Raw genomic sequence first — 57,671 nt, forward strand, 5'->3', positions numbered from 1 at the left:
TATGCTCAACACGTTCGCCTTCGGTCAACATGCGGATAGCTTCATTAATATACGGCGCCAGGATGCGATTGACATAAAACCCAGCTTTATCCTTTACCACAATCGGCGTTTTGCCCTGTTTTTTCGCCAGTTTTACCGTGGTGGTGATGGTTTTCGCCGATGTCCCCGCATGAGGAATGATTTCCACCAGCGGCATTTTTTCCACCGGGCTGAAGAAATGCAGGCCGATAACTTGCTCTGGTCGCGTGGCGTGCGCGGCAATATCGCTAATCGGTAAAGAGGACGTGTTCGATGCAAAAATGGTATGAGAAGCGCAGTTTTGCTCAACTTCTGCCACCATCTGCTGTTTTAATTCGAGATTTTCAAACACCGCTTCAATAATCAGATCTCGATGGGCAAAGCCACGGTAATCCGTCGTCCCCGAAATTAAAGCCAGTTGCTTGTCGCGTTCGCTGGCTTTGAGATGACGACGGCGCACTTTACCCTCCAGCTGCTCCCAACTGTATTTCAGCGCATGATTTATGCCCTGGGCATTGATATCTTTAATTCTTACCGGCAGACCCGCTTTACAGGCAGTAACGTAGGCAATTCCACCGCCCATCAACCCGCCGCCTAAAATCCCCACGCTGTTTAATGGCGCAAGAGGAGCATCACTGCCGGGATCTTTCTTCACTTCAGTACTGGCAAAAAAGATATTGCGCAGCGCCTGCGATTGCGGCGTCATCGCCAGTTCACCAAACGCCCGAGCTTCGGCGTCATAGCCACTGCTGGTCCCCTGCGCTAAACCGGTTTCAATAACGTCAAGAATGCGTTTTGTCGCTGGATAGTTACCCTGAGTTTTTTGCTCTGTTTTCTTGCCTACCATTTTGAACAACAATGCACGACCTAACGGCCCCGCCAGAATACGCTCGCGTACAGGTAGAGGGCGGGAAGATGGACGATCCTGCTTTGCCAGCTCAACAGCGGCTTCCAGCAAAATGGAGTGCGGAACGACGTCATCCACCAGCCCCAACTTTAATGCCTGTTTCGCCCGAAGTTGTTTTCCGGTGAGGATCATCTCTAATGCTGTGCTGACACCTGTCAGGCGTGGCAAACGCTGAGTTCCGCCTGAACCTGGCAATAATCCAAGCTGAACCTCCGGCAAACCGAGCACAGTTTTAGGATCGTCAGTACAGACACGGCCATGACATGCCAGCACCAGCTCCAGCCCGCCCCCCAGGCAAGCGCCGTGAATAGCGGCAATAACCGGAACAGGCAGGGCATGAATCTCCGCCATCAACTGTTGGCCCTGCCGTGCCAATGCTTCCGCTTCTTGCGCCGTTTTGCAGTTGCCGATCATGTTGATGTCTGCGCCAGCAATGAAGTTGTCTGGTTTAGCGGAGACAAACACCACGCCGCGCAACTCTTTGTTTTCACGGAGTTGCTTAATAATGGCGCGCACCTGCGAGGCAAATTCCGCCTTCAGGGTATTCATTTTCTCGCCGGGAACATCAATGGTGATAACGGCAATGTTGTCCAGACGGACATTGAGGGTAAACGCTGATACCATTTCCATTATTCCGCCTCCACAACCATTGCCGCGCCAAGCCCACCTGCGGCACAGGCAGTCACCAAACCAAACCCACCGCCGCGACGCCGCAGCTCATGTAAGGTCTGGGTAATCATCCGTGCGCCGGTAGCCGCAAAGGGATGACCATAAGCAATCGAGCCGCCAAGCACGTTAAATTTGCTATCGTCAACTTCGCCAGTGGCATGTGCACGCCCCAGTACGTCGCGGGCAAAACGTTCGCTGCCAAGCAACTGAATATTGGCCAGCGTCTGGGCGGCAAACGCTTCGTGCATATCAATCAACGTCAGATCGGCCATTGTCAAGCCAGCACGTTCCAGCGCCAGCGGTGTTGACCAGGCCGGACCGAGCAGCATGTCCTGCCAGACATCTATAGCGGTAAATGCGTAGCTGCGCAGATATCCCAGCGGCACCAGCCCTAATTCTTTCGCCCGGGATTCAGTCATCAGGATCACCGCTGCCGCGCCATCGGTCAGCGGCGTACTGTTTGCCGCCGTTACCGTCCCGTGTTTGCGATCAAACGCCGGGCGCAGCTTTGCGTAGTCGGCAAGCGTGGAATTGCCGCGAATATTATTATCTTCCGCAAGAGGCTGTTTATAAGGCGGGATATAAGCGGTCATGACTTCTTCTTTTAATTTACCTTCTGACCACGCCTGGGCGGCACGTTGATGCGAACGGTGGGCCAACGCATCTTGCTGTTCACGGGTGATGCCGTACGTTTTTGCCATTTGTTCGGCGGTGTCGCCCATCCGTAATCCAGTGGAGTATTCCGCCACTGCCGGAGGCACCGGCATTAAGTCACGCAAACGTAAGCGAGAAAAAAGTTTCAGGCGCTGGCTCATGGTTCGTGCTTTGTTGACATCAACCAGCACGCGCGCCAGTTTTTTACTGACGCCAATTGGCAATACGGAAGAGGAATCTGCCCCACCGGCAATCCCCGCTCGAATAGTTCCCGCCATCAGGCTTTCTGCGACGTTTGCAACCGCCTGGAAACTGGTAGCGCAAGCGCGGCTGACGCTGTAAGCATCGGTATGCACATTCATTCCAGTGCCGAGAACAATTTCACGCGCAATGTTGGGCGCTTCCGGCATTTGCACAACCTGACCGAAGACCAGTTGCTCAATCACTTCTGCGGGAATTTCGCTGCGTGCCAGCAATTCGCCTACGACCATCTTCCCCAAATCAACAGCAGGAATGCCATGAAAAGCCGTCGCCTGGCGGGCAAAAGGCGTACGTAACCCGCTAACGATGGCGATACGATCGCCCTGACGGGAAATCAGCGGTAAAACCTGACCCATAACACTCCCCTGTAAAAATAAGATATAAAGTGGTCTGACCTGATCATAGTATTAACCATTTTTTTACATTTAGCCAAGCGGAGAAAAGGGAAAGTGGGAGCTATGACACAGTGAAGACAGGAGAAAGAAAAGAAAACGCCCCTACTTGTTGCTGGCAGGGGCGTACGTACCCGAGAGGAATTAACGCAGACCCAGCTGGAAGATCAGTGTTTCAGCTTCGCAGGCAAAAGTGAAATCGATATCCAGGCGCACACCGTCAGACTCTTCAGTGAAAGTCGGGGTGATTTTGCATGGTTCGGATTCCACGCTACGGGCTTTTTCAGTCAGCGCCGCCAGCGTTTGTTCTGCTTCTGCGCGGTTTGCAAACACACGGCTGTAAGACGCGGTGCAGTCGGAGTTGTCCATAATGGTGCCAACATCCATACAGCAGCAAACCGGGGTTTCATCAGCACTACATTTACTCATCGTTGATTTCCTCTGTATGTGCACCTAAGGTGCCAGATAAACGTTGCGGATATTTTACGCTTCTGAAAAGTGCCACTCCAGTTGTTAATTCTGCAAAATCGGATAAGTGACCGAAATCACACTTAAAAATGATCTAAAACAAAATTCACCCAAATCTATGAGTGCGCTACCTCCAAATTTTGCCAGCTGGATCGCGTTTCTTAGATCATATTTGAAAAAACATAGAAACATACTTGCAACATTCCATCTGGTCCGACCTATACTCTCGCCACTGGTCTGATTTCTAAGATGTACATCAGACCCTACACTTCGCGCTCCTGTTACAGCACGTAACATAGTTTGTATAAAAATAAATTATTGAGGTTATGGTCATGAGCCAGAAAACCCTGTTTACAAAGTCTGCTATCGCAGTCGCAGTGGCACTTATCTCCACCCAGGCCTGGTCGGCAGGCTTTCAGTTAAACGAATTTTCTTCCTCAGGCCTGGGCCGGGCTTATTCAGGGGAAGGCGCAATTGCCGATGATGCCGGTAACGTCAGCCGTAACCCCGCGTTGATTACCATGTTTGACCGCCCAACTTTTTCAGCGGGCGCGGTTTATATTGATCCGGATGTAAATATCAGCGGAACGTCTCCGTCTGGTCGTAGCCTGGACGCGGATAATATCGCGCCTACGGCATGGGTTCCGAACGCTCACTTTGTTGCGCCAATTAACGATCAATTTGGTTGGGGAGCTTCCATTACCTCTAACTATGGCCTGGCGACAGAGTTTAACGATACTTATGCAGGCGGTTCTGTCGGTGGTACAACCGACCTCGAGACCATCAACATGAACTTAAGCGGCGCCTATCGCTTAAATAACGCATGGAGTTTTGGTCTCGGTCTGAATGCCGTCTATGCCCGTGCGAAAATTGAACGCTTCGCAGGCGATCTGGGGCAGCTGGTTGCAGGTCAGATTATGCAATCTCCCGCCGGGGCGACTCTACAAGGACAGCAACTGGCGGGCATGGCTAATAGTATCCCAAGCGACGAGAAAATTGCCCATCTGAATGGTAACAAATGGGGCTTTGGCTGGAATGCCGGCATCCTGTATGAACTGGATAAAAATAATCGCTACGCGTTGACCTACCGTTCTGAAGTTAAAATTGACTTCAAAGGTAACTACAGTAGCGATCTGCCAATTGCTATTAACAACTACAATTTCGGTCTGCCAACGGCTACGGGCGGAGCTACGCAGTCAGGTTATCTGACGCTAAATCTGCCTGAAATGTGGGAAGTGTCTGGTTATAACCGTGTCGCGCCGCAGTGGGCGATTCACTATAGTCTGGCTTACACCAGCTGGAGTCAATTCCAGGAGTTGAAAGCTACGTCCACCAGTGGTGATACGCTGTTCCAGAAGCATGAAGGCTTTAAAGATGCTTACCGCATCGCACTGGGTACCACTTATTACTACGATGATAACTGGACCTTCCGTACCGGTATCGCCTTCGATGATAGCCCCGTTCCGGCACAGAACCGTTCGATTTCCATTCCGGATCAGGACCGTTTCTGGCTGAGCGCAGGTACGACATATGCATTTAATAAAGATGCATCTGTCGATGTTGGTGTCTCTTATATGCACGGTCAGAGCGTGAAGATCAACGAAGGCCCGTATCAGTTCGAGTCTGAAGGTAAAGCCTGGCTGTTCGGTACTAACTTTAACTACGCGTTCTAATAACACGTTAGTTTAATAAGAAAAAAGGTGAGTTTTCCAACTCACCTTTTTTATTGGCTTCTTATTCAGAATCGATATCTTTTAAATCATCCTGAATCGCTTGCGCATTCGGGTTTTCCTGCGGTTTGAGTTCTCCGCCATTGGCGATGAAATCATGACGCTGGAAGTACGCCTCGCGCACCATGACGTAAGGATCGGACGACTGACGAAGCAGGCCATCAGAATCCAGCAGTTGCGCACGCGTTTCGATACCTTCAAGTGTCCATTTTCCTACCGACATCGGCCAGGTCAACCACGAAAGCACTGGATAGAGGCCATCAGCCATATCACCGCCGTCATCACGCAGCGTGAAGCTACCGTAGAACGGTAACTGAACATAAGGCCCATACCCCACGCCATAGTGACCGAGCGTGCTACCAAAACGGTGAGGTTCCGTTCGTTGCAGTTTCGGATTCGCCATCCCAGCAACATCAATAAAACCGCCCATCCCCAAAATAGTGTTCAGGAAAAAGCGGGTAAAGTGGACCATCCCCTGATAAGGGTCGCCCTGCAGGAAGTAGTTAACCATCACTGCAGGTTCTTCAAGGTTGCCAGTAAAGTTGCTTAACCCATTACGTGCCGGTTGCGGAACATAATCACGCCACACGACAGCCACCGGTCGAACCACATACGGGTCTAACACATTGAAGTTAAAATTGTACATGGTGCGGTTGAACCCTTCTAACGGGTCAGAACGCCCTTGCTGATCTGTTCCGGAACTCGCACACCCCACCAGAAGCGTAGTTCCCAGAGCAAGCGCCGACAGGCGAAGCTTCATAAATGTCTCCCTGTTTTTTTTATGGCTTATGCAGTTTGCCATCCATGACGGAACGATACCGTATCCGCCTGTTTAGGTGTGGGCGATTGTAACAGCACGTCAAATGATGTCCATACGCCCTGTTTTGCTGATTTGATCATAGCCTGGTAATCACCGCCCTGTAGGCTACTTGATTCTATAGAAACAGAAAAAGGCAAACGTTGCCTTTTATTCATTTTCAGAGTAACTCCCGCCAGTTGCGAGCAAAAAAGCCGCTACGCTTTAGCTATACGTGCTAATCAAGAGAACTCACCATGGATAACGATAAAATTGATAAACACAGCGACGAAATTGAAGTCGAGAGTGAAGAAAAAGAGCGCGGAAAAAAAATTGAAATAGATGAAGATCGGCTCCCTTCCCGGGCAATGGCTATCCACGAACATATTCGTCAGGACGGCGAAAAAGAGCTGGAACGCGACGCAATGGCGCTACTGTGGTCAGCTATTGCAGCAGGTCTGTCGATGGGTGCATCGCTACTGGCAAAAGGGATATTTCATGTCGAACTGGAAGGCGTGCCAGGGAGTTTCTTGCTGGAGAATCTCGGTTATACCTTTGGTTTTATTATCGTTATTATGGCGCGCCAGCAATTATTTACTGAGAACACCGTGACAGCGGTACTACCCGTAATGCAAAAACCGACAATGGGCAATGTCGGTTTATTGCTACGACTTTGGGGCGTTGTTCTGTTAGGTAATATTCTGGGAACGGGTATTGCGGCGTGGGCTTTTGAGTATATGCCTATCTTTGATGAAGAAACCCGTGATGCGTTTGTCAAAATCGGCATGGATGTGATGAAGAACTCGCCCAGCGAGATGTTTGCCAATGCGATCATTTCCGGCTGGCTAATAGCTACTATGGTATGGATGTTTCCGGCGGCGGGTGCGGCAAAAATAGTAGTGATTATTTTGATGACCTGGCTTATCGCCCTGGGAGACACCACTCATATCGTTGTCGGTTCCGTAGAGATCCTCTATCTGGTATTTAACGGCACACTACACTGGAGCGATTTTGTCTGGCCATTTGCGCTTCCCACTCTGGCGGGAAACATCTGTGGCGGCACCTTTATCTTCGCGTTGATGAGTCATGCGCAAATTCGCAACGACATGAGCAATAAGCGAAAAGAAGAAGCACGTCAGAAAGCAGAACGTGCGGAAAACATTAAGAAAAATGATAAAAATCCGGCATGAGTGGCGAGCGTTTAAGCAATCGAGCGGCAGTGTACTTACCCCGCAGTCCATTAGCGGGTATACTCATGCCGCGCTGTCCTCTTAGTTAAATGGATATAACGAGCCCCTCCTAAGGGCTAATTGCAGGTTCGATTCCTGCAGGGGACACCATTTATCAGTTCGCTCCAATCCGTACCAGTCCGCAAAATCCCCTGAATATCAAGCCTCCCGTAGATTCACAGTTTGTAATGGTTCGCTTCAGATCGTTGACAGCCGCACTCCATGACGGGTAAAAAGTGGATAAAATAATTTTACCCACCAGATTTTTACCCGTGCTCACCGTTAAGCAGATTGAAGCAGCAAAGCCGAAAGAAAAACCATACCGCCTTCTCGATGGTAATGGCCTGTACCTTTATGTTCCTGTATCCGGGAAAAAGGTATGGCAGCTTCGCTACAAGATTGACGGTAAGGAGAAAATCCTGACTGTCGGAAAATATCCGCTTATGACTTTGCAAGAGGCAAGGGATAAGGCATGGACCGCGAGGAAAGATATCTCGGTTGGCATAGATCCGGTAAAGGCGAAAAAGGCTTCGTATAACAACAATTCCTTTAGTGCGATTTACAAGGAATGGTACGAGCATAAGAGGCAAGTATGGTCAGTCGGCTATGCGACTGAACTTGCCAAAATGTTTGACGACGACATTTTACCTATCATCGGCGGTCTTGAAATTCAGGATATTGAGCCGATGCAACTTCTTGAAGTAATCCGCAGATTTGAAGATCGCGGTGCAATGGAGAGAGCCAACCTTACTATATCTCGAATAGCACAAAGCCTTGCAATCCAGTGCAAAGCTTTGTGTGTCTCAGTTTTGTCTTACGCTTAAACGTATCTTTTTATTTAGAATTATTTGATGCATTTAATTTTAGATTTTCTTTTCAAAATTAAGCCGCATGGAATCTCAATATATTTATAGCTTAAGTATGAAGACAGAAGAATAAGTACTATAATTGGTACAACCATCAATAATTTATCTAACATATAGATATCACATAGCTTATTTATTATACATATAATGATCACATGCGAAAGATATGTCGAGTATGACCAATCTCCAAGTTTAGATGCAATTCTTGATATAGTGCTATTGCCAATATTGTTTTCAAGACATAAAGCGGAAACAATTAAAGCAGCGCAAGGGATTCCAATTTGGAGAAGTCTTTTTGATTCACTGCTAAAAAATATACTTATCAGTGATAATACGGATATTGTTAGTGCAGTTTTAACACCGATATTTCTGAATAGCCCATTATTATAACATATAGCTATTACCCCCCCCATAACAAACTCAAACAACAGTTCATCATTATAGAAAAGAAATACAGTAGACTCATTATTGCCAAGCCATGAAAACAAATTCATTACAACAAGAGGAATTAGAATACAGCAAATTTTTTTGTTGTTTTCAGGGAATAACAGAGAAATAAATACGCACGTATAAAATAGCATTTCAAAATTAAGAGTCCACCCAACCGTTAGGGTTGGAATATACCAACCTATCTGTTGATTCATTACCGGAATAAAAGCAAGGCTTTTTAATACATTATTTAATCCAATCTCAGCAAACGGAATAACTCCGTGAAAATTGTATGATATTACCACTACCAGCAATGTGTAGAACCAATATGCAGGAATAATTCTTACCATCCTATTGAGAGCAAATGACGTAGGTGTAATATTATTTTTCGATATTGACTTATAAATAATAAAGCCACTTATGATAAAAAACATATCGACACCATTGCCAGCCTTAAGTGCAATAGTGTGCATCAATTTGGATGATGCAGACCATTGAAACATGACTTGAGAAATATGATGATAAACAACTGCCCAAGCAGCAAGTGCTCTTAAGATTTGTATTGACTTAATCACGGATAAATCCTAATGTTTTTTCATGCATTTTATACTATACCGATCGAAAGTCCAGTTCTCTTTTCCCATATCATACTATTCGCAATATACGGTGTAAAAATATGATAAACATCAACTTCCTTATTAATGTGTTAATAAACCATTTTTGTTAAATGTTTTCTATGCCCAATAAGAATCAATACTATAAGTTATAGAACCTTTTATTGTGGCATCAACATTGACATCGCTTTTATGTACAGGATCACAATCAGGGTTGTTAAATTTGTAAAAATCAATGTAATCATTTCCGCGATCGATGGCTCGCCGTAAACACTTGCCACCCAGTTGTCAAACCAAAAGTTATGGAAATAACGCCAGATACTTGGTTTGCGGCTTTGTGCGGTAGGTTTTTCATTCTCATTTAACCTGATTGTTCTGCGAATACGTTCAGTCTTATAATAAACTCTATAGTAACCAAACTTCCATTTTGATGATATTTAACATCCCTAGCTAAAAGTCAAATACCATTTGTCGAATCACCAAATGTTATCGTAATCTCACCATCAATAGAGCGTCGTTCTCTTAATGACTCTAGTTGCAAGGCATTCTGAACAGATGTAATTCATGCTGCATAGATATTAGCCGAAGTGTTATATACAATAGTTGACCCTGCCAATAGTTAACCCTGCAGCGTCATCTGTACAGCCAATTAGCGGCATTCCCGTGCCAAATTTACCGCCATTTATGACAATATGATTACCTGGGCCATGTATGTAGAAGTTCCATGAATATGATTTCCCCCACGAAAGCATTGGATTATTAAAAGTTACGTAATTATTATCTTTAACAGAAACAATCTGATCCCCCCCCATCTTTTGGTATGCATATATACCCAATAAACATCAAGATGTGGGTGTGAACACCCGAAAGTGATCATTAATTCTGGATGTCAGCCGCTATATCCGGCAGCGTCTGGTTAAAAAAGACAGATATTGCGTCCCTGAACACTCGCGTACTGCTGAAGTAGCGATTATTCCGCGCATGTTCGTTCATTAATTTCCACATTCTTTCTATCGGATTCAGGTTTGGACTGTAAGGGGGAAGGTAATGCAGCCTGATATTTACCACTTCCGCCCAGTCTTTCACTAACTGTGAACGGTGATAACCTGCTCCATCCAGAATAACGTGGATTTTCTGGTTATAATCAGGATAAACCTTTCGTATATCATTGAAAAAACGGTATACATTATATTCATTAATGGTTTTATATTCGCAGATTAGCGGTGACGTCAGTGCTTTCAGATTTAGCGCCCCATGATATTCAGGCGTGTGCGGCTGCCTGTTGTTTTTACTGCTTTTTTCTGGCCTTTGCGTATCCAGCCATAGCTGATTTTAGTGGCCTGAGTCGGATGGACTCCATCAATAAAAAGAATCGGTTCATCACCCACAGTTGTTTTCAGTTCCACATAATATTCAATGAATTGCCTTTGTTTCTCTTCACAGAATTTATGGGGAACGCCTGACGGTTTTTGTAGGTGAAACCATTACAATGCAGCCACTTATTCATCCCCGGAATGCTGAAAATGATGTTCCATGTCCGGGTGACAAACGCAATAACATCGCGGGTACGGTGAAATAAATTATCGGATAACTGACTGATAAAAAGGGCCATTTGTTCAGCTCTGAGTTTGCGGCCTGAGCCGCCGTTTTCGGCCTTCAGTTTCCCTTTATTCAGGAATTCACTGATATGGTGATCAATCGTTGTCTAATGTAGGCGTAAAGCCTGAGCAATCATGGCAGAACTCCAGCCTTCGGAGGCCAGAAGAATAGCTTAAATACGAGCTCTGACTCGCCCGTCACGGCTGGAATCATGAAGGCGTTCAAGTTCAGCTTTTTGTTGCTCAGTGATGAATATTTTCATGTTGGACAGCATGATCTCCGATTGCTGAAAAATCAATCAGTTCCAATGATCACGGGTATAAAATCGTTAATTGTATTATCGTTACCTGACTGCAAATGCATTCCTACCCCCATTCCAATATCAGTTGCAGATGGTAACTCATAGGCACAACTGGTCATGGTGGGGCCATTACAGTTATTGATATAGTAGGCCGTTCTGACAGTACCATCACTTGTACAACAAACCATGTTCGAATACTGACCGTTCTCTATCCGGAAAGCTCCTGGCAAGACTTAAGCATCGTTTACCCGTCCAGAGTTGAAGTGGTCAACAAAAACTGGCCACCGAGTTAGAGTTTTTCCAGTATCGATTTTCCGATTCGTTTGGGGGTAACCCACCGTTATATTCGTGCGGTCTTAGTGCGCTGTAATATCCAACGATATAGTCCGTTATGGCGTGAGCAGCCTCGCTGAAGCTTACGTAACCCACCACCGGTATCCACTCGTTCTTCAGACTCCTGAAGAAGCGTTCCATTGGGCTGTTATCCCAGCAGTTTCCGCGCCGGCTCATACTCTGCCTGAACTGGTATCGCCACAGTAACTGCCGAAACTGCCTGCTCGTATAATGACTGCCCTGGACGCCCTTCTAAGAGTCAAGCCGTTATCGGGATGCTGTTGATCTGCCTGTTTTGATTACGCAGTAATGTATAAACTTCGCGTGAGATATAGCGCTTCAGGCAGCGTATTGCTTCCATTTTTGTATGCCCTTCCGCTACTCGTCTGGCGACATATTCCTTCGTTTTATCGTCAGTTCGCAAACGTCCGATGGCAATGATGTGAAGTGCACTATTTGCAGCACGATCTCCACCCCGGTTAAGTCGGTAACGATTCGTTTTTCCTGAAGATACGGGAACAGGGCTGACACCACACAGTGCCGCAAAACCTGATTCTGATCTTAATCGTTGGGGATTGTCTCCTGCCGTGATCAGCAACTGCGAAGCGCTTTCGTATCCAATAGCATTACGTTTAATCAGTTCAGGCGCCAGCTCATCGACAGTTGCCGCAATCATGACATCCAAATCAGCGATTTCGTCATGTAACTCGAGATAGCGTCGGGCAAGGGACTTTAATGAAATACGATAAACGTTGGTAACATTGCGGTATTCACTGGCATCAGGCCGCCAGGATCCCAGAGTCCTGATGAGCTGCATGCGCGTCATATTTCTGAGCTGTTCACGTAATTCATCCGGGGCAGAGATAATATTGGAATGGATAATCTGGAGAGCGACTCTGCGGGCTGATATTGCTGTTTTTCGGCAAGTTTTTAATACCCGCAGAGACTCAATCATGCCATTGCGCGTTTTGGGTGTGACGGTTCTTATTCCGGAGAATGCGGCGTGAGCGGCACATTCAGCATCAATCGTGTCACTTTTACCCCGTTTGCGTCGCTCCATCCGATCTGGCGCAGTCACCTCAAGAACTTCTAACCCGGCATTCTGTAAATAGCGAAGCAGACCTGATCCATAGGTGCCTGTACACTCAGCTTTAATACCCCAAACGAAGTCATCCATGCCAGCATCTGCCGGTAACCTTGCCGTGTTGTGGAGAAAAACCGGGTCCCCAGAACTTTATTGTTCTGATCTACGACAGCGGCAACGTGCAGATCTTTATGTGTATCCACGCCACCCACAACAGCGGCTTCCGTAACTTTACCTGCCATGACAGAGCTCCTGTGAGGAAACAGAGTTGAATCTCCAGACAGATAACCCGGACAGGACAGTAACGAGACAAGCCGTCAGGCCCTTCTTGAGTCACGCGCATCGGTGAGGAGATGCCTCGCATGAAGGCGCTTCCGGCAACCGACAGGTCCAGGGCAGGACACAAAAGGTCGATCGCTGTGTGAGTCAGGATGCGGGAAGGTCTTCACTGCATCAGTAATCACACCAATCTGGTTAAACAGCAAACAGAGTGATGATAAAAACTGATACCGGCATTATTACTATCGCTGTGGAACATCACCCCGCCGGGCTTACCACGGGTTTCCCATGCCATTTCCAGCGCTTTCATGGTGAGCCTGCTGTCCGGCGAGAACGACATGGCCCAGCCCACTGGTTTTCTTGCGAACAGGCCTAGAACAACGGCGAGGTACGCCCAGCGCTTACCCGTCCAGATATAGGTCACATCACCGCACCTGATTTGGCTCGGTTACGGCGAACTGCCGTTCAAGGTAGTTAGGGATAGCAACATGTTCATGACCACCACGTTTATATCGGTGAGTCGGCTGCTGGCAACTGACCAATCCCAACTCTTTCATGAACCTGCCAGCAAGCCAGCGTCCCATCTGGTAGCCTCTCCGGGTTGCCATTGTGGCGATGCTTCTTGCTCCGGCCGAACCGTGGCTGATGCCATGTAGCTCAAGTACCTAACTGCGTAATACAGCCCGTCTGCCGTCTGGTTTTTCAGGACGGTTTTTCCAGTATCTGTAGCCAGAGTGTGACCACAGGATAATGCGCTCTGAGTTTCCCGATTATCGAGAACTGTTCAGGGAGTCTGACATCAAGAGCGCGGTAGCCTTTTTTAATATTTCGTTTTCCATTTCAATTCGTTGTAGCTTTTTCTTTAGCTCACGTATTTCGATTTGTTTCGGAGTTATCGGGAAGTCTGTTTGTGTTTTTCCCTGACGCTCATCACGCAGTTGTTTGCCCCATCTTGTCATCGTGGAAAGGCCAACATCAATAGTTTGGCGGCATCTGCCACTGTGTAGTTCTGGTCAACAATCAGTTGAGCGGATTCGCGTTTGAATTCAGGACTAGATTTTCGGCTTTTCATTTGTGCACCTGTATTGTTCTGAGGTGAGCATATCACCTCTGTTCAGATGAACAAATTAAATAAACCACTAAAATTCACAATAGACTTTCATTCATCTAACGAATTAAGTATTATCCCAATATTAAGGATAATCTAAAAATATAGCCGCAGTTAAATTTTTGTACACCCAAACTTACCAATATTAATACTTATCAACGTTAATACTTATAAACATTAATACTTATAAACATTAATACTTACCAACATTAATACTTCTAGTTTTAACGTATTTTCGGAGGTTTCGATTATGGGGAGTAAAAATATTGCAATCGCAGGAGGCGGTTTTTTTGGTTTGTATCTGGCAGAACAACTTGCATTGAAGGGTTGTAAAGTTACAGTTTATGAGAAAAGTCAAGAACTCATGTCCCGAGCATCCTATGTTAATCAGGCTCGAGTGCACAATGGCTATCATTATCCACGCAGCATCTTGACTGCGTTACGCTCTCGTATCTCTTTCCCCCGTTTTGTTACTGAATTTCGCGACTGCATTGAAGATGATTTTGCCAAATATTACCTTGTTGCAGGTGCGTTAAGTAAAATAACAGGTGCACAATTTAGCCGATTTTGTCAACGTATAGGTGCTGAATGTGAAGATGCTCCTCCGTCAGTGAAACGTTTGATTAATCCTGTACTTATCGATGCGGTGTTTACTACCCGTGAGTATGCATTTGATTCCCATAAGCTGCGTAATATAATGCTACAACGGCTTTCAGCGGCAAAAGTTGCTATTGTAACGGACGCGGTTGTTGAAAAAGTTAGCAAATCTGGTGAGGGGTTAGAGGTAATCACAACAATATCTGGACAACCAGATATTAGCTATGTTGATCATCTTTTCAATTGTACTTATTCAAGAATTAATTATCTCTTGAATGGTTCTGAGCTTACATTAATTCCCCTTCGTCATGAAATGACGGAAATGTGCCTTGTAACTGTTCCAGATGAGCTAAAAAAAATGGGGTTAACACTAATGTGTGGTCCATTTTTTTCTGTTATGCCATTCCCACCAGCTCAACTACATTCCTTCAGCCATGTTCGATACACACCCCATTACCAATGGAATGACAGACCAAATGAACCTTACGAGGATGCATATAGAAAGTATGAACTGAATGAACGGCATTCAGCCTGGGGGCATATGATAAGAGATGCCACGCGTTATATCCCTTGTTTGAGTGAATGCCAATATCAAAGCTCTATCTGGGAAGTAAAAACAATCCTTCCACGAAGTGATAGCGATGATTCTCGCCCAATTTTATTTCGCCCGAATTATATATTGAAGGGGCTTCACTGCGTGATGGGTGGGAAAATTGACAATATTTATGATGCTCTACATGAAATAGAACGCGTGATCGAGTTGAGTTGATAAAAATGAAAAGTGAATCTTTTGTATCAGTCGTTATTGTCATTCCAGACCACTTGAATGATATCTATACTCCTTTATCTAAACTTGCCTCACTTCTGGATACGCTATACAGTGATTACGAATTAGTCGTTATAGCACCGGGGTTAGACAGTACAAGTGCACAGGTAGAAGATCGTGTGTTGAAGGATATTCCTTGTGTACGAATAATCCAGCTATCCACTCCCGTATTTCATGATGTTGCGTTAGCGGCTGGATTAGAAAGTGCTATTGGTGATTTTGTTGTTTTATGGAATCCACTGGCCGATCCGGTAGAAGTCGTACCTCAAAGTGTTAACAAATGTCGTGAAGGTGCCGATGTCGTAATTGGTGTCTCGAATAGCGTTCGTTCACTACGTTATCGGATACTTCGTCGACTCATGAATGTTGCATTGCGCACCATAGATTATGAGATTCCTTCTAACTCAACGGGGTTACGTTGTTTAAGCCGTCGCGCTGTAAATGCCGTTACTCGAATCGGTCGATTTCACCACCAATTCTATCTTCGTATTCACAAAACCGGCTATCCAGCCGAAGCCCTCATCTACAACCCTCTGAAACAATCAGAGGGCGCCGGGGTAGTAAAATCATTACATCGATTGATGCACTTGGTAATATTTAACTCCACGAAGCCGCTACGTTGGATGTCTATTCTCGGTTTCGGCGGAAGTCTTGCAGGTTTTCTATTTGCTTGTTATAGCGTGTTGATCCATCTGTTCAGTGGGCTTGTTGTTGAAGGCTGGACAACGTCTATATTAGTTGTAACTTCATTATTTATAATTCAGTTCGTCATGATGGCTTTTTTTGGCGAGTATTTGGGACGCCTGCTAGATGAAAGCAACTCACAGGCAGAGTATGCAGTGGTTTATGAACGAACAAGTGAAGTCATGGTTAATACCGATAGGTTTAATGTTATGCACACTTCTCTGCCACTAGAGTCTAATTATGTACAAACTGGTCGTGATGGTTTAACACCACAGGCTATGGGGGAAGAATGGACGCATTGATTGGATATACCGGTTTTGTCGGTACAACTTTATTAAGACAACGTCGATTCGATGCACTATATCGCTCAACCAACATCGACGAAATTGTTGGAAAAACATTTGATACTGTAGTTTGTGCCGCTGCCCCTGCACAAAAATGGCTTGCAAATAAAGCCCCTGCCGACGACATAAAAAAAATCAATGACCTAATTGAAAAATTAAAAACCATATCTTGTCAAAAATTTATTTTGATTAGTACTGTGGATGTTTTTAAAGATCCAGTTAATGTTGATGAGACTACATCAATCGAAACAGAAGGATTACATGCTTATGGTGCACATAGATATTATTTAGAACAATTTGTTAGCAAACAATTCCATGACAATCTAATTATACGATTACCTGGCCTCGTTGGGCCAGGTCTCAAAAAAAACATTATCTATGATTTTTTGCATAAAAATAATATTTTACAAATTGAAAGTCGTAGTGTTTTTCAATTTTACCCGATGATCAACTTGTGGTATGACATTAACATTGCGCTACAACATAAATTATCACTGGTACATTTGACTGCGGCACCAATAAGCGTCGCTGATATAGCACAACATAGTTTTGGCTTCGAGTTTTGCAATCACATTCAGGATAAACCTGGATATTACGATATGAAAAGTTGCCATAGCCACCTATTTACTAACGATCATGACTATCAGTATAACCGTCGTGAATCATTGATGGCAATACGCGCTTATGCACAATCTGAAATAGGTAGTAATTAAAATGAGACTTTCACTCTCAGGTTTGGCCTGGAATATAACCAATGATGATTCTATCTGTCACCTACTACATTCCAGACAGATTGATGCAATAGATATTGTCCCTGGGAAATACTTCCCCAATCCGTTAGATGCTAGTGAACGCGAAATATTTGCCGTTCGTAATTACTGGCATGACAATGGAATTTCATTAGTTGGTATGCAATCATTATTATTTGGAACCCAAGGGTTAAATCTTTTTTCAACCAACGAAGTACAAAAAAAAATGTTGGTTCACTTACAGGCTATCAGTCGTATTGCTGCTGGTTTAGGAATTCCAGCATTAGTGTTTGGATCACCTAAAAACCGCGACCGAAAGGGATTATCTGATAGTATCACTCTTGAAACTGCAATAAATTTCTTTAATCATCTTGGTGATATTGCGCGGCAAGAAGGCGTTTATTTTTGCCTTGAACCTAACCCAGTCTGTTACGGGGCAAACTTTATGATTGACAGTGCTGAAACTGCTTTTGTTGTTCGGCAAGTAAATCACCCAGCAATTAAAATGCAGCTGGATACTGGTGCCATCATAATTAACAAAGAAAATATTAATGATATTCTTCAGCAAGACGCTGACATTATAGGTCATATTCATCTCAGTGAACCAGATCTGGCTCCTTTAGGCTGTAGTGGTGCGAACCATACACATATTGCTAATGCTCTCTTTCACGCATTACCGAACTCTATTGCAACAATCGAAATGCTCGATCCCCAAAATAAACATTCGCTTTCCTCTATTGAGGATGCTCTTGTTTTCGCAATTTCTCATTATCGCCAGTAGAAAGGGGGAATAGCATGAAGTGGCTCATTTTAATTCTTGGCATATTTTCTAATGCCTCGGCCAGTGTTCTTATAAAATTAGCAATTACCCCTCCCAGAAGGCTCCCAAGTTTGGCTGAACCTCTTGCCGCGCTTGCAAATTGGCCATTATGGTTAGGGATATTTCTATATGGAATTGCCTTTTTGTTATATGCTGTTGCACTGGCATTTTTACCTTTGAATGTAGCACACCCAATACTGACCTCTGGTGCAATTGCCTGTGTCGCATTATTCTCTGTCATTATTTTCCGCGAACCAGTTTACTGGTCTACCATTACTGGAATTCTGTTGGTGATGAGTGGTGTCGCCCTTATTACCCTTAAAGTTAAGTAAACATTATGACTGAATTCATATCTCAAACACTTCGCGCCAAATGGCAAGTCCCAGCCTACGAAAACCAAATGTGGCTTGGTAAAAAACACAATTATTGCGTCGTTATCCCCGTAATTAACGAAGGCAATCGTATACATAACCTATTAGCAAGAATGGCTGCCATAAATGTATCAACTTATGCGGATATAATTATTGTTGATGGTGGTAGCACCGATGGTTCTCTGAATCCCAATATCCTACAGGAAAAAGGTGTTCGTGGTCTAATACTGAAAACAGCACCGGGTAAGCTAAGCGCACAGCTAAGATGTGCCTATGCTTTTGCTCTTGAGCGAGGTTATGAAGGCATTGTGACTATTGATGGAAATGACAAAGATGATCCTGTAGCTATTCCACAATTTATCACAGCTCTAAAAAATGGTGTACATTTCGTCCAGGCGTCTCGTTTCCTTAATGGTGGTTTAGCAGAAAATACTCCTCTCACCCGAGATATTGCAATACGTTTTATCCATGCGCCTATGCTTAGTTTCTTTTCAGGATTTAAATGGACAGATACTACTCAAGGATTTAGGGGTTATAGTAGTAAAATGCTGCTTGACGAGCGTGTTGCACCGTTCCGAGATATTTTCTCATCTTATGAACTACTGGCATATCTTTCATACCGAGTCCCACAACTTGGTTATCGTTGCTTAGAAATTCCGACCATTCGTCGTTATCCTAAAGGTGAAATACCTACAAAAATAAATGGAATCAAAGGAAATTTTTCCGTATTGATTGTCTTATTTAAAGCGTGTTTTGGATTTTATAATCAGAGAAAAGGAAAATGAGAAATATAAACATCAGCAGTTATATTATTTTAATAATATTTGGCATGATAATTTTGGCTATGCGTTATACAACTCCAATCATCAACCCCTGGCTTTATGCGGAAGATGGCATCTGGGTTGCTAATGCATTGAATCATGGTTGGCTAGAAACCTTCATCAATGCCAGAGAAGATTATTTTGTATTCTTTAATATTTTCTTTTTGTTTGTATCAACATCAATCAGCAGTATTATAAGCGGGAGTCCATTATTACTTCTTCCGCAATCCCTAGCTATAGTATCGTATTTTTTCTATAGCCTAATGGCCGTTATGGCTTTTCATTTAATCATTAAAATATCCAATCCATTATTTTCTATTTTAGCATATTTCATAGCTCTCTTATTGCCTTTAGGTCATTCTCAATCTGAAAATATCGGTCATTTGCTACAAATTGGTTTTTACATGCCAGCTATAGCGAGTTCTCTTATTATACAGAGAGAGCACGTCAATAAAAAAATTGCTAAACTTATTATTGACATGATGATCTGGTTAACTGCCGCAACAAACCCAGTAGTATTTATAATTGTAGGAGTTTATTATTCCTTCAAGTTTTTAAATATTGAAAAAAAATATATTTTAATTAAAGATATGCTACCTTTAGCAATATCCATGGTCATATTAGCTTTATTTATACTTCCTCGAATCAACGGCTCTGGTGGACTTGGTGACGCTGGCTACAATCCTAATAACATTATTGAAATGGTAACGGCTCGACTGCTACTTTATCCATTTGTATTTCCGTGGTATGAAAAATTAAATGATTCAATATCGATAATTCTATCATTTGTATATATTATCTTTTGTACAACTATTATTTACAAAACTAAAGATGTAACAATAAAAAAACATTTACTTACTTTAGCGATCGCACTCTTTATCTGTCTTGTTACGACTGTTTTTGGTAGAATCGGCCTCAGTGATCTCCTGAATAACTATCAAACCACATTTCCCGATAGATATTTTGTAGGAACAAACTTTCTCTCTATCTTATTGTTCATAGCATGTTTATCTCAATGTAATTTCTCAAAACCAATCAGTTATTTATCTTATTTTATTTCCGGAGTGTTATTGTGTATTTATATTGTGAATGCAGACATAATATCAGAAAGTGAAATGGCGAAGAAAAACATTTTTTTAAATGATCATTTTTATTATTCAATATGTCACGCTGAAAAAATTGATAACGCAAATTCAGCCATACAAATCAAACCAGCAAACTGGGTTATGATTGTTCCAACAAACTTAATTAGCGAAATTCACTGCCACTAAAGTATTGCATGATTTATGCCCCGAAGCTGGGGCTTTAATTTTGCTAGTCACTTAATACAAATGACCAGAAACTAGCGATTCTTTTTTAAGCCGATACAGACTCAGAACTTCTTTTTACTTTCCAGATTCAGCTCTTGTATCGTCTTAACTGCTTTGTCCTGATAACGGTCATCTTCCTGTATTTTATATTGAACGGCATCCAGACAGACGATAGAACTTTTCCAGTGGACGTTGTTGCCACTGATTTAACTCAGAAATGGCCTTATTTGTCATGGCGATAATGGTCATAGCGGGCACGCTGAAAGCATATAAATCTTCAATCTCACTACAGAGATCCTGCAGCGTACCCCAGGCACTACAAGAGAATGATAATCCGTTCGATCTTATAGGGGAACGTGGTCTGGCGCCTTTTTCACTAATTGGGAGTCAACCGAGCGATTAGAGTCGCGTGACGTAGTCCATTCGAAACTGCCCGTTGTGGCTTTAATAATCTTTTTACTGGAACCGTTTTTAGACCTGGCTTCCAACTACTGAACCAGACGAGAGCCAAATTCCGCAGTCAATGCAGCTGAGGTTAACTATTTGATTAAATGATCTAAAATGCCGTCCTCATCCGTTAGCTCCGGACTGAAGCACCTAAGGGTTTTATCAAAATCGAAGGGCTGGACATACGTCATTCCTTTCTGATTGCAAGTTACTGAAATGCCCCAGAATTTCTCACACTCTCTTTTTTCGTGTTTGTACACAATTTTACGCAAAGACCTTTTATCGGAAATGACGTAAAAACGGCCACCAACTCAACAATAACGGTCATTTCCAGCCGATTGCTCTAAAGTGGCATTATATATTCACGAAATGGATGGTCACAGGTGAACAATCTCTTCAGTTGGTGCTCTGAACACCTGCCATTAAAATTTTCGCTCCACTACCGCCTTCCATACCCCACCATAAAGCGAATCATCAATCCGCAGGCTGGTGCAAGAAACATAAATATTCCCGTGACCAACTCATTGCCACTGGTTAACCACATCGTGGAGTAATAAATGAGTGTGGCAAGGATGACCATACCGAAAAATGAAGAGACAGCAGAAACTACATTTAATACCTGACCGATATATCCGCTAACGCAGACGATACACAGGGCGAGAAACATCCATAAATAAATCATAGCTCAACCTCCTGCCGTGCTAAAAAACGTGTTACTTCAATTACTCCAATAGTAAGACAATTCTTAACCACTGGCAATTTCAGCAAAATATCAATAAAAACAATATATTATCAACATAACTATAAATCACTGAAAATATTCACTTGAGTGATAAATAATCAGTAGCTGAAAATAATCAGCTGGTGATAAAATAGAAATACCGTATTCATGCTCCTCGTGGTTATGTCCTGACTAGTCTTTACACTCTTTACAGGAACCATTGTCGTACATGATGGCCCAATCAATTGAGTGTACCGCTGTAGACATGGAATCTTCTGCGATACAACAATTCGTATCTACAGAAGGTAACTATGTTTCCACAATGCAAATTTTCCCGCGAGTTCCTGCATCCTCGCTACTGGCTGACGTGGTTTGGTCTTGGCGTACTCTGGCTTTGGGTACAACTTCCTTACCCTGTTCTGTGCTTCCTTGGCACGCGTATCGGCACAATGGCCAGACCGTTCTTGAAACGTCGCGAATCCATCGCCTGCAAAAACCTTGAGCTTTGCTTCCCGCAGCTTTCCTACGAAGAGCGCGAGAAGATGATTACTGACAACTTTCGCTCGCTCGGAATGGCGTTGGTAGAAACTGGAATGGCGTGGTTCTGGCCAGATCGTCGCGTGCGTAAATGGTTTGATGTTGAAGGGCTGGATAACCTGCAACGCGCACAAATGCAAAATCGCGGCGTGATGGTTGTCGGTGTGCACTTTATGTCGCTGGAGTTGGGTGGCCGCGTAATGGGGCTTTGCCAACCGATGATGGCAACTTACCGTCCGCATAATAATCAACTGATGGAATGGGTACAGACCCGTGGTCGCATGCGTTCCAATAAAGCGATGATCGGTAGAAATAATCTGCGCGGCATTGTCAGTGCGCTGAAAAAAGGTGAAGCCGTATGGTTTGCTCCTGACCAGGATTATGGTCGTAAAGGTAGCTCCTTCGCGCCGTTCTTTGCGGTAGAAAATGTTGCTACAACCAATGGCACCTACGTTCTCTCTCGCCTCTCTGGCGCAGCTATGCTAACTGTGACGATGGTACGAAAAACCGATTATAGCGGTTACCGTCTGTTTATTACGCCAGAAATGGAAGGCTATCCGGCTGATGAAATTCAGGCCGCCGCCTATATGAATAAAATTATTGAGAAAGAGATTATGCGCGCACCAGAGCAGTATCTCTGGATCCATCGCCGCTTCAAAACGCGTCCGGTGGGTGAAGCCTCGTTATACGTTTAACAAATAACCCAGGCTTTTTCCCTCCTCAGATAAGCCATAATAACATCATGGTTTTTATGGCTTTTTTCTTAAGATTTTTCCCTTCGCTGAATCGTGAATTATTACTTCCAGAAATCAATCTGTCGCCGATATGCGACACTCGTAAGTTACTAAAAGTAAATAAGAAAATGCCACTTGTTTCGATTTAGTTTTAGGCGTACATTAGCGCCGTCTCGAGCCAATATGCTCAGAATTCTGAGGTGATGCCCGCGGGTGTCAGCTCACTGTAACAGGTGTAATGAAGTCATTCAGGCGTAACAGTAATTACGCGGAGAGATGTAAAGTGAAATATTTCTTTATGGGCATTTCTTTTATGGTCATCGTTTGGGCCGGTACTTTTGCCCTGATGATCTAAAAGTAAACTGCGAAACGAAAAACAGGAGCCATCAGGCTCCTGTTTGCATTTCTGGCGATGGTGTTTATTCCGCGTTTTCGTGAATATGTTTGCTGCTGACGGGCAGTAAGCCGTCAGCGCGGAACATCGCTTTAATTCCACGAATCGCCTGACGAATACGGTCGCGGTTTTCAATCAGCGCAAAGCGTACATGCGTGTCGCCGTAGTCGCCAAAGCCGATGCCGGGTGAGACACAAACCTTCGCTTCGTTAAGCAGCTTCTTGGCAAATTCCAGCGAGCCCATTGCCGCATACGGTTCCGGGATTTTCGCCCAGACATACATCGAGGCTTTCGGCATTTCAACCATCCAGCCCGCTTCATGCAGCCCTTTTACCAGCACATCGCGGCGACGCTTATACTGTTCGGCAATATCACGCACACACTGCTGATCGCCTTCCAGCGCCGCGATGGCGGCAACCTGTAATGGCGTAAAGGTACCGTAATCGTGATAGCTTTTAATACGTGCCAACGCGCTGACCAGTGTTTTATTGCCGACCATAAAGCCGATACGCCAGCCCGCCATATTGTAGCTTTTCGACAGCGTAAAGAACTCGACCGCTACGTCACGTGCGCCCGGCACCTGCATGATTGACGGCGCTTTCCAGCCATCGTAGACGATATCCGCATAGGCCAGGTCATGGACCACCAATACATCGTAGCGTTTCGCCAGCGCCACTACTTTTTCGAAAAACTCCAGTTCCACACATTGCGCGGTTGGGTTTGACGGGAAGCCAAGGATCATCATCTTCGGTTTCGGATAACTTTCACGAATAGCGCGTTCCAGTTCATTGAAGAAATCAACACCTTCCACTAGCGGCACTGAACGTACCTGAGCACCAGCAATCACCGCGCCGTAAATATGAATGGGGTAGCTTGGATTCGGCACCAGCACGGTGTCACCGTGATCCAGCGTCGCCAGCATCAGGTGCGCCAGCCCCTCTTTCGAACCAATGGTGACGATGGCTTCTGATTCCGGGTCGATTTCAACGTCGTAACGTTCCTGATACCAGCGGGAAATCGCGCGACGTAACCGAGGAATACCGCGCGAGGTGGAGTAACCGTGTGTGTCCGGTCGCTGCGCCACAGTACATAATTTTTCGACAATATGCGGCGGGGTCGCGCCGTCCGGGTTGCCCATACTGAAATCGATAATATCTTCGCCGCGCCGACGCGCAGCCATTTTCAGTTCAGCGGTAATATTAAAAACGTAGGGCGGGAGACGATCAATGCGCGTAAAGCGACGTTCAGGGCGTGTGTCAGCCATAATTTCCTCAGATTAACGTTAGCGCCCGGACCGTCCGAGCGACGCTGCCACGATGGTGGCTGTTTTGAAAATAGCCTGATTAATTTCTGTCTGTCCAGCGTTTTGGAAAATTTTTATTAATGCGAAAAAAGAGGAACAAAACCTTAAAAACAGGAAAGTCAGATTCGCCAACAAGAAAATTATCACCCATAACATTAACAATATAATTTCAATAAATTTACCAATTAGCTTGATGCTGACAAGAGATGCATTGCCAGTACACCATTTATCTTTCAATCCCCTTTTAAATTTGTGGTTTTTCCTCAAAAGTAGCGCACTGGTCATCAGCCTTCAGGTTACCTATCATAGAGGTTTAAACCTTATTCAGAGTCACCCGTGCACGAAATATTCAACATGCTGCTGGCGGTCTTCGATCGGGCAGCGCTAATGCTTATCTGCCTGTTTTTCCTCATCCGTATCCGCCTGTTTCGCGAGCTGTTGCACAAATCGGCGCACTCAGCGAAAGAGCTGCTCGCTGTTACCGCCATTTTCTCGATGTTCGCCTTGTTCAGCACCTGGTCCGGCGTACCGGTGGAAGGTTCGCTGGTTAACGTGCGTATTATTGCGGTGATGTCGGGCGGGATTCTGTTTGGCCCATGGGTGGGCATCATTACCGGGGTAATCGCGGGTATTCATCGTTATTTAATTGATATCGGCGGCGTGACGGCTATCCCCTGCTTTATCACCAGTATTCTGGCGGGATGCATCTCTGGTTGGATCAACCTGAAAATCCCCAAAGCGCAGCGTTGGCGCGTCGGTATTCTCGGCGGCATGCTCTGTGAAACGTTGACCATGATTCTGGTGATTGTCTGGGCGCCGACCACTGAGCTGGGGCTGGATATCGTCTCCAAAATCGGTATCCCGATGATCCTCGGCAGTGTCTGTATCGGCTTTATTGTGTTGCTGGTACAAAGTGTTGAGGGCGAAAAAGAGGCCAGCGCCGCGCGCCAGGCCAAGCTGGCGCTGGATATCGCCAATAAAACCCTGCCGCTGTTTCGCCATGTCAATAGCGAATCATTACGTAAAGTTTGCGAAATTATCCGCGATGACATTCACGCTGACGCGGTGGCAATCACCAATACCGATCATGTGCTGGCGTATGTCGGCGTGGGCGAACACAACTATCAGAATGGCGATGACTTCATTAGCCCGACTACCCGCCAGGCGATGAATTACGGGAAAATCATTATTAAAAACAATGATGAAGCCCACCGTACACCAGAGATTCATTCCATGCTGGTGATCCCATTGTGGGAGAAAGGCGTTGTGACCGGAACGCTGAAAATTTACTACTGCCACGCGCACCAGATTACGTCATCATTACAGGAGATGGCGGTCGGTCTGTCGCAAATCATCTCTACCCAACTGGAAGTTTCTCGCGCCGAGCAGCTACGGGAAATGGCAAATAAGGCAGAGCTTCGCGCCCTGCAAAGCAAAATTAATCCCCATTTTCTGTTTAACGCTCTGAACGCGATTTCATCGTCGATTCGTCTGAATCCAGACACTGCTCGCCAGCTAATCTTTAATTTGTCGCGCTATCTGCGCTATAACATTGAATTAAAAGACGATGAGCAAATTGATATCAAAAAAGAGCTGTACCAAATTAAAGACTATATCGCCATTGAGCAGGCCCGCTTTGGCGACAAGCTGACGGTTATCTATGATATTGATGAAGAGGTGAATTGCTGCATTCCCAGCCTGCTGATCCAGCCGTTGGTGGAGAACGCCATTGTCCACGGTATTCAGCCTTGCAAGGGAAAAGGTGTTGTCACCATCAGCGTTGCGGAGTGCGGTAATCGGGTCCGTATTGCGGTAAGAGATACCGGGCATGGCATCGATCCAAAGGTGATTGAGCGGGTCGAAGCGAATGAAATGCCGGGCAATAAAATCGGCCTGCTGAATGTGCATCATCGCGTGAAGTTGTTATATGGCGAGGGGCTGCATATCCGCCGCCTGGAACCAGGAACGGAAATTGCGTTTTACATTCCTAACCAACGCACCCCTGTCGCCTCACAGGCTACGTTATTGCTTTGAGCCGGAGTGATATTGTGAAAGTCATCATTGTTGAAGACGAATTCCTGGCACAACAGGAACTTAGCTGGCTTATTAAAGAGCACAGCCAGATGGAGATTGTCGGCACCTTTGACGACGGTCTGGACGTGTTGAAGTTTTTGCAGCATAACCGCGTCGACGCCATTTTTCTGGATATCAATATTCCGTCGCTGGATGGCGTGCTGCTGGCACAAAACATCAGCCAGTTCGCCCATAAGCCGTTTATTGTGTTCATCACCGCGTGGAAAGAACATGCAGTAGAAGCGTTTGAACTGGAGGCGTTTGACTACATTCTCAAACCGTATCAGGAGTCACGCATTACCGGGATGCTGCAAAAACTGGAAGCAGCCTGGCAACAACAGCAGACCAGCAGTACGCCTGCCGCGACGGTAACGCGTGAGAATGACACCATTAATCTGGTGAAAGATGAGCGAATAATCGTCACGCCAATTAACGATATCTATTACGCCGAAGCGCACGAGAAAATGACCTTTGTCTATACGCGGCGTGAATCCTACGTAATGCCGATGAACATTACCGAGTTTTGCAGCAAACTGCCGTCGTCGCACTTTTTCCGCTGCCATCGCTCGTTTTGCGTCAACCTGAACAAAATCCGCGAGATAGAACCGTGGTTTAATAATACCTATATTCTGCGGCTGAAAGATCTGGATTTTGAAGTGCCAGTCAGCCGCAGCAAAGTTAAAGAATTCCGCCAGTTAATGCATCTGTAATCGGGAACTTTCATGAAAGCAGCAGGCTTGCCCGCCGATCAACAATTTTTCGCCGATCTGTTCAGCGGCCTGGTGCTTAACCCGCAACTGCTTGGGCGCGTCTGGTTTGCCTGCCAGCCCGCCTCGCTGCCGGTAGGCAGTTTGTGTATTGATTTTCCCCGACTGGATATTGTGCTACGCGGCGAATATGGCAATCTGCTGGAAGCAAAGCAGCAGCGTATGCTGGAAGGAGAAATGCTGTTTATTCCGGCGCGCGCGGCTAATTTACCGGTCAACCACAAACCGGTAATGCTGTTAAGCCTGGTGTTTGCGCCGACCTGGCTGGGGTTATCGTTTTACGATAGCCGCACAACGTCGTTGTTGCATCCGGTTCGCCAGACCCAACTTCCCAGCCTGCAACGCGGCGAAGGTGAAGCGATGCTTACCGCCCTCACCCATCTTAGCCGTTCGCCACTGGAGCAGAGTATCATTCAACCGTTGGTGTTAAGTTTGCTGCATCTTTGCCGCAACGTGGTCAACATGCCACCGGGTAATTCGCAACCGCGCAGCGATTTTCTCTACCACAGCATTTGTAACTGGGTTCAGGATAACTACGCTCAGACGCTCACTCGCGAGAGCGTGGCGCAATTTTTTAATATCACGCCCAATCATCTGTCAAAACTGTTTGCGCAGCATGGGACGATGCGTTTTATCGAGTATGTTCGCTGGGTACGAATGGCAAAAGCGAGGATGATTTTGCAGAAATATCATCTGTCGATTCATGAAGTGGCGCAGCGTTGCGGCTTTCCGGATAGCGACTATTTTTGTCGCGTCTTCCGGCGTCAGTTTGGCCTGACGCCGGGAGAGTACAGCGCCCGTTTTCAGGGCTAAGTTTAGAAGGTTATTTCCGTTTCCAGCAGCGTCAGGATGCTTTGCGCATCACTTGCGGCGAAAAGCGACTGGCGGAAGTTTTTATTCACCAGTTTACGCGCCAGCTGCGAGAAGACTTTCACATGATTCATCCCTTCGTTAGCGCCCAGCGTCAGCATGATCACCAGTTCGACTTCGCCCATTTCTGACTGCCAGTCAACCGGTTTCACCAACCGGGCAATGCTGATACTGGAATGGCGGATCCACTGCGATTTGGTGTGCGGGATCGCCACGCCAAAACCAACGCCAGTAGTAACAATCTCTTCCCGCTGCCAGACATCTTCTTCCAGCTCGAACGGATGCTCAGTACGCCCGTTAACGCCGAGGTTACCGCACAGGAACTGAATCGCCTGCTCTTTATTGCTAAAGTCCTGATCAACGAAGATATTCTCCAGCGCCAGCAGTGGGCGAACGTCTTCTTCCGGCGTAAACGTGGTGAGTAACGCTTCAATTTCCTGCGCGCTGCGGCATTCACATGCCTGACGCGCCAGTTCCCGACACGCCTCGCTATCCAGTTGACGAAGCTGGCTTTTCACCGCCGGAATGCGTGGGCTACTCATGCTTAGCTCATCCAGGCCCAGCCCAAGCAGAAGCGGCAGATAACGGCTTTCACCACCCAGTTCACCGCAAATACCTACCCATTTGCCCCGCTGATGCGCAGTGGTAACTATCTGCTGCAACATGCGCAGAAACGATGGCGAGATCGGGTTATACAGCGGCGATACCCGCGGGTTATTACGATCAACCGCATACAGATACTGGGTCATATCGTTGGAGCCGATACTGAAGAAATCGACCTCATCGCAGAAGTGATCGATGATGTAGCACACCGACGGCACTTCCACCATGATACCCAGCGTAATCGTCTCTGCATGACGCAGGCCATCGCGCTTAAGCTCAACGATCGCTTTTTGGATCTCGCCTTTCACCCATAAGATCTGATCAAGGCTGTGGACCATCGGGATCATCAACTGGGCGTTGCCGAAACTGGCGGCGCGCAAAATCGCCCGCAGTTGAGTGCGGAACAGGCCAGCAAATTCCGGATAAATACGTACCGCACGATAGCCGAGGAACGGGTTCTCTTCCTGGGGAATGTTGAGGTAAGGAATGTTTTTATCACCGCCGATGTCCATCGTGCGGAAGATAATCGGTTTGTCGCCCGCCGCCAGTAATACCTGCTGGTAGGCTTCAAATTGCTCCTGTTCGTCCGGTGCGCTGTCACGATCCATATAGAGCATTTCGGTACGAAACAGCCCGACGCCTTCCGCGCCGTTAGCAAACGCGCCTGGTGCTTCCAGAGCAGTGCCAATATTCGCCGCAATATCAATACGCTTGTTATCACGGGAATAGGCCAGCTGCGCGGCGGCCTGCGCCTGTTGCTGCTGACGTTTATCCGCCAGCGTCTGCGCAACCTGATAATAACCGCTCACCGCGTCATCAGGATTTACCGCCAGCACGCCGCACTGGGCGTCAAGCACCGCCGGTTGTCCGGCATAACGGGCAATCGCATCCAGCGGCAGGCCGCTCAAAACCGGGATCGCCGAGGCGCGGGCCAGAATCAGAGTATGCGAGGTGCGCCCGGTTTTCTCCAGAATCATACCCGCAAGATTTTTTAAATTGAGGCTCAAAAACTGGCTAGGGGTTAAATCTTCAGCCACCAGAATGGTCGGTTTTTCGAGCACCAGATTATTACGCGGCTTCAGTTCCGGCCAGGTAATATGCAGCAACTGTTCGCTGATATCACGAATGTCGCTGACCCGCTCGCGCAGATAATCGCTGGCAGAGGCAGAAAGTTTGGCGCAAACCTGCTCCATATTGCTGATGATCGCCGCTCCCAGCCCCTGATGCTGTTCTGCCATCAGGCGACGGATATTCCCTGCAAATTCATCATCCTGAATCAGCGACAAATGGGCGCTGAGGATGGTTTTGCTTTCGCCGTCACGCTCGCGCAACTGCTGGTTCAGTTGCTCGGCAAGCGTTGCCAGGCTGTGTTCCAGCCAGGTGGAGTCTTGCGCACTGGCCGGGATTGCCCGATAACTGTCGAGGCTGTTGCTCTGTAACAGGGTCAGCGTACCCACGCCGACGCCGCTTGCCAGCACATTGCCGTACAGTAAATCAGGGTTCAGGCGGCTTAATGAACGCGGCAGCGGGTGCGCCGTCAGTTCTGCCTGCGTCGGCTGGACGCTGTCGCTGTCGATAAAGCGCACCTGGATGTACTCTTCCAGCACGCGCCGCGCCTGCTCTTCATCGCTGCCGCTAATGTTCAGGCTGCAACTGTCATTAAATAATGTGCCGGTGCCAATCAGCGCCAGCGAACTTTTGGCATCCGCCTTCGCGTTCTGGCGATGGTTGATGAAGGTGATTTCGCTTTGCCAGTGGCTGCACTGCTCTTTAAGTTCCCACGCCGGACGAGCATGCAGACCGTTTGGCAAAGGACAGAGAAATTGAATCGTTAACATAACCGCTCCGGGTTAATCAGGAGATCATCTGAAATCCGTCAATTGAACAACCGTCTCACGGGTAAGACGTTGAATAAGGGCAGATAAAAGCTGCTGCATCTGCAAAATGTCGCGGCAGTCGGCAATCGATGCGGCGCAATGTCCATGGCGGGTTGCTGGCCCCATCACCACTGTGGGTATGCCAGTACCGGTTAAGTGCACCGCTCCACCGTCCGTGCCGCCGTTACTGAACATATCCACCTGTAACGGCACGCCAATTTCTGCCGCCACAGTTTCGATCCAGGCGGTAAGTTTTGGCAGCGCAATCAGTGACTTATCGCTTAACACCAGCATCGGTCCGTGACCAATCTGGCGATGGTTAGCCGCGCCATAATCAAAGTTTTTCGCCCAGCAGGCGGTATCGAGCACAATAGCGACCTCCGGCGACACCGCACGGGTGGCAGTTTGCCCGCCGCGTAAGCCCACTTCTTCGCTGGAACTTGCCACCAGCCACACTTCCGCAGGCAGTTCAGCGTCGTGCAGCTCGCGCAGCAACGTCACCAGCAGGTAGCAACCGAGGCGATCATCAAAGGCTTTCCCCATCACCCGCTGGTGAGGGAGAACCTGAAAAGTAGTATCAAACGTGACGCGATCGCCTGGACGAATTCCCGCCTGCATCACTTCGTCATACGAGCGCGCGCCAATATCCACGCGCATGGCGCTAACGTCATTCCCCTGCCGCTCGCCATCAAGCAGGCCGGGAATTTTGCACTCTTCACGGGTGGTGATGCGCACCGGCTGCAACTGACGGGCAGCCATGCGCACATTGCCAACTGGCAGCACATCAATCGCCCCTTCGCGGGAGATGCTGCGCACCATAAATCCCACTTCGTCCATATGCGCACAGATCATCACCTTCGGACCTGTCGATTCATTGAGGCGGATCAGCACCGATCCCAGGCCGTCAAATCGCACTTCTTTTTGCAGGCGATCCGCTTCATCCAGCAGGATCTGCCGCACTTCCTGTTCCGAGGAGGCGATCGCATCTGCCTCGCTCAATGCTTTTAATAGCGATAAATCCATTATGCCTCTCCCGTGAGCAACACTGTTTTCGGCATGGCGTAGAGCACTTCTGCGCCTTGCGGGGTGACCAGCACAACATCTTCGATGCGCACGCCCCCTTGCCCTGGCAAATAAATCCCCGGCTCCACGGTCAGTAGCATGCCTGGCTGTAGCGTCGTGGTGTCCCGCGGTGAAAAACGCGGATCTTCGTGCACTTCAATGCCGATAGCATGACCGGTGTTATGACCGAAATAGTCGCCATAACCGGCTTCTGTAATCACCCGGCGCGCGGCATCGTCAACCTGTTGGCAGCGCACGCCGGGGCGAATCGCGGAGATTGCCGCTAGCTGTGCCTGCAGGACAATCTGGTAGACGTTAAACAGCGGGTGAGATTCGGCGCTCACCCCTTCGCCATTCACCAGCAAGGTGCGCGTCATATCAGAGCAGTACCCCTGATACAGCGCACCGAAATCGAGAGTGACAAACTCGCCTGCTGCAACAATCTTGTCGCTGGCTTTACCGTGCGGCAGCGCCCCACGCCAGCCGCTGGCGACAATGGTGTCAAAAGAGGCTTTTTCTGCGCCCTGCTGGCGCATAAACCACTCCAGTTCAGCGGCTATCTCGCATTCGCTCATCCCCGCCTGAATAAAGCGGCGAATATGCTCTGCGCCACGATCGGCAATCCCACAGGCGAGGCGGATTTTCTCCACCTCCTCTGGCGTTTTGATTTGCCGCAGCACATCCGGCGTGGCGCTTACCAGTTTCGCATTGAGTTCAGACTGCCAGCGGTGCGCGGTTTCCCAACTCACCTGCTGGCCTTCAAAACCGAGCGTTTGCAACTGCTCATCGGCAATGATTTGCCTGACGATGGTGGCAAGCGTGTGCATCGCGTCGAGCAAATGCAGCTGGTAACCTTGCGTGCGGGCTTCTACATCCGCGTAATAGCGCGAGTCCACCAGAATGTGCGCACTTTCACGGCTAATCACCACATAACCTGATCCGGTGGAGATCCCCAGATGCGGCTGTTTGTTCTGCCGTGAGGAAAGGAGCACCGCATCCAGTTGTTGCGCCTTAAGCCAGTCGCGCAGCGAAGCGAGTAATGTCATCTGGATTTTTCCTTCTTACAGGCTATCGATTAACAATTTGCCTTTGCGGAACATCATCAGACGCAGGAACACCACCATCAGCGCAGTAATGATTGCTCCCAGCGCGATCCCCGCCATATAGACGCCCAGATTAGTGACCAGCGGCCACGCCCAGATAGCGGATTCCGGGAACCATTGCACTGCGCCCAGCCAGACAGCAGCAGTGGAACCGACAATCGCGCCAACCATATAGGACGGAATGGCAGTAATGGGGCTTTCCAGCGCAAACGGAATCGCACCTTCACTGATCCCCATAAACGCCAGGAACATCGCGGTTTTACCCTGCGGATAAAGCTGGGCGTTAAACAGGCGTTTGCCAGTTAAGCGACGATCGATAATGGTCGCCAGACCCAGACCAATCGGCGGAATAACAATAGCGATAGAACGTGCGGTGACTGGTAATACATGGTCAGTGGTAAAGCTGAAGGCGACGAAACCAGCTGCTTTGTTGATTGGACCACCCAAGTCGATTGCGGTCGCCGCAGCAATGCCCATTGCGTACATCAGCGCGCCCTTCTCACCAGCAGCGGTCAGCACGGTACGGATACCGCCGTTGATCCAGCCACCAAACGGCGTGATCACGTAGTACATCGCCAGCATGACAAAAATGGCGGAAAGAATCGGTAGCAAAAATGTGGTTTTGAACGCTAACAGGAAATCCGGTAACTGGATTTTCTGGTTCATCCATTTCACGAGGTAACCCGCGACGATAGAAATAATCAGCGCACCAATGAAGGTAGACGGGACTGGTGAAGAGGTCGTCCACTGCATAGTGCTGGGATCGAAGTTCAGCAGTTGCGTGGGCTGGGTAGACATCAACCCGCCGATAAACCCAGCCGGGAACGCCAGTTTGCCGCCAATAGAATTCGCCACAAAAGCGGCAAACATCGGAATGGCAAAGCCAAACAGCACGCCGCCAAAGGACTGCGACAGCCAGGCAAATTTCAGTAAGGAGAGGTCGAAACCGGAAAATTTCCCACTATTAAGAGCATCCATAATGCCGATGTCTGCGGGAATTTTAAGCCAGCTATAGGCAATCAGCTGGCTGAAAGCGAGGATCACACCGCCCATAATTAAGGTCGGCACCATGCGTGAAATCCCTGACATCACATGCTGCGGGAGTTCACCCCAGAAGCTGGTTTTAGAGGCCTGCGGATTCTTAACTGCCGCTGCCGCACCGGATGCGCCAGGCACAACGGTTGCACTGCGTTTTTTAATGGCCATAACAATTATCCCTGTCGAATATTACTGTTGTTCAGCGGCAATCATCTCTTCGATTTCTTTGATGATGCCCGCAGCGTTTTTAATTGCGTCCTGCAAAGTGATTTCATAAACGTCGCGTGATTCGAAACGTTCGTTATCTTCTGGTGTTACTGCCACGGAATGAATGATGATTGTCGCTTCGGCGATATCCTGCGCCGTCAGGCGGTTCTGGATGCCATCCGCGCCCTGAGTTTCAATTTTCACTTCATAGCCGGCTTCCACCGCCGCTTCTTCCAGAGCCTGGGCGGCCATAAAGGTGTGAGCCAGCCCCATTGGGCAGGCACATAAGGCAATCAGTTTCTTACTCATCGTTATTTCCTCGTTCGTTTATAGTTGACGAATGAAATTATGAACGTGCAAAACAAATAGCCGTTACCAGACAAATAATGCATTTACTGGAGAATTAATCCCGTAGTGCGGAAGTGTGACGCAGGTCGGTCTTGTGAAGAGACACAAAGAAAAATTGAATTAACTGATTGATTTAAAAGATTATCGGGAGAGTCACCTCCCGATATGACAGGAAGGATTTACAGAATGTGGCCTAAGGTCTGGCGTAAATGTGCACCGGAACCGAGAAGCCCAGGGTTATCGTGCACAATTAAATAGACCGGAATATCATGAACATAATCTTTAAAGCGCCCTTTGTCTTCAAAAGCGGCACGGAAACCGGAGGCTTTGAAGAACTCAAGGAAACGCGGAACGATACCGCCCGCAATATAGACGCCGCCAAATGTTCCGAGATTGAGCGCCAGATTGCCGCCAAAACGCCCCATAATGACGCAAAACAGTGACAACGCGCGGCGGCAATCGGTGCAGCTGTCAGCCAACGCGCGTTCGGTAATATCTTTTGGCTTGAGATTTTCCGGCAGGCGGTTGTCCGCTTTCACAATCGCGCGATACAAATTCACCAGTCCAGGGCCAGAGAGCACGCGTTCAGCCGAGACATGGCCAATTTCCGCGCGCAGTATTTCAAGGATAATGGCTTCTTCTTCACTGTTTGGCGCAAAATCAACGTGACCGCCTTCACCAGGCAGGCTTACCCAGCGTTTATCGACATGGACCAGATGTGCGACCCCAAGCCCTGTCCCGGCACCGTACACCGCGACAGGTTTACCTTCAACTGGTTCTGCGCCGCCAAACTGGATCAGATGCTCTTTTTTCAGCATCGGGATCGCCATCGAAACCGCCGTAAAATCGTTAATAATCTCCAGGTGGCTAAAACCGAGATTCTTTTTCATTTCGGCAATCGAAAACGCCCAGGTGTGGTTGGTCATTGCCACCCAGTCACCAGTAATTGGGCAAGCAATGGCGATGCAGCCATCTTTCACCTCGACTTTATTCTCTTCAAGATAAACGCGAATGACCGCTTCCAGGCTGGGATAATCAAGCCCTGAATAGGTTTTAGCCTGCGAGATTTCACCACTGGCAATATCACACAGAGCAAGACGTGCGTTAGTACCGCCCACATCACCGACTAATGCATACTTTGTCATTCTTCAACTGCTCCGCTAAAGTCAAAATACTTCTTTCTCACACTGTAAATACGTGGGGGCATAACAACAACGCCGAAAAGGCAGGCTCCCTGTAAATATCGATCTGGGTCACACATTTACTTTATCGTTTCAGCATCAATTGCAGCGATGTCTTTGTGCAAGCTGGGCAAACTAAATATCTGAACCCGCATAAAGGAATAGAACATGCTCCATCCGCGAGCCAGAACCATGTTGTTATTATCGCTCCCCGCTCTGGCAATTGGGATTGCGTCCAGTCTTATTCTGATGGTGGTAATGAAAATCGCCTCGGTATTACAGAATCTGCTCTGGCAACGACTGCCGGGAAGTCTGGGGATAGCCCAGGATTCACCGCTCTGGATCATCGGAATTTTAACGCTGACAGGAGCTGCTGTTGGGCTAGTCATCCGTTTCAGCCGGGGTCATGCCGGGCCGGATCCTGCCTGTGAAGCGCTGATTGGCGCGCCAGTCCCTCCCTCTGCGCTACCAGGACTGATCGTAGCATTAATTCTCGGTCTTGCTGGCGGCGTCAGTCTTGGGCCGGAACATCCCATTATGACCGTCAATATCGCCCTCGCGGTGGCGATTGGCGCGCGTCTGTTACCACGAGTGAACCGGATGGAGTGGACTATTTTAGCCTCTGCGGGCACCATCGGCGCACTGTTTGGCACACCTGTTGCAGCGGCGTTGATATTTTCGCAAACCTTAAATGGCAGCCACGACGTTCCACTTTGGGATCGTCTCTTTGCGCCGTTAATGGCAGCGGCGGCTGGTGCGCTAACCACCGGATTGTTTTTCCATCCTCATTTTTCGCTGCCCATTGCTCGTTACGGACAGATGCAGTTAGCAGACATCATCAGTGGTGCAATTGTGACGGCGATCGCCATTGCGGCAGGTATGGTTGCAGTGTGGTGTTTCCCACGGGTGCACGCGATGATACATCAGATTAAAAATCCGGTCCTCATGCTGGGGGTTGGCGGCTTTATTCTCGGTATTCTGGGTGTTATTGGTGGGCCTGTTTCGCTATTTAAAGGACTGGACGAGATGCAGCAGATGGTGACAAATCAGGCTTTCAGCACCAGCGATTACTTATTGCTGGCGGTAATCAAACTTGCCGCCCTGGTCATTGCCGCCGCCAGCGGGTTTCGCGGCGGGCGAATCTTCCCGGCGGTATTTGTCGGCGTAGCGTTAGGGTTGATGCTGCATGCGCACGTTCCCGCCGTTCCAGCGGCCATTACCGTCTCCTGCGCGATTCTCGGCCTCGTACTGGTGGTAACGCGCGATGGCTGGCTAAGTTTGTTTATGGCGGCGGTCGTTGTACCTGATTCCACATTGTTACCGCTACTGTGTATCGTCATGCTTCCGGCATGGTTATTACTGGCAGGTAAACCGATGATGATGGTGAATCGTCCAAAACAACAGCCACCCCACGATAACCTTTAGCAAAAAATGCTCTCCCTTATGATTTAAGAGTTATGGCGATGAAACGGGGCTTTACCTCCCCGTAATATTGCGTTAACAGGCCGCTGACGGCTTCGATCGTGAAGGAGAATAACAATGTTCAGGTCACTGTTTCTGGCGGCCGCCCTGATGGCATTTATCCCGCTTGCAGCAAACGCAGGTGAAATTACCTTGCTGCCATCAATTAAATTACAAATTGGCGATCGCGATAATTATGGTAACTACTGGGACGGTGGCCACTGGCGCGATCGTGACTACTGGCACCGTAATTATGAATGGCGTAAAAACCGCTGGTGGCGTCATGATAATGGCTATCACCGTGGCTGGGATAAGCGTAAAGCGTATGAGCGTGGCTATCGCGAAGGCTGGAGCGACCGTGATGATCATCGCGGAAAAGGCCGTGGACATGGGCATCGTCATTAAACACATTCGCTAATGGAGCACAATGCCTGATGCGACGCTTGCGCGTCTTATCAGGCCTACAAACCCACTTCATTTAACGCGTAGGGCGGATAAGGCGTTTACGCCGCATCCGCCAGTGGTGCCTGATGCGACGCTCATTCAACTACAGCCCCAATGCCGTTCCCACCAACAACCAGATATTCAGCGTTACCACCAGCACCACAATCATCCAGCCGATTTGTTTAACCCATTTGCTATTCACCAGATCGCCCATCAACTTGCTGTCACTGGTGAAAATCAGCAGCGGCACCAGCGCCAGAGCAATACCAAAACTGAGCAGCACCTGACTCATAACCAAAATCCGTGTCGGATCCAATCCCATCAGAATGACAATAAATGACGGCAGCATGGTTACCGTACGGCGTACCCACAGCGGAATATGAAAGCGAATGAACCCCTGCATCACCACCTGCCCTGCCAACGTACCCACTACCGTTGACGAAAGCCCCGCCGCCACCAGACTTAAACCAAAAACCGTTGCCGCAGCATTGCTTAACAGCGGTTGCAGCGTAAGGTAAGCCTCATCAAGATCGGCAACACCAGTATGACCAGAAAAATGAAACGCTGCGGCAGCCGTTGCCATCATTGCCAGATTGACAAAGCCAGCGATGGTCATGGCAATCGCCACATCCCATTTAGTCGCAGAGTAACGTTGTTGGCGTGAACCACCGTGTAGATGCTGGGTAAGCGAAGAGTGAAGATAAATCACATGCGGCATAATCGTCGCCCCTAACACGCCAGCCGCCAGGAAGACCGCTTCCGAGGTCGGTAAACTCGGTATCGCCATACCTTTGCTCAACTGCACCAGATTCGGTTGGGAGAAAATCAGCTCAACAATGTAGGCCGCCGCGACAAACAACAGAAGCCCACCAATCACTTTCTCCAGCGGTTTTTGCCCGCGACGTTGCAGCATTAAAATCAGGAAAGTGGCGATACCTGTCAGCACCGCCCCCTGCAATAAAGAAACACCAAGAATGAGTTTGAAACCGATCGCCGCACCAATAAATTCCGCCAGATCGGTCGCCATCGCAATAATTTCCGCCTGGAACCAATAGAACCAGACTACCGGACGTGGATAGTGATCGCGAATTTGCTCCGCCAAATTTTTACCAGTGGCAATCCCGAGTTTGGCCGAGAGAATCTGAATCAGCATTGCCATCAGGTTGGCCCAGACGACCACCCACAGCAGTTGATAGCCGAAGCTGGCGCCCGCCTGAATATTGGTCGCAAAGTTACCGGGATCGATATAACCAATCGCCGCAATGAACGCAGGTCCCATTAATGCGAGCCTCATCTTGCGCGCCGCCCGTCCGCTGCTACTCTCAACGCGATAGTTCGTCATCTTGTGCCTCTAAAACATAGCCTTTGCTATGTTTCATGCTATGTCAAACGAGAATGATTATCAAATTCATTTAAATGGATTGTGGTGATTTCTCTGATAGACCAGGATTATGACTACGAAAAGATTGATGATTTGAATGTTATAATTATGTTTAATGTTAGCACATTTACATAACTTTCAGCTTCCATACACAACATAGCAAATATGTATGACAGGTCACTATTTTTGAAGCTTGTCACAGGACGTCATTATAGTGTGTGTCAGATCTCGTTTTCCTTACCCATGTTACATAGAATGTGCACGGAAATTTAACCTGCCTCATATTTGGAGCAAATATGGACCGCGTCCTTCATTTTGTACTGGCACTTGCCGTTGTTGCGATTCTCGCACTGCTGGTAAGCAGCGACCGCAAAAAAATTCGTATCCGTTATGTTATTCAACTGCTTGTTATCGAAGTGTTACTGGCGTGGTTCTTCCTGAACTCCGACGTTGGTCTGGGCTTCGTAAAAGGCTTCTCCGAAATGTTCGAAAAACTGCTCGGATTTGCCAACGAAGGGACTAACTTCGTCTTTGGTAGCATGAATGATCAAGGCCTGGCATTCTTCTTCCTGAAAGTGCTATGCCCAATCGTCTTTATCTCTGCGCTGATCGGTATTCTCCAGCACATTCGCGTATTGCCGGTGATTATCCGTGCAATTGGTTTCCTGCTCTCCAAAGTCAACGGCATGGGCAAACTGGAATCCTTTAACGCCGTCAGCTCCCTGATTCTGGGTCAGTCCGAGAACTTTATCGCCTATAAAGATATCCTCGGCAAAATCTCCCGTAATCGTATGTACACCATGGCAGCCACGGCGATGTCCACCGTTTCTATGTCCATCGTTGGTGCATACATGACGATGCTGGAACCGAAATACGTAGTTGCTGCGCTGGTACTGAACATGTTCAGCACCTTTATCGTGCTGTCGCTGATCAACCCTTACCGTGTTGATGCCAGCGAAGAAAACATTCAGATGTCCGACCTGCACGAAGGCCAGAGCTTCTTCGAAATGCTGGGCGAATACATTCTGGCAGGCTTCAAAGTGGCCATTATCGTTGCCGCAATGCTGATCGGCTTTATCGCCCTGATCGCTGCACTGAACGCTCTGTTTGCTACCGTGACTGGCTGGTTTGGCTACAGCATCTCCTTCCAGGGCATTCTGGGCTACATCTTCTATCCGATTGCATGGGTGATGGGTGTTCCTTCCAGTGAAGCACTGCAAGTAGGCAGCATCATGGCGACCAAACTGGTTTCCAACGAGTTCGTTGCGATGATGGATCTGCAGAAAATTGCGTCCACGCTCTCTCCGCGTGCTGAAGGTATCCTCTCTGTGTTCCTGGTATCCTTCGCTAACTTCTCTTCTATCGGGATTATCGCAGGTGCCGTTAAAGGCCTGAACGAAGAGCAAGGTAACGTGGTTTCTCGCTTCGGTCTGAAACTGGTTTACGGCTCTACGCTGGTGAGTGTGCTGTCTGCGTCAATCGCAGCACTGGTACTGTAAGCGAATCCATTAAAAAAGCCGGGGATAATTCCCCGGCTTCAGTTTGTTGACAAAGTGTGCTCTGTTTATGCCGGATGTGGCGTGAACGCCCTACCCAGCCTACAAAACAACGCAAATTCAATAAATTGTGTTTCCATGTAGGCCTGATAAGCGCAGCGCATCAGGCAATTGTCCGTTTGTCATCAACCTCAAATGCCGGGGATAATTCCCCGGCATTTTTACGCCTGTTAATCAACTAATGGTTGCGGGCGACCAATTAAATACCCTTGCAGATATTGCACCCCGAGCTTATGCAATAGCGCCTGCTGCTGTTGCGTCTCGACAAACTCCGCGACCACACTCAATGACTTCGCTTTCGCCAGATCGGTAATTGATCTCACTATCATCGCATCCAGTGTATTAGTGACGATATCCTTAACGAAGACGCCATCAATCTTGATGATATCAGCCTGCAAACGTTTTAACCGTTCGTAGTTGGCATAGCCTGTGCCAAAGTCATCAATCGCAATACGGAAGCCAAACTTATGCAGTTGTTCGATATTGTACATACTGCTTTCTGCGTTAGAAAACGCCTGCTCCTCGGTGATCTCAATAATCACAGCCTCCGGGGAGACACGGTAACGTTTAAACAGACGAATAATTCGCCCGGCGATATTCTTTTGCAGCAGAGTGAGCGGCATTAAATTGACTGAAAAGCGCGGGCCTTTCTTGTCACAAGGGTGGGTTGCCAGCCACTTCAGCAGGGATTCCAGCACCTGTAAATCGAATCGCGCGCTAAGGTTAAACTGAGCAATAAGGGGCAGAAACTTATCCGGGGTCATAATGCCGCCGTCATACTTCAGTCGCGCGAGGATCTCATCATAACCTTCACCCTCTTTGTTGCGAATTGGCTGGGCGTAGAGAAGCAAATCACCCTGATCTAACGCCGTGCGAATGGTATTCAGCAATAGCACCTGTTTAGTGGTCTGCCCGGAAACCATCTCCTCTCTGCTGTCCAGCGCCAGCACATGATGATGTGCGCAGGATTGCTCCGCCAGCCAGCTTAACTGCCCCAGCATTGGCTGCAGAGTATCCTGATTACCGTCAAAACGTCCCCAGGCAGCACCATAGCCCATATCCAGCCCGGTATTGTTCCAGTGGATTTGCCGACTGTTGAGAATGTTAACCATATGCTGTAACCGCCCTTCCGTTTCCGGCCCGGTCAGTACCAACAGCAATTCGCTCCCCGGCAATTGATACAACTTTTCGTTTTCCTGCATCAACGGCAGCAATGTACGGTAAATTGAGCGAATACAATGAACGCGCATCATTAACCCGTAATGGCGACTCATAAACTCAAGATTATCAATGCGCAGACAGCAAAAACTCTTACCAGCCTCTTGCTCCTGCGATTGCTCCAGTGCGCGAAAGTTGGGTAATAGCGTTAACGGATCGGTCAGTGCCTGCAAATGCCAGCGACGGTTAAGCCATTCGCTACGATAATAAATGCGTACCATATAGAGCAGGCAAACGCTAAAGGAAATCAGCACTGCGAGAATAAATGCCAGCGAATATTCGGTTAGTACCCCTTGCAAAAAGTTCTGGTTGTAATTCAGAAGGCAAAGCGTTGAAACAGCCCAAGTGAGATTTAAAAACGGATAGCGAAGCTTACCGACACCGAGGGTAAAGATGATAAAGAAAACAGGTACCAGATAACCGGCAATAAAGTCATTTTCATACGGTGTGCACATCAGAAGTAGCAACACGCTAAGAGCTGCCAGCCAGCTTAAGGTAAATGCGCGTTTCTCTTTGCTCAACGACGGAGCGATATCCCTACGCCACAATATCTGTGCAAAGTGGGGACTTACAATCATGCGGGTGAGATAGTAAAAAAGCATGTTGTAAATCAGCACTGCGGTGAAAAGGCTTAGCAAATCAACGACCGTGAAAATGGCATCCGCATCGCCGAAAAAGGTAGATATCTTTAGCGGGAAATCAAAGAAGCTCCCCACAAGATACATGCTGCATTTGATGCCGATCGGTGTCACCAAACCAAGCCAGAACAGACGTTGCCAGACATATCGGCTGGTCAATCCATAACGCCAACGCGTCCCCAGCTGCCAGCGTAATATTGCGCAGGCACACAACACGACAAACGTCTGGCTACCGAGCATGACCGCGGTCTGTAAAAAAGAGAGATGAAAGTTCCACAGATTGGTGCAAAACATCCCGCATAAAACAGGAACGACACCGCGCCAGCCAAAGATAAACAAGATTGACAGCATTACGCACAGTGGCATCCACGCCAGGAAAATATAGCTGGAATGGATAACAGCAAGTGGCGAGATAAAACGGGATAGCTGAATAAGTACCACGGTGAGCGTAAACGCTAGTGCAAATATCTTGATATTTTTTATCAGGTTATGCTCCACAAACATGAGTACACTACTCTCACTGATCGGGGTTTTAAGGCACACAAATAATATGTTTATTCGCATCGCGAAGCAAACAGGGACCGACCTGTTGCCGATATTTCATCCAATGATGTTTCCAACAGGCAACACTAACCTGGAAGGTAGACTGTATTACAAAAGCGGCAAAAAGCAGAGACAAAAAACCCCCGCTTCGCAGCGAGGGTTTGAAATTTGGTGGAGCTAAGCGGGATCGAACCGCTGACCTCTTGCATGCCATGCAAGCGCTCTCCCAGCTGAGCTATAGCCCCACGAGTCGTTTACGTACCAAATTTGCTGGGTGCAAAATTTGGTGGAGCTATGCGGGATCGAACCGCAGACCTCCTGCGTGCAAAGCAGGCGCTCTCCCAGCTGAGCTATAGCCCCATCACGTAAAGCTTGTCGAGTTGACGGGCGGCATCATATGAATTCCGCCCGAATGTGTCAACGGCAAATTGCAAGGCGTAGTTTCAATCGCTGAAAAATCAGGCAAATGAACTATTTTGGATAGTCGCTCGCATTCAGTAGTTATTCCTGTCACGGTTTCTTGTAAAGTGGTGTTATAAAATGAACCACTAATAGACCCGCAATCATTCAGGGAATTGTTATGTTCAAGGAGAGGATGACGCCAGATGAACTTGCCAGGCTGACCGGTTATAGCCGCCAGACCATTAATAAATGGGTACGCAAGCAAGGCTGGACGACATCACCAAAACCAGGTGTCCAGGGTGGCAAGGCCCGGCTGATTCACGTCAATAAACAAGTTCGTGAATATATTCGTAATGCAGAACGTCCGGACGATCAAAGAGAGGCACCTGAACTGTCTGCCGATACGCCTCTTGAAGTGCTGCTGGTGACGCTGGCGAAAGAGATGACGCCTCTTGAACAAAAACAGTTTACATCCTTGCTTCTGCGGGAAGGGATTATCGGATTATTACAACGCTTAGGGATTCGCGACAGCAAATAATATGAAAAGATTACGTAATAAAATGACCACCGAAGAGCTGGCGGAATGCCTGGGTGTGGCTAAACAAACTGTTAACCGTTGGATCAGAGAAAAAGGCTGGAGAACGGAAAAATTTCCCGGCGTGAAAGGAGGTCGTGCCAGACTTATTCTGGTCGATTCGCAGGTTTGCGAGTTTATTCAGAACACGCCTGCGTTCCATAACACACCAATGTTGATGGAAGCTGAAGAGAGAATTGCTGAATACGCTCCTGGAGCACGCGCCCCGGCGTATCGACAAATTATCAACGCGCTAGATAATATGACTGACATTGAGCAGGAAAAAGTCGCGCAATTTTTGTCACGTGAAGGAATTCGCAATTTCCTCGCCCGTCTCGATATTGACGAATCAGCATAAATAAAAAAACGGCAGGATATTATCTCCTGCCGTTTATCTTTTTATACGCTAATTACTGCTGATTTTCGCGTTCAGCAATAAAGGCCAGCGCTTTGTTGATACGCTCAATGCTACGTGTCTTACCGATCGCGTGAACGGTAACGTCCAGCGCCGGAGACTGCCCCGCACCGGTAACGGCGACACGCAGCGGCATACCAACTTTACCCATGCCCACTTCCAGCTCATCCGCCGTTGCCTGAATTGCGTGGTGAACATTTTCCGCCGTCCAGTCAGTGATAGCAGACAGTTTATCGCGCACTACTTCCAGCGGCTGACGCGCTACCGGACGCAGATGTTTTTTCGCAGCATCGGCATCAAACTCAGCAAAATCTTCGTAGAAATAACGGCAGCTTTGCGCCATCTCTTTGAGCGTTTTGCAGCGTTCGCCCAGCAGTTTCACCAGCTCAGCAAGCTGCGGACCGTTACGGGTATCAATATTTTCCTGCTCGATGTGCCACTGTAAGTGAGTAGCCACATACTCCGGCGGCAGCGCGTTAATATAGTGATGGTTCAACCACAGCAGTTTGTCAGTGTTGAACGCACTGGCAGATTTGCTGACGGCATTCAGGGTGAAGTACTTGATCATCTCTTCACGGGTGAAGATTTCCTGATCGCCGTGAGACCAGCCCAGACGCACCAGATAGTTCAACAGTGCTTCTGGCAGATAGCCGTCGTCGCGGTACTGCATTACGCTGACTGCACCGTGACGTTTGGACAATTTTTTACCGTCATCACCGTTGATCATAGAAACGTGCGCGTAAACCGGTACGGGCGCTTTCAGTGCTTTCAGGATGTTGATCTGGCGCGGCGTGTTGTTGATATGGTCTTCACCACGGATGACGTGAGTGATTTCCATATCCCAGTCGTCAACCACCACACAGAAGTTATAGGTCGGAGAACCATCGGTACGGCGGATAATCAGATCATCCAGCTCCTGGTTGCTGAACTCGATCGGACCACGGATCTGATCGTCAAAAACAACGGAACCTTCCTGTGGGTTAGCAAAACGTACAACGCACGGTTCATCATCAGCGTGATGTTCATGGCTGTGGCGGCAACGGCCGTCATAACGCGGCTTCTCGCCTTTTGCCATCTGCTCTTCACGCAGCGCTTCGAGGCGCTCTTTAGAGCAGTAGCATTTATAGGCAGTACCCTCTTCCAGCATCTGATCGATCACCGCGTTATAGCGATCGAAACGTTTGGTCTGGAAGTACGGGCCTTCATCCCACTCCAGACTCAGCCAGTTCATGCCATCCATAATGGCTTCGATAGCTTCCGGCGTGGAACGCTCAAGATCGGTGTCTTCAATACGCAGCACGAACTCACCGCCGTGGTTACGTGCAAAAAGCCAGGAGTAAAGAGCAGTACGCGCGCCGCCAACGTGCAGATAGCCTGTTGGGCTTGGCGCGAAGCGAGTTTTGATTTTCATGAAATGGCCTTACGTTTAGAAAGATGCCGACAACCGGCAAATCCTGGAAAAATTGAGTGGGCGATATTCTATCACTCCCGCCTGATTCCTCAATGTAGTTCGGGTTGCTACCTTACGCATTATTGTTTTCGTTGACAAATTGCGCAACGCGGTCTGTTTTGCGATCACCTTGCTTAAATTTACGACGAACAAACAATTTCTTTAGAAAATGCGTTGACTCATTTCCAACTCTCCCTATAATGCGACTCCACACAGCGGGGGTGATTAGCTCAGCTGGGAGAGCACCTCCCTTACAAGGAGGGGGTCGGCGGTTCGATCCCGTCATCACCCACCAACTACTTTATGTAGTCTCCGCCGTGTAGCAAGAAATTGAGAAGTGGGTGATTAGCTCAGCTGGGAGAGCACCTCCCTTACAAGGAGGGGGTCGGCGGTTCGATCCCGTCATCACCCACCACTTTCTCGCCAGCTAAATTTCTTGTAAAAATGTGAAGTACCGAAGTGGGTGATTAGCTCAGCTGGGAGAGCACCTCCCTTACAAGGAGGGGGTCGGCGGTTCGATCCCGTCATCACCCACCACTTCGGGTCGTTAGCTCAGTTGGTAGAGCAGTTGACTTTTAATCAATTGGTCGCAGGTTCGAATCCTGCACGACCCACCAATGTAAAAAGGCGCCCTAAAGGCGCCTTTTTGCTATCTGCGATACTCAAAGATTCGAACCTGCAGCAGGTTCGAGTTGAGCGCAGCGAACTCCGTGTAACATTCTTTATTCAATAAAATACCCGTTCTAAAACCAGCGCTGACCACGCTAAAACTGCTATGTACATCAGTAGTAATAACCTTCTGTGATTTTTTCGGCTGTCACATAGTTTCCTCAGTTAACAGCCCCTATTTGTCAACCAGGCGAAGCTCCCCCTGACTTCCCATTACCACGCACAAATTGATAAGCAATTCAGTTTTATTTATCAATCAGAACAACGCACAATGAAAGCATCGGTCATCTGGAGTCTTTATGAAACTTTTTCGTATCCTCGATCCTTTCACTTTAACCCTGATCACGGTGGTATTGCTGGCTTCTTTCTTTCCGGCCAGAGGCGGTTTTGTCCCCTTCTTTGAAAATCTGACCACGGCAGCTATTGCCCTGTTGTTCTTTATGCACGGTGCGAAGCTGTCGCGTGAGGCGATAATTGCTGGCGGTAGTCACTGGCGATTGCATTTGTGGGTAATGTGCAGCACCTTCGTACTGTTTCCGATTCTGGGCGTACTGTTTGCCTGGTGGAAACCGGTAAATGTCGATCCGATGCTCTATTCCGGTTTTCTCTATTTGTGCATTCTCCCGGCTACCGTGCAGTCTGCAATCGCCTTTACTTCAATGGCGGGCGGTAATGTCGCGGCGGCGGTTTGTTCTGCGTCGGCATCCAGCCTGCTGGGGATTTTCCTTTCGCCGTTGCTGGTCGGTCTGGTAATGAATATCCACGGAGCAGAAGGCAGTCTGGAACAGGTCGGTAAGATTATGTTGCAACTACTGCTGCCGTTCGTGCTGGGACATCTTTCTCGCCCGTGGATTGGTAACTGGGTAGCACGCAATAAAAAGTGGATAGCAAAAACCGACCAGACATCCATTCTTTTGGTCGTTTATACGGCATTCAGCGAAGCCGTCGTTAACGGCATCTGGCACAAAGTCGGTTGGGGTTCGCTGCTGTTTATTGTGGTAGTTAGCTGCGTATTGCTGGCTATTGTGATTGTGATTAACGTCTTTATGGCGCGTCGACTGGGTTTCAATAAGGCGGATGAAATCACTATCGTCTTCTGTGGCTCGAAAAAGAGTCTGGCGAATGGTATTCCGATGGCGAACATTCTGTTCCCCACATCGGTGATCGGTATGATGGTACTGCCGTTGATGATTTTCCATCAGATCCAACTGATGGTTTGCGCGGTACTGGCGCGTCGTTATAAGCGCCAGACCGAGCAACTGCAGGCGCAGCAGGAAAGCAGCGCCGGAAAAGTTTAAAGCGGACGTTTCAGGGGCTGGACCAGTTGCGTCAGCCCCTCGGTTTTAATCAGCAACGTGATTTGCATTAACTCACCGAGTTTGCCTGCCGGAAACTCATCTTTGCGGGCAAACCACAGCAGATACTCTTCCGGCAGGTCGATTAAGCGACGCCCTTTGTACTTGCCAAACGGCATCACCGTATTGGCAATTTCAATCAGCTGCTCTTTCTCCACCTCAGCTCCCCAGCAAACGCAGCATTTCAGCTTCGTCGATGACTTCAATACCCAGTTCCTGCGCTTTCGCCAGTTTAGAACCTGCAGCTTCTCCGGCAATCACCAGATCGGTTTTCTTCGACACGCTGCCCGCCACTTTCGCGCCCAGTTCGATCAAGCGAACTTTAGCGTCATCACGCGACATCTGACTTAAGCTACCGGTGAGCACCACGGTTTTACCGGCAAACGGGCTGTCGATCTCTTCCGCGTTAATCACCACCGGCGCAGGCCAGTGAACGCCTTCCGCCAACAGCTCGCTGATGACATTGCGGTTGCTTTCTTCGGCAAAGAAGTTGTGAACATGAGATGCCACCACGATCCCGACGTCTGGCACTTTTTGCAGCTCTTCAATCGAGGCTGATTCCAGCGCTTCCAGCGTGCCAAAATATGCCGCCAGACCGGCTGCGGTAGCCTCACCGACTTCACGGATGCCAAGGGCATAGAGGAAGCGGGCAAAGGTGGTTTCTTTCGCTTTTTCCAGCGCGTTAACCACATTTTGTGCCGATTTCGGCCCCATTCGCTCCAGCCCGGTAAGTTTGCCTGCGGTGAGTTTGAACAGGTCCGCCGGAGTGTGAACGTATTCTTTTTCAACCAGCTGGTCGATAATTTTGTCACCCATGCCATCAACGTCCATCGCACGACGGGAAACAAAGTGTTTCAGCGATTCTTTACGTTGAGCACCGCAAATCAGGCCACCAGTACAGCGGGCCACCGCTTCGCCTTCCACACGTTCCACGTCAGAACCACATACCGGACAATGCGTCGGGAATACAACCTCACGGGTATCTTCCGGGCGTTCAGAAAGCACGACGTTAACCACTTGTGGGATCACGTCACCTGCGCGGCGAATCACCACTTTATCGCCAATGCGTAAACCGAGACGTTCAATTTCGTCGGCATTATGCAGTGTGGCGTTGCTCACCAGCACGCCTGCAACATGGACAGGTTCCAGACGCGCAACGGGCGTAATCGCTCCTGTACGCCCAACCTGAAACTCTACATCGCGCACAAAAGTCATTTGTTCCTGCGCAGGGAATTTAAACGCAACAGCCCAGCGCGGGGCGCGGGAAACAAAGCCAAGTTGCTCCTGCTGCGCCAGCGAGTTGACCTTAATGACTACACCGTCAATATCAAAGCCCAGCGTCGGGCGGTCTTCTTCCACTTTGTGGTAAAACGCCAACACGTCTTCTGCTGATTCGCAAAGCGTTACCCGATCGCTGACTGGTAATCCCCACGCTTTAAACTGCATTAAGCGGCCCAGATGAGTATCCGGCAACTCGCCACCTTCCAGTACGCCAACGCCATAGCAGAAGAAAGTAAGCGGTCGCTTCGCAGTAATACGCGGATCAAGCTGGCGCAGAGAACCTGCCGCCGCATTACGTGGGTTAGCAAACACTTTTCCGCCCGTGCGTCGCGCCTCTTCGTTAATCTTCTCAAAGCCCGCCTGCGGCAGGAACACTTCACCACGCACTTCCAGACGTGCTGGAATATTCTCACCATGCAGTTTCAGCGGAATGGCGCGAATGGTACGCACGTTAGACGTGATGTCTTCCCCAGTAGTGCCATCGCCACGGGTTGCCGCGCTTACCAGTACACCATTCTCATACAGAATGCTGACGGCAAGCCCATCGAGCTTTAACTCGCAGCACCAGGTCACTTTTTCGTTGCTTTTCAGACGATCCTGTACGCGTTTGTTGAAGGCGAGAAAACTCTCTTCATCAAATACGTTATCCAGCGACAGCATTGGTACTTCATGACGGATCTGGCTAAAGGCTGCCAGCGGCGCAGCACCTACACGTTGGGTAGGTGAATCAGGGGTAATCAGCTCTGGGTGTTTGGCTTCCAGCTCACGCAACTCGCGCATCAGCCTGTCGTATTCAGCGTCGGGGATTTCCGGCGCATCCATCACATGATAAAGATATTCATGGTGGCGAAGCGTCGTTCGCAGTTCTGTCAGTTGTTGTTCGATTGATTCCATATCGCACCATCAATGCTAAAAACCCCCGACAAGCGGGGGTTCGAAAAGAAGTTAATTTGCCTTAAGTGTATCAGGCGTTGGCGTCTTTGACTTCGCGGATGATGTCCTGATACTCGCGCAGTTTCTGCGGAGTCATCATACGGCGCTGATCGTCAAGCACTACGCCGCCTACTTCATCGGCAATATGCTGCGCGGATTGCAGCATCAGCTTGAAGTTTTGCAGTTCATCACCGTAAGACGGCACCTGCATGAAGATAGTGACACCCGGCGTTGTGAAATCCTTCATTTCAGGATCAAAGGTTCCCGGTTTCACCATATTCGCCAGGCTGAATAACGCAGGGCCGCTGCCATCCGGGCTAAGATGGCGATGATAAATATTCATATCGCCAAAGATAAAGCCCGCCTGTTGAATGCTATTAAGAAGCAGTTCACCGTTTAGCTCGCTACCGTGATGCGCCGCGACGTTCATGATGATCACCGCTTCTTTGCGCTTCGGCTTATCCATCACAGGCGCTGGTTCAACTACAGGTTCAGGCTGTGGTGCCGCTACAGGTTCCGCGGTCTGGAAAGTAGGCTGCGGAGCTGGAGGCACCTGCGAAACAACCGGCTGTTCAGGCTGCGGCGGGTAAGCCGGCTGCTGTACTGGCTGCGGTTGTTGCACTGGCTGCGGTTGCTGAACAGGCTGCGCTGAATGCGGAGCATGTTGCGGCGGTACCTGCGCTTCAGGCGGCTGCTGAACCGGTTGACGCGGTTGCGCAGACGCATAAGGCGGTTGGTACTGGTGTTGCGGCGACGGACGAGCAGCCTCATGCTCCTGGGCGTTAGCCGGGGCATGATTTACGCGGTGAACACGAACCTCACCAACGCCCTCATCATCTTCGACATCCTCGTCATAAGAATCGTCGTCACGTTTTGACTTCATTCGTTTTAGTGGCCGATCGCGAAACATAGAAGATCGTTCTTTACGGCTGGTCCAGAAACCATGTACCAGTAAAGCGATTATGGCGATCGCGCCAACAATGATTAATATCAGACGCAAATCCTGCATCATTATATTCTCTGTTGTTCTAACACCTTGCCACCACGGCAAACATTTACTCACTAAGAGTATTTGTCGATTACCTCAAGTGCAAGTGCACTATTAACTTTCACAGCACAAAGATAGATGAAATCGTGCTTTTTGCTGGTTTTTCGAACATATCCTAACTGTCCATTGCGCAAATACCCGGTAAAATACGCAGAACTTTCCTGGGATTGGTCAAAAGGAGCATATCCTGATTATGGTTTCAACATTCACATCTGCCTCACGCAGCGGTTTTTACTATTTTGCGCAAGGCTGGAAGCTCGTCTCGCAACCTGGGATTCGCCGTTTTGTCATCTTACCGCTGTTGATCAATATCTTGTTGATGGGAGGCGCGTTCTGGTGGCTCTTTAGCCAGCTGGATGTTTGGATCCCGTCGTTAATGAGTCACGTACCTGACTGGCTGCAATGGTTGAGCTATTTGCTGTGGCCTGTAGCGGTTATCTCCGTGCTACTGGTTTTTGGCTATTTTTTCTCCACCATCGCCAACTGGATTGCCGCACCATTTAACGGTTTGTTGGCTGAACAACTGGAAGCAAGACTGACTGGCGCTACGCCACCGGATACCGGTATTTTCGGCATCATGAAAGATGTGCCGCGGATTATGAAACGTGAATGGCAAAAGTTTGCCTGGTATCTGCCGCGCGCGATTGTATTGCTGATCCTTTACTTCATCCCTGGCATTGGGCAAACCGTTGCACCGGTGCTGTGGTTCCTGTTCAGCGCCTGGATGTTAGCCATCCAGTACTGCGACTATCCGTTCGATAACCACAAAGTGCCATTCAAAGAGATGCGCACTGCCCTGCGCACGCGCAAAATCACTAATATGCAGTTTGGTGCTTTAACCAGCTTGTTCACGATGATCCCGGTACTCAACCTGTTCATCATGCCGGTGGCCGTTTGTGGCGCTACGGCGATGTGGGTCGATTGCTACCGCGCTAAACATGCATTATGGCGGTAACAATTTACCGATTATTTTGTAAACATTATGTGTGGAACAGGGGTGGCTTATGCCGCCCCTTATTCCATCTTGCGAGCCATTATTTCCCTTCTGCATATAGATATGCTAAATCCTTACTTCCGCATATTCTCTGAGCGGGTATGCTACCTGTTGTATCTCAATTTCATACAGTTAAGGACAGGCCATGAGTAAGATTTTTGAAGATAACTCGCTGACTATCGGTCACACACCGCTGGTTCGCCTGAATCGCATCGGTAACGGACGTATTCTGGCGAAGGTGGAATCCCGAAACCCCAGCTTCAGCGTTAAGTGCCGTATCGGTGCCAATATGATTTGGGATGCCGAAAAGCGCGGCGTACTGAAGCCGGGCGTTGAGTTGGTGGAGCCAACCAGCGGCAATACCGGGATTGCACTGGCGTATGTGGCTGCCGCTCGCGGTTATAAACTCACTCTGACCATGCCGGAAACCATGAGTATTGAACGCCGCAAGCTGCTCAAAGCGTTAGGTGCAAACCTGGTGCTGACCGAAGGTGCTAAAGGCATGAAAGGTGCGATTCAAAAAGCGGAGGAAATTGTTGCCAGCAATCCAGAAAAATACTTGCTGCTGCAACAATTCAGCAACCCGGCAAACCCGGAAATTCATGAAAAAACCACCGGCCCGGAGATCTGGGAAGATACTGACGGTCAGGTCGATGTGTTTATTGCTGGTGTCGGCACTGGCGGTACGCTGACCGGCGTCAGCCGCTACATTAAAGGCACCAAAGGCAAGACTGACCTCATCTCTGTTGCCGTAGAACCAACCGACTCTCCCGTTATCGCCCAGGCGCTGGCAGGTGAAGAAATCAAACCCGGGCCGCATAAAATCCAGGGCATCGGTGCTGGCTTTATCCCGGCTAACCTTGATCTCAAACTGGTCGACAAAGTTATTGGCATCACCAATGAAGAAGCCATCTCTACTGCGCGTCGCCTGATGGAAGAAGAAGGCATTCTTGCCGGGATCTCTTCCGGCGCGGCTGTTGCTGCGGCGTTGAAACTACAAGAAGATGAAAGCTTTACCAATAAGAATATTGTGGTTATTCTTCCATCATCGGGTGAGCGTTATTTAAGCACTGCACTGTTTGCCGATCTCTTTACCGAGAAAGAATTGCAACAGTAATGCCAGCTTGTTAGAAATGCGTAAAAAAGCACCTTTTCAGGTGCTTTTTTGTGGCCTGCTTCAAACTTTCACCCCTCCTGGCATTGATTCAACTTGTCGGAACTGGTATTTAACCTGACTAATTATTTTGATGCGCGAAATTAATCGTTACAGGAAAAGCCTTAGCTGAATCGATTTTATGATTTGGTTCAAGTCTTCCTTTAGCGGCATAATGTTTAATGATGAACGAAACGTCAGCGGCCAACATCCGCCAGCAATGGACTGTATAGAGCACTTCGTGCGTCGCGTCTGTTAAAACTGGCGCTAACAATACAGGCTAAAGTCGAACCGCCAGGCTAGACTTTAGTTCCACAACACTAAACCTATAAGTTGGGGAAATACAATGTTCCAGCAAGAAGTTACCATTACCGCTCCGAACGGTCTGCACACCCGCCCTGCTGCCCAGTTTGTAAAAGAAGCTAAGGGCTTCACTTCTGAAATTACTGTGACTTCTAACGGCAAAAGCGCCAGCGCCAAAAGCCTGTTCAAACTGCAGACTCTGGGCCTGACTCAAGGCACCGTTGTGACTATCTCTGCAGAAGGCGAAGACGAGCAAAAAGCGGTTGAACATCTGGTTAAACTGATGGCGGAACTCGAGTAATTTCCCGGGTTCTTTTAAAAATCAGTCACAAGTAAGGTAGGGTTATGATTTCAGGCATTTTAGCATCCCCGGGTATCGCTTTCGGTAAAGCTCTGCTTTTGAAAGAAGACGAAATCGTCATTGACCGGAAAAAAATTTCTGCCGACCAGGTTGATCAGGAAGTTGAACGTTTTCTGAGCGGTCGTGCCAAGGCATCTGCCCAGCTGGAAACGATCAAAACGAAAGCTGGTGAAACGTTCGGTGAAGAAAAAGAAGCCATCTTCGAAGGGCATATTATGTTGCTCGAAGATGAGGAGCTGGAGCAGGAAATCATAGCCCTGATTAAAGATAAGCACATGACCGCTGATGCAGCTGCTCATGAAGTTATCGAAGGTCAGGCTTCTGCCCTGGAAGAACTGGATGACGAATACCTGAAAGAGCGTGCGGCCGACGTACGTGATATCGGTAAGCGCCTGCTGCGCAACATCCTTGGGCTGAAGATCATCGACCTGAGCGCCATTCAGGATGAAGTAATCCTGGTTGCCGCTGACCTGACGCCGTCTGAAACCGCACAGCTAAACCTGAAGAAGGTGCTGGGTTTCATCACCGACGCGGGTGGCCGGACTTCCCACACCTCTATCATGGCGCGTTCTCTGGAACTGCCAGCCATCGTGGGTACCGGTAGCGTCACCTCTCAGGTGAAAAACGACGACTATCTGATTCTGGATGCCGTAAACAATCAAGTTTACGTCAATCCAACCAATGAAGTTATTGATAAACTGCGCGCCGTTCAGGAGCAAGTTGCTTCTGAAAAAGCAGAGCTTGCTAAACTGAAAGATCTGCCAGCAATTACGCTGGACGGTCACCAGGTCGAAGTGTGCGCTAACATCGGTACTGTTCGTGACGTTGAAGGTGCAGAGCGTAACGGCGCTGAAGGCGTTGGTCTGTATCGTACCGAATTCCTGTTCATGGACCGCGACGCGCTGCCAACCGAAGAAGAACAGTTTGCTGCTTACAAAGCGGTGGCTGAAGCGTGTGGCTCACAGGCAGTTATTGTTCGTACCATGGACATTGGCGGCGATAAAGAGCTGCCGTACATGAACTTCCCGAAAGAAGAGAACCCGTTCCTCGGCTGGCGTGCTATCCGTATCGCGATGGATCGTAAAGAGATCCTGCGCGATCAGCTTCGCGCTATCCTGCGTGCCTCTGCTTTCGGTAAATTGCGCATCATGTTCCCGATGATCATCTCTGTTGAAGAAGTGCGTGCACTGCGCAAAGAGATCGAAATCTACAAACAGGAACTGCGCGACGAAGGTAAAGCGTTTGACGAGTCAATTGAAATTGGCGTAATGGTGGAAACACCGGCTGCCGCGACAATTGCGCGTCATTTAGCCAAAGAAGTTGATTTCTTTAGTATCGGCACCAATGATTTAACGCAGTACACTCTGGCAGTTGACCGTGGTAATGATATGATTTCACACCTTTACCAGCCAATGTCACCGTCCGTGCTGAACTTGATCAAGCAAGTTATTGATGCTTCTCATGCTGAAGGCAAATGGACAGGTATGTGTGGTGAGCTTGCTGGCGATGAACGTGCTACACTTCTGTTGCTGGGGATGGGTCTGGACGAATTCTCTATGAGCGCCATTTCTATCCCGCGCATTAAGAAGATTATCCGTAACACGAACTTCGAAGATGCGAAGGTGTTAGCAGAGCAGGCTCTTGCTCAACCGACAACGGACGAGTTAATGACGCTGGTTAACAAGTTCATTGAAGAAAAAACAATCTGCTAATCCACGAGATGCGGCCCAATTTACTGCTTAGGAGAAGATCATGGGTTTGTTCGATAAACTGAAATCTCTGGTTTCCGACGACAAGAAGGATACTGGAACTATTGAGATCATTGCTCCGCTCTCTGGCGAGATCGTCAATATCGAAGACGTGCCGGATGTCGTTTTTGCGGAAAAAATCGTTGGTGATGGTATTGCTATCAAACCAACTGGTAACAAAATGGTCGCTCCGGTTGACGGCACCATTGGTAAAATCTTTGAAACCAACCACGCGTTCTCCATCGAATCTGATAGCGGCGTTGAGTTGTTCGTTCACTTCGGTATCGACACTGTTGAACTGAAAGGCGAAGGCTTCAAGCGTATTGCTGAAGAAGGTCAGCGCGTGAAAGTTGGCGATACTGTGATTGAATTCGATCTCCCGCTGCTGGAAGAGAAAGCCAAGTCTACCCTGACTCCGGTTGTTATCTCCAACATGGACGAAATCAAAGAACTGATCAAACTGTCCGGTAGCGTGACTGTGGGTGAAACCCCGGTTATTCGCATCAAGAAGTAATTCTTGCCGCAGTGAAAAATGGCGCCAATCGGCGCCATTTTTTATGCTTCCGCCAACGGCGGCAAAATCAATTCATCGCTCTCATGTTGCTGGGTGTAGCGCATCACCTCCAGTACGCGTAAGCCTGCGCTATGTACCGCGTCAGTTAATTCCTTACCTTTCAACAAGCCACTGATGAGCTGGGCGCAAAACAGATCGCCTGTTCCTTTAAGGTCCGTCTTTACCCGAGAATGGGAAATGACATTCACGCTGTCGGCACTGACCACCACCACCTGCATCTCCTGATTTTCTTCGTTACCAGAGGCGCTGGTAATAACCACCCATTTTAATGTGTCTGAAAGCAAACTTTTTGCTGCGGCAATGGCGCTGTCGAGATCGCGGCAGTTTTTACCGGTCAGGATTTCCAGCTCAAAGATATTTGGCGTAATTCCCTGCGCCAGTGGCAACAAATATTGCCGATACGCATCGGGCAGGTCAGGTTTGACGTAGATACCGCTATCAATATCGCCAATGACCGGATCGACCATAATCAATAAGTCAGGATGGTTTTCGCGTAATACAGTCAGCCACTCGGCAAGTATTTTGATTTGCGACGCGGTTCCCATATAGCCGGTGGTGACAGCGCGCAGCTGGCGCAGCGCATCACGCTCCTGTAGTGCACGTAAATAGCCGCTAAACCATTCATCCGGAATCGCACCACCGTAGAACGTATCATAATGTGGCGTATTGCTGAGCAACACGGTCGGCACGGCAAAGACATTCAGGCCGTTCTGTTTAATAGCAGGCACGGCAATGCTGTTGCCTACGCTGCCATACACCACCTGCGACTGCACAGCGACAATATCCGCCTGCAACGCTCTGCTCTTATCGTTAAACAACAACAAACTACTCATTTAATTTTTCTCCTTGCCGATGATCCTCATCGCATCCCAACCGAAACTTTACCTGATTTTGGCAGTCAAATCGGCTATCACAAAACAAGGATATGGTAATTCAGTGAAGAAAATCATTTGTCTGGTCATTACGCTGTTGATGACACTCCCCGCTTACGCGAAGTTAACTGCCCACGAAGAAGCCCGCATCAACGCCATGCTGGAGGGATTAGCACAGAAAAAGGATTTGATATTTGTGCGCAACGGCGATGAACATACCTGCGATGAAGCGGTTTCCCACCTGCGCCTGAAGCTGGGCAACACCCGAAACCGCATTGACACTGCCGAACAATTTATTGATAAGGTTGCCTCGTCATCATCGATTACCGGGAAGCCTTACATCGTGAAGATGCCCGGTAAGAGCGATGAAAATGCGCAACCTTTTTTACATGCACTGATTGCGCAGACGGATAAAACAGTGCCTGCGCAATAATCTTAGATCCCCGCCCCCTGGCTAAAGTGCTCTTCCCCGAATACCCCGGTGGAAAGGTAGCGATCGCCGCGATCGCAGATGATCGCCACCACCACCGCGCCAGGGTTAGCTTTTGCCACGCGTATCGCGCCAGCAACCGCACCGCCAGAGCTGACGCCGCAGAAAATCCCTTCCCGCACCGCCAGTTCGCGCATGGTGTTTTCCGCATCGCGCTGATGAATATCCAGCACCTCATCCACCAGCGAAGCGTTAAAGATGCCAGGCAGATATTCCGCAGGCCAGCGGCGAATGCCGGGAATACTGCTGCCCTCTTCCGGCTGCAGGCCGACAATGGTCACCGG

General features: G+C 48.3%; 48 protein-coding genes, 7 tRNA genes and 5 pseudogenes (2 of these 60 cut by a window edge). 32 read left to right on the top strand and 28 right to left on the bottom strand.

All coding sequences use genetic code 11. The features are described 5' to 3' along the window. The 3 genes from fadJ to D9734_RS10525 form a co-directional block, all read right to left on the bottom strand. Window positions 1–1,555: the 5' portion of a fatty acid oxidation complex subunit alpha FadJ gene (gene fadJ, locus D9734_RS10515; protein ID WP_130207296.1), read on the bottom strand. The gene continues 590 nt to the left of window position 1, outside the view; only the first 1,555 of its 2,145 coding nucleotides appear in the window; it begins with the start codon at window positions 1,553–1,555; its stop codon lies beyond the left edge, outside the window. After that, the gene (gene fadI, locus D9734_RS10520; RefSeq protein WP_130207298.1) at window positions 1,555–2,865 is read right to left on the bottom strand and encodes an acetyl-CoA C-acyltransferase FadI; all 1,311 of its coding nucleotides are present in this window, start codon (window positions 2,863–2,865) and stop codon (window positions 1,555–1,557) included. Before fadI ends, fadJ begins: the two co-directional genes overlap by 1 nt. 180 nt (window positions 2,866–3,045) lie before the next feature. Continuing rightward, window positions 3,046–3,330, bottom strand: coding sequence for a YfcZ/YiiS family protein (locus D9734_RS10525; RefSeq protein WP_130207300.1), 285 nt, complete (start codon window positions 3,328–3,330; stop codon window positions 3,046–3,048). Window positions 3,331–3,701: 371 nt separating this feature from the next. Here D9734_RS10525 and fadL point away from each other — a divergent pair, with 371 nt between their 5' ends. Beyond that, window positions 3,702–5,042 carry a long-chain fatty acid transporter FadL gene (gene fadL, locus D9734_RS10530; protein ID WP_130207302.1) on the top strand — a complete coding sequence of 447 codons (1,341 nt, stop codon included), beginning with the start codon at window positions 3,702–3,704 and terminating at the stop codon, window positions 5,040–5,042. Between the two features lie 61 nt (window positions 5,043–5,103). Here fadL and mlaA read toward each other — a convergent pair whose 3' ends face one another. Together mlaA and D9734_RS10540 are read right to left on the bottom strand one after the other, a co-directional pair. Continuing rightward, window positions 5,104–5,859: a phospholipid-binding lipoprotein MlaA gene (gene mlaA, locus D9734_RS10535; protein WP_130207304.1), complete on the bottom strand. Its 756-nt coding sequence runs from the start codon at window positions 5,857–5,859 to the stop codon at window positions 5,104–5,106. A 26-nt stretch (window positions 5,860–5,885) separates the two neighbouring features. Continuing rightward, a complete protein-coding gene (locus D9734_RS10540; protein ID WP_130207306.1) occupies window positions 5,886–6,074 on the bottom strand; it encodes a hypothetical protein in 189 nt (62 codons plus the stop codon). 78 nt (window positions 6,075–6,152) lie between these two features. Between D9734_RS10540 and D9734_RS10545 the strand changes: the two genes are divergently transcribed. From D9734_RS10545 to intS, 3 genes and pseudogenes are all read left to right on the top strand, one after another. Continuing rightward, window positions 6,153–7,085 (top strand): formate/nitrite transporter family protein, encoded by a 933-nt coding sequence (locus tag D9734_RS10545; RefSeq protein WP_130207308.1) that lies wholly within the window; start codon window positions 6,153–6,155, stop codon window positions 7,083–7,085. Window positions 7,086–7,160: 75 nt separating this feature from the next. Continuing rightward, a tRNA-Arg gene (locus D9734_RS10550) sits at window positions 7,161–7,235 on the top strand. A gap of 161 nt (window positions 7,236–7,396) precedes the next feature. Continuing rightward, a pseudogene (gene intS / locus D9734_RS10555) lies at window positions 7,397–7,870 on the top strand (prophage integrase IntS); the annotation flags it as partial. Window positions 7,871–7,968: 98 nt separating this feature from the next. Here intS and D9734_RS10560 read toward each other — a convergent pair. The 5 genes and pseudogenes from D9734_RS10560 to D9734_RS10585 form a co-directional block, all read right to left on the bottom strand. Beyond that, the gene (locus D9734_RS10560) at window positions 7,969–8,994 is read right to left on the bottom strand and encodes an acyltransferase (protein WP_130207310.1); all 1,026 of its coding nucleotides are present in this window, start codon (window positions 8,992–8,994) and stop codon (window positions 7,969–7,971) included. Window positions 8,995–9,875: 881 nt separating this feature from the next. Further along, a pseudogene (locus D9734_RS10565) lies at window positions 9,876–10,906 on the bottom strand (IS630 family transposase). A gap of 294 nt (window positions 10,907–11,200) precedes the next feature. Further along, window positions 11,201–11,509: pseudogene (locus tag D9734_RS10570) on the bottom strand (integrase core domain-containing protein); the annotation flags it as partial. A gap of 16 nt (window positions 11,510–11,525) precedes the next feature. Then, a pseudogene (locus D9734_RS10575) lies at window positions 11,526–12,592 on the bottom strand (IS110 family transposase). A 281-nt stretch (window positions 12,593–12,873) separates the two neighbouring features. Further along, a pseudogene (locus D9734_RS10585) lies at window positions 12,874–13,701 on the bottom strand (IS3 family transposase); the annotation flags it as partial. A gap of 286 nt (window positions 13,702–13,987) precedes the next feature. On the opposite strand from D9734_RS10585, the gene D9734_RS10590 reads away from it, so the two are divergent. The 7 genes from D9734_RS10590 to D9734_RS10620 are packed head-to-tail and all read left to right on the top strand — an operon-like array spanning window position 13,988 to window position 20,220. Beyond that, complete coding sequence (locus D9734_RS10590; protein WP_130207312.1) at window positions 13,988–15,103, top strand: FAD-dependent oxidoreductase; 1,116 nt, start codon at window positions 13,988–13,990, stop codon at window positions 15,101–15,103. Between the two features lie 5 nt (window positions 15,104–15,108). Continuing rightward, the gene (locus tag D9734_RS10595; protein WP_130207314.1) at window positions 15,109–16,146 is read left to right on the top strand and encodes a glycosyl transferase family 2; all 1,038 of its coding nucleotides are present in this window, start codon (window positions 15,109–15,111) and stop codon (window positions 16,144–16,146) included. Beyond that, window positions 16,134–16,901, top strand: coding sequence for an NAD-dependent epimerase/dehydratase family protein (locus tag D9734_RS10600; protein WP_130207316.1), 768 nt, complete (start codon window positions 16,134–16,136; stop codon window positions 16,899–16,901). The genes D9734_RS10595 and D9734_RS10600 overlap by 13 nt, the downstream gene beginning before the upstream one ends. Before the next feature lies 1 nt (window position 16,902). Beyond that, entirely contained in the window at window positions 16,903–17,718 is an 816-nt protein-coding gene (locus D9734_RS10605; protein ID WP_130207318.1) for a TIM barrel protein, read from the top strand. A gap of 14 nt (window positions 17,719–17,732) precedes the next feature. After that, the gene (locus D9734_RS10610; protein ID WP_130207320.1) at window positions 17,733–18,089 is read left to right on the top strand and encodes an EamA family transporter; all 357 of its coding nucleotides are present in this window, start codon (window positions 17,733–17,735) and stop codon (window positions 18,087–18,089) included. Between the two features lie 5 nt (window positions 18,090–18,094). Then, on the top strand, window positions 18,095–18,913 hold the full coding sequence (locus D9734_RS10615; RefSeq protein WP_130207322.1) for a glycosyltransferase family 2 protein: 819 nt from the start codon (window positions 18,095–18,097) through the stop codon (window positions 18,911–18,913). Continuing rightward, complete coding sequence (locus D9734_RS10620) at window positions 18,910–20,220, top strand: hypothetical protein (protein ID WP_130207324.1); 1,311 nt, start codon at window positions 18,910–18,912, stop codon at window positions 20,218–20,220. Before D9734_RS10615 ends, D9734_RS10620 begins: the two co-directional genes overlap by 4 nt. A gap of 925 nt (window positions 20,221–21,145) precedes the next feature. On the opposite strand, the gene D9734_RS10630 is transcribed toward D9734_RS10620, so the two are convergent. After that, window positions 21,146–21,388: a YfdY family protein gene (locus tag D9734_RS10630; protein WP_130207328.1), complete on the bottom strand. Its 243-nt coding sequence runs from the start codon at window positions 21,386–21,388 to the stop codon at window positions 21,146–21,148. A gap of 350 nt (window positions 21,389–21,738) precedes the next feature. On the opposite strand from D9734_RS10630, the gene lpxP reads away from it, so the two are divergent. Then, window positions 21,739–22,659, top strand: a complete 921-nt coding sequence (gene lpxP / locus D9734_RS10635) for a kdo(2)-lipid IV(A) palmitoleoyltransferase (RefSeq protein WP_130207330.1) — start codon at window positions 21,739–21,741, stop codon at window positions 22,657–22,659. A gap of 322 nt (window positions 22,660–22,981) precedes the next feature. Beyond that, entirely contained in the window at window positions 22,982–23,053 is a 72-nt protein-coding gene (gene ypdK, locus D9734_RS10640) for a membrane protein YpdK (protein WP_010723117.1), read from the top strand. Window positions 23,054–23,117: 64 nt separating this feature from the next. Here ypdK and alaC read toward each other — a convergent pair whose 3' ends face one another. Next, a complete protein-coding gene (alaC, locus tag D9734_RS10645; RefSeq protein ID WP_130207332.1) occupies window positions 23,118–24,356 on the bottom strand; it encodes an alanine transaminase in 1,239 nt (412 codons plus the stop codon). 375 nt (window positions 24,357–24,731) lie between these two features. Here alaC and ypdA point away from each other — a divergent pair, with 375 nt between their 5' ends. Genes ypdA through D9734_RS10660 form a run of 3 tightly spaced genes read left to right on the top strand, consistent with a single transcriptional unit; the run spans window position 24,732 to window position 28,048 of the window. After that, entirely contained in the window at window positions 24,732–26,429 is a 1,698-nt protein-coding gene (gene ypdA / locus D9734_RS10650; RefSeq protein ID WP_130207334.1) for a two-component system sensor histidine kinase YpdA, read from the top strand. Window positions 26,430–26,443: 14 nt separating this feature from the next. After that, window positions 26,444–27,178 carry a two-component system response regulator YpdB gene (ypdB, locus tag D9734_RS10655; RefSeq protein WP_130207336.1) on the top strand — a complete coding sequence of 245 codons (735 nt, stop codon included), beginning with the start codon at window positions 26,444–26,446 and terminating at the stop codon, window positions 27,176–27,178. 12 nt (window positions 27,179–27,190) lie between these two features. Beyond that, a complete protein-coding gene (locus tag D9734_RS10660) occupies window positions 27,191–28,048 on the top strand; it encodes an AraC family transcriptional regulator (RefSeq protein WP_130207338.1) in 858 nt (285 codons plus the stop codon). 2 nt (window positions 28,049–28,050) lie between these two features. On the opposite strand, the gene ptsP is transcribed toward D9734_RS10660, so the two are convergent. The 6 genes from ptsP to glk all read right to left on the bottom strand — a co-directional run bounded on the left by ptsP (window position 28,051) and on the right by glk (window position 35,488). After that, window positions 28,051–30,546, bottom strand: coding sequence for a phosphoenolpyruvate--protein phosphotransferase (gene ptsP / locus D9734_RS10665; protein WP_130207340.1), 2,496 nt, complete (start codon window positions 30,544–30,546; stop codon window positions 28,051–28,053). Window positions 30,547–30,570: 24 nt separating this feature from the next. Next, window positions 30,571–31,608, bottom strand: coding sequence for an aminopeptidase (ypdE, locus tag D9734_RS10670; RefSeq protein WP_130207342.1), 1,038 nt, complete (start codon window positions 31,606–31,608; stop codon window positions 30,571–30,573). After that, complete coding sequence (gene ypdF, locus D9734_RS10675) at window positions 31,608–32,693, bottom strand: aminopeptidase (protein WP_130207344.1); 1,086 nt, start codon at window positions 32,691–32,693, stop codon at window positions 31,608–31,610. The genes ypdE and ypdF overlap by 1 nt, the downstream gene beginning before the upstream one ends. Window positions 32,694–32,708: 15 nt before the next feature. Continuing rightward, a complete protein-coding gene (locus D9734_RS10680; RefSeq protein ID WP_130207346.1) occupies window positions 32,709–33,956 on the bottom strand; it encodes a PTS fructose transporter subunit IIC in 1,248 nt (415 codons plus the stop codon). Between the two features lie 21 nt (window positions 33,957–33,977). Further along, on the bottom strand, window positions 33,978–34,304 hold the full coding sequence (locus D9734_RS10685) for a PTS fructose transporter subunit IIB (RefSeq protein ID WP_000038455.1): 327 nt from the start codon (window positions 34,302–34,304) through the stop codon (window positions 33,978–33,980). A gap of 218 nt (window positions 34,305–34,522) precedes the next feature. Further along, window positions 34,523–35,488: a glucokinase gene (gene glk, locus D9734_RS10690; protein ID WP_130207348.1), complete on the bottom strand. Its 966-nt coding sequence runs from the start codon at window positions 35,486–35,488 to the stop codon at window positions 34,523–34,525. Window positions 35,489–35,692: 204 nt separating this feature from the next. Here glk and D9734_RS10695 point away from each other — a divergent pair, with 204 nt between their 5' ends. Next, window positions 35,693–36,949 (top strand): ion channel protein, encoded by a 1,257-nt coding sequence (locus tag D9734_RS10695; protein WP_130207350.1) that lies wholly within the window; start codon window positions 35,693–35,695, stop codon window positions 36,947–36,949. A gap of 114 nt (window positions 36,950–37,063) precedes the next feature. Then, window positions 37,064–37,390: a DUF2502 domain-containing protein YpeC gene (ypeC, locus tag D9734_RS10700; protein ID WP_130207352.1), complete on the top strand. Its 327-nt coding sequence runs from the start codon at window positions 37,064–37,066 to the stop codon at window positions 37,388–37,390. Between the two features lie 142 nt (window positions 37,391–37,532). Here the strand turns inward: ypeC and D9734_RS10705 are convergent, their stop codons facing one another. Continuing rightward, complete coding sequence (locus tag D9734_RS10705; RefSeq protein WP_130207354.1) at window positions 37,533–38,771, bottom strand: Nramp family divalent metal transporter; 1,239 nt, start codon at window positions 38,769–38,771, stop codon at window positions 37,533–37,535. A gap of 335 nt (window positions 38,772–39,106) precedes the next feature. Between D9734_RS10705 and nupC the strand changes: the two genes are divergently transcribed. Further along, window positions 39,107–40,309 (top strand): nucleoside permease NupC, encoded by a 1,203-nt coding sequence (gene nupC, locus D9734_RS10710; protein ID WP_064526382.1) that lies wholly within the window; start codon window positions 39,107–39,109, stop codon window positions 40,307–40,309. Window positions 40,310–40,536: 227 nt separating this feature from the next. Here the strand turns inward: nupC and D9734_RS10715 are convergent, their stop codons facing one another. The 3 genes from D9734_RS10715 to D9734_RS10730 all read right to left on the bottom strand — a co-directional run bounded on the left by D9734_RS10715 (window position 40,537) and on the right by D9734_RS10730 (window position 43,125). Continuing rightward, window positions 40,537–42,726 (bottom strand): sensor domain-containing phosphodiesterase, encoded by a 2,190-nt coding sequence (locus D9734_RS10715; protein ID WP_130207356.1) that lies wholly within the window; start codon window positions 42,724–42,726, stop codon window positions 40,537–40,539. A 208-nt stretch (window positions 42,727–42,934) separates the two neighbouring features. Further along, window positions 42,935–43,010: transfer RNA gene (locus D9734_RS10725), tRNA-Ala, on the bottom strand. Between the two features lie 39 nt (window positions 43,011–43,049). Continuing rightward, window positions 43,050–43,125, bottom strand: a tRNA-Ala gene (locus D9734_RS10730). 220 nt (window positions 43,126–43,345) lie between these two features. Between D9734_RS10730 and D9734_RS10735 the strand changes: the two genes are divergently transcribed. After that, window positions 43,346–43,705: a YfeC-like transcriptional regulator gene (locus D9734_RS10735; protein WP_130207360.1), complete on the top strand. Its 360-nt coding sequence runs from the start codon at window positions 43,346–43,348 to the stop codon at window positions 43,703–43,705. A gap of 1 nt (window position 43,706) precedes the next feature. After that, the gene (locus D9734_RS10740; protein ID WP_130207362.1) at window positions 43,707–44,099 is read left to right on the top strand and encodes a YfeC-like transcriptional regulator; all 393 of its coding nucleotides are present in this window, start codon (window positions 43,707–43,709) and stop codon (window positions 44,097–44,099) included. A gap of 52 nt (window positions 44,100–44,151) precedes the next feature. On the opposite strand, the gene gltX is transcribed toward D9734_RS10740, so the two are convergent. Beyond that, window positions 44,152–45,567, bottom strand: coding sequence for a glutamate--tRNA ligase (gene gltX / locus D9734_RS10745; protein ID WP_130207364.1), 1,416 nt, complete (start codon window positions 45,565–45,567; stop codon window positions 44,152–44,154). 258 nt (window positions 45,568–45,825) lie between these two features. Here gltX and D9734_RS10750 point away from each other — a divergent pair. The 5 genes from D9734_RS10750 (at window position 45,826) to D9734_RS10770 (ending at window position 47,573) form a co-directional block, all read left to right on the top strand. After that, window positions 45,826–45,901: transfer RNA gene (locus D9734_RS10750), tRNA-Val, on the top strand. A 44-nt stretch (window positions 45,902–45,945) separates the two neighbouring features. After that, window positions 45,946–46,021 (top strand) — tRNA-Val (locus tag D9734_RS10755). 46 nt (window positions 46,022–46,067) lie between these two features. Continuing rightward, window positions 46,068–46,143 (top strand) — tRNA-Val (locus D9734_RS10760). A gap of 4 nt (window positions 46,144–46,147) precedes the next feature. After that, window positions 46,148–46,223, top strand: a tRNA-Lys gene (locus D9734_RS10765). A gap of 351 nt (window positions 46,224–46,574) precedes the next feature. Beyond that, window positions 46,575–47,573: a bile acid:sodium symporter family protein gene (locus tag D9734_RS10770; RefSeq protein ID WP_130207366.1), complete on the top strand. Its 999-nt coding sequence runs from the start codon at window positions 46,575–46,577 to the stop codon at window positions 47,571–47,573. Here D9734_RS10770 and D9734_RS10775 read toward each other — a convergent pair. The 3 genes from D9734_RS10775 to zipA form a co-directional block, all read right to left on the bottom strand. Next, on the bottom strand, window positions 47,570–47,788 hold the full coding sequence (locus tag D9734_RS10775; protein WP_111948453.1) for a DUF3820 family protein: 219 nt from the start codon (window positions 47,786–47,788) through the stop codon (window positions 47,570–47,572). The two genes, D9734_RS10770 and D9734_RS10775, sit on opposite strands and share 4 nt — an antisense overlap. Window position 47,789: 1 nt before the next feature. Further along, window positions 47,790–49,805 carry an NAD-dependent DNA ligase LigA gene (ligA, locus tag D9734_RS10780; protein WP_130207368.1) on the bottom strand — a complete coding sequence of 672 codons (2,016 nt, stop codon included), beginning with the start codon at window positions 49,803–49,805 and terminating at the stop codon, window positions 47,790–47,792. A gap of 70 nt (window positions 49,806–49,875) precedes the next feature. Then, a complete protein-coding gene (gene zipA / locus D9734_RS10785) occupies window positions 49,876–50,856 on the bottom strand; it encodes a cell division protein ZipA (RefSeq protein ID WP_130207370.1) in 981 nt (326 codons plus the stop codon). A gap of 229 nt (window positions 50,857–51,085) precedes the next feature. On the opposite strand from zipA, the gene cysZ reads away from it, so the two are divergent. From cysZ to crr, 5 genes are all read left to right on the top strand, one after another. Then, window positions 51,086–51,847: a sulfate transporter CysZ gene (gene cysZ, locus D9734_RS10790; protein WP_130207372.1), complete on the top strand. Its 762-nt coding sequence runs from the start codon at window positions 51,086–51,088 to the stop codon at window positions 51,845–51,847. A gap of 184 nt (window positions 51,848–52,031) precedes the next feature. Continuing rightward, a complete protein-coding gene (gene cysK / locus D9734_RS10795) occupies window positions 52,032–53,003 on the top strand; it encodes a cysteine synthase A (RefSeq protein WP_000034402.1) in 972 nt (323 codons plus the stop codon). Between the two features lie 382 nt (window positions 53,004–53,385). After that, on the top strand, window positions 53,386–53,643 hold the full coding sequence (ptsH, locus tag D9734_RS10805) for a phosphocarrier protein Hpr (protein WP_000487600.1): 258 nt from the start codon (window positions 53,386–53,388) through the stop codon (window positions 53,641–53,643). Between the two features lie 44 nt (window positions 53,644–53,687). Continuing rightward, on the top strand, window positions 53,688–55,415 hold the full coding sequence (gene ptsI, locus D9734_RS10810; protein WP_000623129.1) for a phosphoenolpyruvate-protein phosphotransferase PtsI: 1,728 nt from the start codon (window positions 53,688–53,690) through the stop codon (window positions 55,413–55,415). A 40-nt stretch (window positions 55,416–55,455) separates the two neighbouring features. Further along, a complete protein-coding gene (crr, locus tag D9734_RS10815; protein ID WP_000522247.1) occupies window positions 55,456–55,965 on the top strand; it encodes a PTS glucose transporter subunit IIA in 510 nt (169 codons plus the stop codon). Window positions 55,966–56,006: 41 nt separating this feature from the next. Here crr and pdxK read toward each other — a convergent pair whose 3' ends face one another. Beyond that, a complete protein-coding gene (pdxK, locus tag D9734_RS10820) occupies window positions 56,007–56,858 on the bottom strand; it encodes a pyridoxine/pyridoxal/pyridoxamine kinase (RefSeq protein ID WP_130207376.1) in 852 nt (283 codons plus the stop codon). Window positions 56,859–56,961: 103 nt separating this feature from the next. Here pdxK and D9734_RS10825 point away from each other — a divergent pair, with 103 nt between their 5' ends. Then, window positions 56,962–57,330 carry a YfeK family protein gene (locus tag D9734_RS10825; protein ID WP_000719945.1) on the top strand — a complete coding sequence of 123 codons (369 nt, stop codon included), beginning with the start codon at window positions 56,962–56,964 and terminating at the stop codon, window positions 57,328–57,330. Window positions 57,331–57,332: 2 nt separating this feature from the next. Here D9734_RS10825 and cysM read toward each other — a convergent pair whose 3' ends face one another. Next, window positions 57,333–57,671, bottom strand: partial view of a cysteine synthase B gene (cysM, locus tag D9734_RS10830; RefSeq protein WP_130207378.1) — the final stretch only. It continues 573 nt past the right edge of the window; 339 of the gene's 912 nt are visible here — the last part of the coding sequence; the start codon falls outside the window, past its right edge — the gene reads right to left on this strand; its stop codon occupies window positions 57,333–57,335.

Origin of the sequence: Escherichia sp. E14S1 (genome assembly GCF_004211995.1) — a bacterium.
GTDB lineage: Bacteria > Pseudomonadota > Gammaproteobacteria > Enterobacterales > Enterobacteriaceae > Escherichia.

Excerpts from the sequence above, each read along its gene's own strand:
- ptsH (WP_000487600.1), top strand. The coding sequence starts at position 53,386 with ATGTTCCAGCAAGAAGTTACCATTACCGCTCCGAACGGTCTGCACACC.
- D9734_RS10615 (WP_130207322.1), top strand. The coding sequence starts at position 18,095 with ATGACTGAATTCATATCTCAAACACTTCGCGCCAAATGGCAAGTCCCA.
- ypdF (WP_130207344.1), bottom strand. The coding sequence starts at position 32,693 with ATGACATTACTCGCTTCGCTGCGCGACTGGCTTAAGGCGCAACAACTG.
- D9734_RS10540 (WP_130207306.1), bottom strand. The coding sequence starts at position 6,074 with ATGAATAAAAGGCAACGTTTGCCTTTTTCTGTTTCTATAGAATCAAGT.
- gltX (WP_130207364.1), bottom strand. The coding sequence starts at position 45,567 with ATGAAAATCAAAACTCGCTTCGCGCCAAGCCCAACAGGCTATCTGCAC.
- D9734_RS10620 (WP_130207324.1), top strand. The coding sequence starts at position 18,910 with ATGAGAAATATAAACATCAGCAGTTATATTATTTTAATAATATTTGGC.
- D9734_RS10685 (WP_000038455.1), bottom strand. The coding sequence starts at position 34,304 with ATGAGTAAGAAACTGATTGCCTTATGTGCCTGCCCAATGGGGCTGGCT.
- ptsI (WP_000623129.1), top strand. The coding sequence starts at position 53,688 with ATGATTTCAGGCATTTTAGCATCCCCGGGTATCGCTTTCGGTAAAGCT.
- D9734_RS10610 (WP_130207320.1), top strand. The coding sequence starts at position 17,733 with ATGAAGTGGCTCATTTTAATTCTTGGCATATTTTCTAATGCCTCGGCC.
- cysK (WP_000034402.1), top strand. The coding sequence starts at position 52,032 with ATGAGTAAGATTTTTGAAGATAACTCGCTGACTATCGGTCACACACCG.
- zipA (WP_130207370.1), bottom strand. The coding sequence starts at position 50,856 with ATGATGCAGGATTTGCGTCTGATATTAATCATTGTTGGCGCGATCGCC.
- D9734_RS10525 (WP_130207300.1), bottom strand. The coding sequence starts at position 3,330 with ATGAGTAAATGTAGTGCTGATGAAACCCCGGTTTGCTGCTGTATGGAT.
- D9734_RS10705 (WP_130207354.1), bottom strand. The coding sequence starts at position 38,771 with ATGACGAACTATCGCGTTGAGAGTAGCAGCGGACGGGCGGCGCGCAAG.
- ypdE (WP_130207342.1), bottom strand. The coding sequence starts at position 31,608 with ATGGATTTATCGCTATTAAAAGCATTGAGCGAGGCAGATGCGATCGCC.
- ligA (WP_130207368.1), bottom strand. The coding sequence starts at position 49,805 with ATGGAATCAATCGAACAACAACTGACAGAACTGCGAACGACGCTTCGC.
- D9734_RS10695 (WP_130207350.1), top strand. The coding sequence starts at position 35,693 with ATGCTCCATCCGCGAGCCAGAACCATGTTGTTATTATCGCTCCCCGCT.
- D9734_RS10660 (WP_130207338.1), top strand. The coding sequence starts at position 27,191 with ATGAAAGCAGCAGGCTTGCCCGCCGATCAACAATTTTTCGCCGATCTG.
- D9734_RS10630 (WP_130207328.1), bottom strand. The coding sequence starts at position 21,388 with ATGATTTATTTATGGATGTTTCTCGCCCTGTGTATCGTCTGCGTTAGC.
- lpxP (WP_130207330.1), top strand. The coding sequence starts at position 21,739 with ATGTTTCCACAATGCAAATTTTCCCGCGAGTTCCTGCATCCTCGCTAC.
- D9734_RS10600 (WP_130207316.1), top strand. The coding sequence starts at position 16,134 with ATGGACGCATTGATTGGATATACCGGTTTTGTCGGTACAACTTTATTA.
- ptsP (WP_130207340.1), bottom strand. The coding sequence starts at position 30,546 with ATGTTAACGATTCAATTTCTCTGTCCTTTGCCAAACGGTCTGCATGCT.
- D9734_RS10735 (WP_130207360.1), top strand. The coding sequence starts at position 43,346 with ATGTTCAAGGAGAGGATGACGCCAGATGAACTTGCCAGGCTGACCGGT.
- cysZ (WP_130207372.1), top strand. The coding sequence starts at position 51,086 with ATGGTTTCAACATTCACATCTGCCTCACGCAGCGGTTTTTACTATTTT.
- glk (WP_130207348.1), bottom strand. The coding sequence starts at position 35,488 with ATGACAAAGTATGCATTAGTCGGTGATGTGGGCGGTACTAACGCACGT.
- pdxK (WP_130207376.1), bottom strand. The coding sequence starts at position 56,858 with ATGAGTAGTTTGTTGTTGTTTAACGATAAGAGCAGAGCGTTGCAGGCG.
- alaC (WP_130207332.1), bottom strand. The coding sequence starts at position 24,356 with ATGGCTGACACACGCCCTGAACGTCGCTTTACGCGCATTGATCGTCTC.
- nupC (WP_064526382.1), top strand. The coding sequence starts at position 39,107 with ATGGACCGCGTCCTTCATTTTGTACTGGCACTTGCCGTTGTTGCGATT.
- D9734_RS10680 (WP_130207346.1), bottom strand. The coding sequence starts at position 33,956 with ATGGCCATTAAAAAACGCAGTGCAACCGTTGTGCCTGGCGCATCCGGT.
- D9734_RS10715 (WP_130207356.1), bottom strand. The coding sequence starts at position 42,726 with ATGTTTGTGGAGCATAACCTGATAAAAAATATCAAGATATTTGCACTA.
- mlaA (WP_130207304.1), bottom strand. The coding sequence starts at position 5,859 with ATGAAGCTTCGCCTGTCGGCGCTTGCTCTGGGAACTACGCTTCTGGTG.
- D9734_RS10590 (WP_130207312.1), top strand. The coding sequence starts at position 13,988 with ATGGGGAGTAAAAATATTGCAATCGCAGGAGGCGGTTTTTTTGGTTTG.
- D9734_RS10595 (WP_130207314.1), top strand. The coding sequence starts at position 15,109 with ATGAAAAGTGAATCTTTTGTATCAGTCGTTATTGTCATTCCAGACCAC.
- D9734_RS10770 (WP_130207366.1), top strand. The coding sequence starts at position 46,575 with ATGAAACTTTTTCGTATCCTCGATCCTTTCACTTTAACCCTGATCACG.
- ypeC (WP_130207352.1), top strand. The coding sequence starts at position 37,064 with ATGTTCAGGTCACTGTTTCTGGCGGCCGCCCTGATGGCATTTATCCCG.
- D9734_RS10605 (WP_130207318.1), top strand. The coding sequence starts at position 16,903 with ATGAGACTTTCACTCTCAGGTTTGGCCTGGAATATAACCAATGATGAT.
- D9734_RS10740 (WP_130207362.1), top strand. The coding sequence starts at position 43,707 with ATGAAAAGATTACGTAATAAAATGACCACCGAAGAGCTGGCGGAATGC.
- crr (WP_000522247.1), top strand. The coding sequence starts at position 55,456 with ATGGGTTTGTTCGATAAACTGAAATCTCTGGTTTCCGACGACAAGAAG.
- fadI (WP_130207298.1), bottom strand. The coding sequence starts at position 2,865 with ATGGGTCAGGTTTTACCGCTGATTTCCCGTCAGGGCGATCGTATCGCC.
- fadL (WP_130207302.1), top strand. The coding sequence starts at position 3,702 with ATGAGCCAGAAAACCCTGTTTACAAAGTCTGCTATCGCAGTCGCAGTG.
- D9734_RS10545 (WP_130207308.1), top strand. The coding sequence starts at position 6,153 with ATGGATAACGATAAAATTGATAAACACAGCGACGAAATTGAAGTCGAG.